Raw genomic sequence first — 57,671 nt, 5'->3', positions numbered from 1 at the left:
CCACCAGCAGGCAGGTAATCCCCTTGTGGCCCTTTTCCTGGCCGGTGCGCACGAAGGTGACGTACACGTCGGCCTCGCCGCCGCTGGTGATGAATATTTTGTTGCCGTTAACGATATAGTAGTCGCCCTCCAGGCGCGCGGTGGTGGAGAGATTGGACGGGTCGGAGCCGGCGTTGGGCTCGGTGAGGGCGAAGGCGCCCAGGTATTCACCCGCGGCCAGCTTGGGCACGTATTTTTGTTTTTGCTCTTCGGTGCCGAAATACAGGATGGATAATGTACCCAGCGACGAGTGCACCGCCAGGATGACGCCGGTGGAGGCGCAAGCCCGGGATATCTCCTCGATGGTGATGATATAGGACAAAAAGTCGCAGCCGGCGCCGCCGTATTCCTCGGGGATGGGCACGCCCATCAGCCCCAGTTCGGCCATTTTTTTGATATTTTCCCGGGGGAAACGGCGTTCCCGGTCGATTTCCGCGGCCCGGGGGGCGATTTCGTTCTGGGCCAGCTTTCTGACCATATCGCGCATCATCAGCTGTTCTTCAGTAAGCATGTAAGGCATATCAATGACGCTCCTTTCATTTGCTTTGGTGCCAGGTGTTGAAAGGTTGAAAGTTACTCCACTTTCACCATTACGGCGTCCCCCTGGGCGGCGCCGCTGCAGATGGCGGCTATGCCGATACCCCCGCCGCGGCGGCGCAGTTCGTAAACCAGGGTCATCAGGATACGGGCGCCGCTGGCGCCGATGGGGTGCCCGAAGGCGATGGCGCCGCCGTTGACGTTGACCTTGTCCGGGTTCCAGCCGGCGATTTTGCCGCTGACCAGCGCCACGGCGGCAAAAGCCTCGTTGACTTCCAGCAGGTCGATCTGATCGATGGTCATGCCCTTTTTCTGGAGCAATTTATTTATGGAAAGCCCGGGTACCGTGGCGATATATTTGGCGTCCCGGGATACCGACGCGTGGCCCATGATGGTGGCCAGGGGTTTTTTGCCCAGTTCGCGGGCCTTCTCGTCCGACATGATCACCAGGGCGCCCGCGCCGTCGTTGACTCCGGGGGCGTTGCCGGCGGTGACGGTGTTGTTCGGGTCAAACACCGGGGGCAGTTTGCGCAGCGCCTCGATGCTGGTATCCCGCCGGGGAGCTTCGTCCGTATCCACGATCACGGGCTCGCCCTTCTTTTGGGGAATGACCACCGGTACGATTTCGTCCTTCAACCTGCCGCTGTCGATGGCGGCAACCGCCAGCCGGTGGCTGCGCAGTGCCCACTCGTCCTGCTCTTCTCTGCTGATGCCGTATTCCTTGGCCACTTCGCCGCCGTGAACGGCCATGTGCCGGTTGTAAAACGAGCACCACAGCCCGTCGTGCACCATCAGGTCGACGAATTTTGTGTCAAACATGCGCAGGCCCCAGCGGGCGCCCGGCACGAAGTAAGGGGCGTTGCTCATGCTCTCCATGCCGCCGGCCACAATGATGTCGGCGTCGCCGGCCCGGATGGCCTGGTCGCCCATGGTGACGGCCCGGAGGCCCGAAGCGCATACCTTGTTGATGGTTTCCGAGGGTACTTCCCAGGGCAGGCCGGCTTCCCGGGTGGCCTGGCGGGAGGGAATTTGCCCGCATCCTCCCTGAAGCACCTGCCCGAAAATGACATTATCCACGTCTAAGCCCTCGATGCCGGCCCTTTTTACGGATTCGGCGATGGCAATACCCCCCAGTTGAGTGGCTTTCAGCGTTTTAAGAGCACCGCCAAGCCTGCCGAAGGGGGTCCTGGCCGCGCTGACGATTACCGTTTGACGCATTTTTTTTACTCCTTTCCTCCGTATTTAAAATAATCTTGTATTCACCGGTTGCTTTGTTAAGTAATATAAAAAATTTGGTCATTTTATATATTGCTTAATGCAAAGTTTATGCCTGGTTTTTCCGGTCAGCCACGGTTAAACCACCGTTTTAGAGCCGGTTTTATCACGATTAACTTCAAACACTGAAAAGATGGATCAAATATTGTATTTTTCGTAGACACTTGAGAGGACGGGGTGTAAATAGGGGTGTAAATAGGCCATAAAAAAATACCCCGTCGCCGTGCAAAGCGATGAGGCAGGTTGCAAAAGAGATGTAAAAAAGGCCAACTTCCCCGGAATCCGTGGAAGTTGGCCCGAAAGTTGTGATAAAAATCCAGCTCCAATATATTTACTCCAGGGTCATAATAACCGTATCGGTGTTGACCACATCACCGGGCGACACTTTAATTTCATTAACGGTGCCATCGGCGGGGGCGTAAATTTTAACCATCATTTTCATGGCCTCAATGGTGGCCACCGGATCGTTGGCCTTAACCTTGTCGCCCACTTTGACATCAACAGATACCAGCTTTCCTACCATCGGAGAAACTACATTGGTCATAAACATTTACCTCCTTGATTTAATCACAATACTTTGGTTCTGTAAACAGAAAAGCATACCCAGTCGGGTTGACGACGCCTCCCCCTTTCATCATTCCCAGTATCAGGTATCCCCAAACCTGAATTTTGTACTATGTATACCACTAAATGAAATTATTACATATTTTGAAAAGGTCGTCAATTTTAATTCAAAAGATTTGTTTATTGATTCTGGTGTATTAACATATTGCTGCCCGGGAAAAAACATGTTAAAATAAAATGTCAATCAGGTACACTTGCCGGCAGCGCAAACTACCGGCTATTTTGTTTTTTATTTTTTAAAGTTTTGCAAATGAAATTACGTTATCAATTGCTGGAGGAAAATTTTGTGCGTTTATAGAATAATGTAAGAATAACAATTGTAATTATACAGGTTTTGGATAAAATAATACTGTATCTTGGTAAACATTACATATGACAACTTAAAAGGGGGAGCATTGATGAAGGCGACCGCGGAAAGGCTGGAAAACAATACGGTAGTGATTGATGTAGAGGTCGACGCCGAACAACTGGCCAAAGCGATGGATCAGGCCTATCGCAAGCTGGTCAAGAAAGTTAGTGTACCGGGTTTTCGCAAGGGAAAAACCCCGCGGGTGGTTTTTGAAAATTTTGTAGGCAAGGCGGCCCTGTACAACGAGGCCGTGGAGATAGTAGTCCCCGACGCTTACCTCGAGGCCGTCAAGGATACCGGGATTGAACCGGTATCCCAGCCCAAGTTGGAACTGTTGCAGGTGGAAGAGGGGAAGCCAGTTAAATTTAAAGCTACAGTGCGTGTCAAACCGGAGGTGACCCTGGGGCAGTATACCGGGCTGCAGGCGACCAGGCCCAAAGTGGAAGTCACCGGGCAGGACGTTGAAAATGAGCTTAAAAGGCTGCAGGAAAGACATGCCCAGTTGAAAAACCTGGATGAGGGCGTTGTCCAGCAAGGCGATATAGTGGTGATCGATTTTGTAGGCCGCAAAGACGGTGAGGAATTCGAGGGCGGCAAGGGTAACGATTATTCCCTGGAAATCGGTTCCAATACTTTTGTACCGGGATTCGAGGACCAGCTGGTGGGCGCCGCCGTGGGAGAAACCAGGGAGGTGACTGTTACTTTCCCCGGTGACTACCCCAACGATGAGTTGAAGGGGCAGGAAGTGGTGTTCACGGTTACCGTCAAGGGAATCAAGCGCAAGGAACTGGCGCTCCTGGACGACGAATTTGCCAAGGATGTCAGCGAGTTCGACACCCTGGATGAGTTAAAGGCCGATTTGATGAACAAGCTGAAGGAAGCGGCGGAAAAAAGGGCCCGGCAGCAGGTCAACAGCCAGGTTGTAGACAAGGCCGTGGAAAACGCCCGGGTCGATATCCCCGAGGAAATGATCGACACCCGGGTGGAAGAAATGATCGATAATATGGAAAGGCGGCTGATGCAGCAGGGTCTGACCATGGAAAACTATCTCAAGTATACCGACTCCACCCTGGAGGATGTGAAAAAAAGCCTGCGCGACGATGCGGCCAGGGGCGTCAAAATAACCCTGGTGCTGGAGGCCATCGCCAGGAAGGAAAACATCACGGTCAGTGACGAGGAGCTGGAAAAAGAAATTGCCAGAATGGCCGGGTATTACCAGCAGGATCCCGGGGTTTTACGTAAAATATTAGAAGGGCAAAACCAGCTGGAATTTATCCGGGACGGCTTGTTGCAGCAAAAAACCATTGATTTTATTGCCGAGCGGGCCGAACTGGTGGAAGGTGAAAACCCGGCCGCGGAAACAGATGAAAGCACAAACCCGCCGGCCGGGGAATAAGTTATTCAAGCAAGGGTTATTTTTAGTGGTATGATATTATATATTATCGTATACTGGTGAGGAGGAGATCTTTAATGTCTTACCTGGTTCCCATTGTCGTCGAGCAGACCAACCGGGGGGAAAGATCTTACGATATATATTCCAGGCTGTTAAAGGACAGGATTGTATTTATCGGTGGTCCCATCGACGACCACGTGGCCAACCTGGTGATTGCCCAGCTGTTGTTCCTGGAAGCGGAGGATCCGGAGAAGGATATCAACTTGTATATCAATTCGCCCGGCGGGGTGGTAACGGCCGGAATGGCCATTTACGATACCATGCAGTATGTCAAGCCGGACGTATCCACAATCTGCCTGGGGCAGGCGGCCAGCATGGGCTCGTTCCTCCTGGCGGCCGGCGCGCCCGGCAAGCGTTACTCCCTGCCCTACGCCCGGATCATGATCCACCAGCCGCTTGGCGGGGTGCAGGGGCAGGCCACGGACATCGATATTCATGCCAGGGAAATACTGCGCATGAAAGATACATTAAATGAACTGCTGGCGAAACATACCGGTCAACCCAAGGAAAAAGTGGCTCGGGATACGGAACGTGATTTCTTTATGTCGGCTGAGGAGGCAAAAGAGTACGGCATCATAGACAAGGTGTTTGTGAGGGCCAAGCAAAGCTAAAAGAGGTGGAAATATGTTTAATGAAAAAGGTCAGCTGAAGTGCTCCTTTTGCGGCAAGCTCCAGGACCAGGTTAAAAAACTTGTGGCCGGGCCAGGCGTATATATTTGCGATGAATGCATCGAGCTTTGCAATGAAATCATTGAAGAAGAACTGAACGAAGATATCGGCTTGGACCTAGGGGATGTACCCAAACCGAAGGAAATCAAGGAGATTCTCGACCAGTACGTCATCGGTCAGGAGAATGCCAAAAAGGCGCTGGCTGTGGCCGTTTACAATCATTACAAGAGAATAAACCTGGGCGGCAAGATTGACGACGTGGAATTGCAAAAGAGCAATATAGTTATGCTGGGCCCCACCGGCAGCGGGAAAACCCTGCTGGCCCAAACGCTGGCCAGGCTGCTCAACGTGCCCTTTGCCATTGCCGACGCCACATCGCTCACCGAGGCCGGTTACGTGGGCGAGGACGTGGAAAACATTCTGCTCAAGTTGATCCAGGCCGCCGACTACGATGTGGAAAAAGCCGAGAAGGGCATTGTTTATATCGATGAAATCGACAAAATCGCCCGCAAGTCGGAAAACCCCTCCATTACCCGGGACGTTTCCGGCGAGGGTGTGCAGCAGGCGCTGTTGAAAATCCTGGAGGGAACCGTGGCCAGTGTGCCGCCCCAGGGCGGGCGTAAGCACCCGCACCAGGAATTCATCCAACTGGATACCACCAATATCCTGTTTATCTGCGGGGGTGCCTTCGACGGCATTGAAAAGATTATCCAGAACCGGATCGGGAAGAAGGTCATGGGTTTCGGCGCCGACATCAAGCCCAAGCAGGAACAGCGCATCGGCGATATTTTGGCCCAGATCCTGCCGGAAGATTTGTTGAAATTCGGCTTGATCCCCGAATTTGTGGGTCGCCTGCCCATTATTGTCACCCTGGACGCGCTGGACGAGGACGCGCTGGTGCGCATTCTCACCGAGCCGCGGAACGCGCTGGTGAAGCAGTACGAGAAACTGTTCGACCTTGACGGGGTGAATCTGGAATTCCAGCATGACGCGCTGAGAACCATCGCCCAGGAAGCGCTCCGGCGCAAGACCGGCGCCAGGGGCCTGCGCTCCATCCTGGAAGACATCATGCTGGACATCATGTATGACATCCCTTCCCGGGAAGACATCGCCAAGTGCGTGATTACCAGGGATACCATTCTGAAAAAGGAAAAGCCCATTGTGATTTCCATGGAGCGTAAAAAGAAAAAGGAAGAAACGGCGTAATTGGGCGTCGGATATCGGACGTCAGGTGTAGGAAAAACACCGGGTTGGGTAAAAGGAAACCACCTTTGAACAAAGGGTGGTTTTTTATTTTAAAAAGTCTGCATAAAATCCGGGGCTGCCCAAAAAAGAGGGCGTTTGCGCCGAAGATTACTTTAACAATGAACCTCCCCGGCAACAACAGAAAATCCCCTGCCGTGTTCTCCCGCGTGAGCAGCTTCAATGGTTGCATTGATGCCTAAAATGTGGGTTTTGCTGGCGATGTCGTTAATTAACCCAATTACATTGGATATTTCATTGTTCAAATCTTACCCGGATAAATACCCCCCGAACATTTCCACGCACCCGGGTGATCCCTGCAGCGGCAACAACATAGTGAGCGATGCTACTGCAATGGAGCGGAACCGGCTTTGTCCAATAATATTGGTTAAAATTGAAAATAACTTGACATATGTTCAGAACTAGATTAAAATTAAAAGAAATAAAGGGTATATATTCATAACAAAAAATAACACATGGAGGGGTGGAAGAATTTGCCACGACCGCGCAAGAGACGCCGGGTAGGTTTTATGCCCAGAGTCACCTATTTCCAACCGGTGGGTCTGGACGAACAACTGCAGGAAGAATTAATCACCGTTGACGAAATTGAGGCCTTGCGCTTAAAAGATTTGGAAGGATTGGATCAGGAAACCTGCGCAGCAGAGATGGAAGTTGCCCAGAGTACTTTCCAGCGGATTTTAACTGCGGCGCGTAAAAAGTTAAGCCGGGCCATTTTGGAAGGTAAAGCTATCCGCATTGAGGGCGGGGACTACAGGCTGATCCCATACCAGCTGGAGTGCGGGGATTGCGGGTATGGCTGGATGCATACCGCTTGGCCCGTGCGAGGCGGTGGAAGCGCTTGTCCCAGGTGCGGTGGAAAGGGCAGAAGATGGCGGGGCGGCTGGAATGATAAGTAGCTGCACGATGGCTGTGGCGGCCATTGTTAAATAAATGCAAGTTACCAGTGAAAGGAGGTGAACTTTAATGCCAAGGGGTTTTGGATTTGGAGCCGGTATGGGCCGTGCGGCCCGGGGTTTTGGTTTTGGCCGCGGCTACGGAGGCAATTTTGGACCTAATTGCCGCGTGTTTCCCTGGTTGCCCCGTCGCTGGTGGGCAACCGGTAATTACCAAAGTGGTATCACCGCGCCGTTCTTTGCCGGGGCTCCGGTGGAAGGTGAATACCTGCAGGCGCAGGCCCGGTTTTTAAAAAACCAACTGGAAGCAATTGAAAAGCGCCTGGAACAGCTGGGAAAAAAAGAGCCTGAAACCAGAGAATGAATAATTATGGGGTAGTGTAATGTGTAAATATGGTTTTTGGTAACAAGCCGCCTGATTAAACGGCGGCTTGTTGTGTCACCCGTTGCTGGGCAGGCCGTTGAAATCATGACAGGGTCTCCGGAGAACCTGACATTTTGAACTCATGTTTATGATAACATTTTTTACGCATTTTTTCCCGGTACATATTGTCGTCCGCCCGTTTATACAAATCAGCGAACTCATTTTTGTTTTCCGCCGTGGCCCAGCCCAGGGAAATATTGAGGGGTAATTCGGGATTTTGGCGATTGTGCCCCGCAATGGTTTCCTTGATCCGCCTGCAAACGTTTTCCGCCGCCGCTTCGCCGGTTCCCGGCAATATGACCACAAACTCGTCGCCGCCCACCCGGGCCACCACGTCCGATTCCCTGATGGCGCTTTTTAAAACCCTGGCGGCGGCTACCAGCAGTTCGTCCCCCTTTTTGTGGCCCAGGGTGTCGTTCACCTGTTTCAGGCCGTCCACGTCACCGCAAATGAATGAAACGGGATAATGCCTCCCGGTTTCCAGTCGCTTTACTTCCTCTTCAAAATAGGCCCGGTTGTACAGCCCGGTTAGCGCATCGTGGAGGCTCAGGTAGCGCAGGCGCTCCTCCACCTGCTTGCGCTCGGTGATATCCCGGGCGGTGCCCCGAAAGCCGGTAATTTTGCCGTACCGGTCCCGGATGGGGGAAACCGAGACCTCCAGTTCCCTTTTTTGCCCGTCCGGGCGGGTGATGGTCCACGAAAAACCCCGCTCGGGCACGCCGGTGGCAAAAACCTTGTTGTACGCGGCAAAAACCTTGCGGGCGTTTTCCTGGTCCACCAGTTCCCGGTAATTACGACCGATTAAGTCTCTTCTGTCAAATCCGAAGACCCGCTGCACCGAATCGTTGACAAAGGTGAAGTTGCCTTTGAAATCCACTTCGTAAAACACGTCTTCGATGTTTTCCAGCAGGAGGCGGTATTTTTCCTCGGACTCCCGCAGCGCTCGCTCCATTTGCTTGCGCTCGGTGATGTCCAGCATGGACCCCACGCTTTGCTTGCTCCCCGGGATCATGCCGATGGTGTAGAAAATATCCAGTATTTTGCCGCCGGCGTGAATAAGCCTGAATTCATAATGGCTTGGTACCGGGCTTCCTTCCTTTCTCCGTTCCATGTGGTAGCGCATCATCCATTCCCTGTCTTCGGGGTGAACGAATTCGTCCCACTTGCGCTTGCCGACCAGTTGGTCCCGGGAGTAGCCGGTGAGCCGCTCCACTTCCTGGTTGGCCATGGCAATGGTCCGGTCCTCGTTAATTACCAGCATGGCGGTGCCGGTGTGTTCGAACATGGCCCGGTACATGGCCTCGGAGCGGCGCAGGGATTCTTCAAGCTTTTTGCGGCGGTTGAATTCCTCCCGCAGCTGCAGCTCGGTTATTACGCTGAGGTCTTCAAACTTGCACAGGCGGGTGATGTCCTGCATCATCACTGTGCTTGCGACCGGTTTTCCCCGTTCATAAAGCGGGGCGGCGGAAACCTGCATATACTTGATTTCGCCGCTCCTGGTGCGGATGGTTTTCTCAAATTTGCAAGGCTTGGATGTTTCACCCGACAATATTTTTTGTAGGGGACAATTGCCGGCGCAATCCTCGGGAGTCCCCAAAAAATCAAAGCACTTGCCGCCCAATATTGCTTTGGCGGGCCAACCGGTGGCGCGCTCGAAGGCTCTGTTGGCGTAAATCAGATTGCGCTGGAGGTCCAGTACGCATATTGCCTCGTCAATGCTTTCCAAAATGGACAGATCCATTAGGGAATCCTCCTTAAACCGACCTCGATAAAATTAGACGCTGCAGATGGAAATTCCTGCAACTGGCAATTATGTTTCAAACTATTTTGACAGATTATTGATAAGAGGATAAATTATGCAAAACTTAGCAATACTATAAAAAGCGGCACCATGTCCGGGAATGTTTGCTGTAAACGGGCAGTGAAAGTAAGGAGGCGCGTTAATGGAGTTTTCAAGCGGTATAGCCAGTTTTATCACCTTTATTCAAGTATTTTTTGCCGTAATTATCGGCCTGTATTTTTGGAATCTGCTCAAAGCCCAGCAGGGCAACAAGTCGGCGGTTGAGCGGGAGTCCCGCAAGGAGCTGGAAAAATTGCAACGCCTGCGCCAGTTGTCCCTGACCGAGCCGCTGGCGGAAAAAACCAGGCCTGGCAAATTCGAGGAAATCATCGGCCAGGCGGAGGGGCTTAAATCGCTCCGCGCGGCGCTGTGCGGCCCCAACCCGCAGCACGTCATCATTTATGGCCCGCCCGGCGTGGGCAAAACGGCCGCGGCCCGGCTGGTGCTGGAGGAAGCAAAAAAGAATCCCGCCTCGCCCTTCAAGGAGGACGCCAAGTTCGTGGAGGTGGACGCCACCACCGCCCGGTTTGACGAGCGGGGCATTGCCGACCCGCTGATCGGTTCGGTGCACGATCCCATATACCAGGGCGCCGGGCCCATGGGCATGGCCGGCATACCCCAGCCCAAATCGGGAGCCGTAACCAAGGCCCACGGCGGAATCCTGTTTATCGACGAAATCGGGGAATTGCATCCCATTCAGATGAACAAGCTGCTGAAAGTGATGGAGGACCGCAAGGTACTCCTGGAAAGCGCTTATTATAGCCCGGAAGACACCAATATTCCCAGTCACATTCACGATATATTTCAAAACGGCCTGCCCGCCGATTTCCGGCTGGTGGGGGCCACCACCCGCACGCCGGAGGATATACCTCCGGCCATCCGGTCCCGCTGCCTGGAAATTTATTTCCGCCAGTTGATGCCGGGTGAGATCGAGTTGATCGCGGTCAACGCGGCCAACAAAATGGAATACCCACTGGAACCCGGGGCGCTGGAAATTATAAAGAAATACGCCACCAACGGGCGGGAGGCGGTGAACATCATCCAGCTGGCGGCGGGTATCGTCATCACCGAGGGGCGCAAGTCCATCGCCGCCGCGGACGTGGAATGGGTGGTCAACAGCGGTCAATATGTGCCCCGGCCCGAAAAGAAAGTGCCGCCACGGCCCCAGGTGGGGCTGGTGAACGGCCTGGCGGTTTACGGCCCTAACATGGGGGCGTTGCTGGAAATCGAAGTGGGCGCCATTCCCGCGGCCAGGGGGCAGGGAAAACTGGTGGTCACCGGGGTGGTGGACGAAGAGGAACTGGGCAACCGGGGCAGGACCATCAGGCGCAAGAGCATGGCCCGGAGCTCGGTGGAAAACGTGCTGACGGTGCTTCGCCGTACCATGGGTGTGGACCCCCGCGATTACGACCTGCACGTGAACTTCCCCGGCGGCGTGCCGGTGGACGGGCCCTCCGCGGGGGTGGCGGTGGCTACGGCGGTATACTCGGCCATTACCGGCATCCCGGTTGACAACACCGTCGCCATGACCGGCGAGGTGTCCATCCGCGGGCTGGTCATGCCCGTAGGCGGCGTTGTAGCCAAGGTGGAGGCGGCCCGGCACGCGGGAGCCAAAAAGGTGTATATTCCCGGGGACAACTACCAGGAATTATTCCGGGAACTGTCCGGGGTGGAAGTGGTCCCGGTGGAAACGCTGGAAGAGGTAATCAAGGGCGCGCTGCTGCCCGGCCCGGAAAAGAAGCCGGTTGCGGCCGAACAGCGGGAACCAGCCGGTGCCGGCATTTTCGTGCCTGCGAACTATTGATGCCGCCGGAGCGCCAGATACAAGTAACGGTTTTTGCAGCGAAATCACAGTTTGTTTGGCCCGGCGTCTTTTGGAGCGGACGCAACAGCAGGAAAAGAAAGTTAAAGGGGCTAAAAATAGAGTTTTTATCCAATATTCTCAGCAATGCCCGGCTATAGCCGGGTTTCCTTGTGTCATGGTACTTATTGCTATGGCGGCGCCCGTTATGTTATGTTACAATAAATTAGTATCTGCCCATGCACATTCTAAATGTAGCAACAGACCAAATATAAACGAGGAGGTGCTTCATGAATCCGGTGCAGAAACGGGTTTTACCTCTGTTACCTTTAAGGGGTATCCTGGTTTTTCCCTACATGGTCATTCACCTGGACGTAGGCAGGGAAAAATCGATACAAGCCATAGAGGAAGCCATGATCAACGAAAGGCTGATCTTTCTGGCCACCCAGAAAGAGGCCCAGACGGACGACCCGGGCGTGGACGATATCTACTCCGTCGGTACGGTGGCTGAAGTCAAGCAGCTGCTGAAATTGCCGGGGGGCACCATCCGGGTGCTGGTTGAGGGGATTGCCAGGGCCAAAATAAATAAATATATCGATGAAAAACCCTTCTTCAGGGTGGAAATAGACCAGTACGGCGAAGAATTTGAGAAAAACGCGCAAATTGAAGCGCTGATGCGCAACCTGGTGACTCAATTTGAACAGTATGTTAAATTGAGCAAGAAAATTCCGCCCGAAACCGTGGTCACCGTGGTCAACCTGGAAGAGCCGGGCCGGCTGGCCGATATCGTGGCTTCGCACCTGACCCTGCGCATTGAGGATAAGCAGGAAATTCTCGAGGCCGTCGACATCGCTAAGCGGATGGAAAAACTGTGCGCCATCTTGGCCAGGGAACTGGAAATTGTGGAACTGGAACGGAAAATCAATGTCCGGGTCCGCAAGCAGATGGAAAAAACGCAGAAGGAATACTACCTGCGGGAGCAAATCAAGGCTATTCAGCGTGAACTGGGCGACAAGGACGACCGCATGGCCGAGGGTGAGGAATACCGGGAGAAAATAGCCAAGGCCAAGCTACCCAAGGAAGTTGAAGAGAAGGCGTTAAAAGAGCTGGAACGGCTGGAGAAAATGCCCCCCATGGCCGCCGAGGCCGCGGTGGTGCGCAACTACCTGGACTGGCTGCTGGCTTTGCCCTGGTCCAAGAGCACCAGGGACCGGCTGGACATCAACATGGCCGAGGCCATCCTGGACGAGGACCACTACGGCCTCAAAATCGTCAAGGAACGCATCCTGGAGTACTTGGCCATCCGCAAACTGGCCAAGAAAATGAAAGGTCCCATCCTGTGCTTTGTGGGGCCTCCCGGCGTGGGTAAAACATCGCTGGGCCGCTCCATCGCCCGCGCTCTGGAGCGCAAGTTTGTACGCATTTCCCTGGGCGGCGTGCGGGATGAGGCCGAAATCCGGGGACACCGCCGCACGTACGTGGGCGCGCTGCCCGGCCGGATCATCCAGGGCATGAAGACCGCGGGATCAAAAAACCCCGTCTTCCTGCTGGATGAAATCGACAAGATGAGCATGGATTTCCGCGGCGACCCGTCGGCGGCGCTGCTCGAGGTGCTGGACCCCGAGCAGAACAACTCCTTCAGTGACCATTACATTGAGGCTCCCTTCGACCTGAGCAACGTTATGTTCATTACCACCGCCAACGTGCAGCATAACATTCCCAGGCCGCTGCAGGACCGGATGGAGATCATTTATATCTCTGGTTACACCGAGGAGGAAAAAGTGCAGATAGCCATGCGTCACCTGCTGCCCAAGCAGATCAAGGAGCATGGCCTTGGCGAAGGCATGGTGCAGATATCCGAGAACACCATCAGGCGCGTTATCAGAGAGTACACCAGGGAAAGCGGCGTACGCAACCTGGAGCGCAACATCGCCTCGTTGTGCCGCAAGGCGGCCAAGCAAATCGTCTCCGGCAAAGCCGGGAAGGTTAAGGTGACCGTGCAGAACCTGGAACAATTTCTGGGCAAACCCAAGTATCGCTACGGTATTGCGGAGCAGGAAGACCAGGTGGGCGTGGCCACCGGGCTGGCCTGGACCGAAGTGGGCGGCGACACGCTGGCCATCGAGGTCACGGTGTACAAGGGCAACGGCAAGCTGACCCTGACCGGCAAGCTGGGGGACGTGATGCGGGAGTCCGCCCAGGCCAGCTACAGCTACGTGCGTAGCCGGGCCGCCGGGCTGGGCATCAAGGAAGAGATGTTTGAGAAGTACGACATTCACGTGCACGTCCCCGAAGGGGCCATACCCAAGGATGGTCCTTCCGCCGGGATAACAATGGCGGTGGCGCTGGCTTCGGCGCTCACCAACCGCAAGGTGCGCCACGACGTGGCCATGACGGGTGAAATTACCTTGCGGGGCCGGGTGCTGCCCATTGGCGGCGTGAAAGAAAAGGTGCTGGCGGCGCACCGGGCCGGTATTAAGACCATCATTCTGCCGGTGGACAACAAAAAGGACCTTGAAGACATTCCCAACAACGTGAAAAAGCAGCTGGAACTGGTGCTGGTGGAACACATGGACGAGGTGCTCAAGATTGCACTGCGGGAATCCGAGTTTACATCCGAGCCCGTTCCCATCGACCCGCCCCCCGAGGTGGCGTACGGCAGTGTGATGGAAACCGAGAGGGGAACCGAGTTGCCAAATGAAAATAATTTCAGCTGAGTTTGCAACCAGCGCAGTTGGACTGGAGAAGTGCCCGGCCGGGAGCCGCCCCGAGGTGGCCCTGGCCGGCCGTTCCAACGTGGGTAAATCAAGCCTGCTCAACGCCCTGGTCAACCGCAAAAAGCTGGCCAGGACCAGCAACACTCCGGGACGCACCCAGCTGATCAATTTTTTTCTGATCAATGGTGATTTTTACCTGGTGGACCTGCCGGGTTACGGTTTCGCCAAAGTGCCCGCCCGGGTCAAGGCCGGCTGGGGGAAAATGATTGAGGGGTACCTGGCCGGGAGGGAGCAGCTGCGCGGCGTGGTGCTGCTGGTGGATATCAGGCACGCCCCCACGGCGGACGACCGGCGGATGTACGCGTGGCTGAAGCATTATCACATTCCCGCGGTGGTGGCGGCCACCAAGGCCGACAAGCTCAGCCGGGGGCGCGCCCTGCAAAACCTGGCGGTGGTGCGGAAAACCCTGGCCCTGGAGAAGGACGATCCCCTGATTCTTTTCTCGGCGCTTACGGGACAGGGAAAGGAGGAACTTTGGAGCGTTATCGGAGAATGGCTGAAAAACATACCGGATTCGTGAAGGGAGCCGTTAAGTTGCTCCCATTTTTTGTTTTCGCGTACAGGTATTAAGCGCAATCAACCGGAATAAAAAAACCTGGGGGGGAAAATTATATTATGTGTATTAAAATCCCCGGGACCAAAGAAGGTGGCAAATTTGTTCAAAGGTTTATTTAAAAAAGAAGAAAAACAGCAAATGCTGGACTCTAAAGAAGCGTTTAACCTGTGGGATGTGCTCAATGCTCATTATAATTTGACGCAACAAATCCAGATTATCCAGAACTTTATCCATGACAAAGATTTTAACTTTTTGTTGAAACAAACCCTGGTTAAAACCTATGAGACACAAATTAGCGAGCTTGAACAGGTGATGAATACATACAAGGTCACTTTGCCGCGCAGACCGCCCAAAAGCGTGCGTACAACCGCCAATACCGAAGCGTTTTCCGACCAGTTTATAGCGGTTCTGTTGATAACCCTGCTGCAAGAGAATATCGGCATGTACCTGAGGGCAATAAGAACCTCTATTACCAACGATGGCATCCGGATGCTTTTTCAGAGATTCCTTATTACCGAACTAGGCACTTATGATAATGCCATAAAATACGTCAAACTGAAAGGCTGGCTCGGAACGCCGCCTTTATACCCGGAGACCCCTTCGGGCACTGGTGAAAGACTGGATTTGGGCGAAGCTTTTCACCTTTGGGATCACCTGTGTGCCAGGTATGACGCTTTGGAAGTGACCCAAATTTATGAAAACTATGCCCACGACAGGGACCTGGTAATAATTTTAAGGTCGGGGATCAGAAATACCCTGGAAAAACAGATTAACATCCTGGAAAAGGAAATGGACCACTTTGGCCTGCCCCTGCCTGAAAGACCGCCTAAAAGCGTGCAGACCGTCCAAAATAATACCGAAATTTTTGAAGATCTGGTCATCTATCGCCAGGTATTCACCGGTTTGCAATTTATGTTTGATATCCATTCCATTGCTCTGAAACAGAATTCCACCAACGACCGCCTGCGTAAGATTTACCTGGAGTTTTTAAAGGAAGAAGTAAACGTTTTCGACAAGCTTGTTAAATACGGTAAACTCAAGGGCTGGCTCAAGCCCGTAATGATGTACCGGATTTAAAATGTTTTTAAAAAAGCGCGCATTTTGAGTTAAGATTAATGCCGCATAAACGCAAAGGCCGGAGAGTAAATCTCCGGTCTTAGCTGTTAATGCCATTCCACGTCGATGGTTCGATGCTGCCCGCGGGTTTCCTTGGGCATTCTTATTTCCAGCACCCCGTTGCGGTAGCTGGCCCTGGCGCCCTCTTCCCGGACCCGGGCGGGCAGGGTGACGCTGCGCTGGAACCGGCCGAAGAACCTCTCCGACCGGTGGTAGCGGTTTTCTTCTTTGATCTCGCTGGCGCGGTTGATTACGCCCGAGATGGATAAAATGTTGTCGTTGATGTCGATGCTGATGTCTTCTTTCTTTTCTATGCCGGGAATTTCACACTGGGCCACCACCTCGTTGTCCGTTTCGTAAACGTCAATGCGGGGACCGGTGTTGAAATCTTCCCGGAAGTTGCCCCAAAGCGGGGTGAAGAAGCGATCCAGGTCACGCCGCATCAGGTCCATGGCACGGAAAGGATCATAGGGTACAAGCGCCAAAACTATCACCTCTCATTGTTTTTTTCAAAGTGTTAGTATATCCTTATCCCCAAAAAATATTTAGTAACGGTAAAAAAAAGGCGTGTATAATCGTCAGTATTAATATTAATAGAGGCTCACGATTATTTTTTTAAAAATCAGTATATTAACAGTCAGTATTATGATAAAATAAATTATATGCTTTCCAGGGGAGGTGCTATAAATAAAAGAGTTTAATATTGAAGAAAGTCTTGGCCATCTTGTGGCTAAAGTGCACCAGGTGTTTTCTTCTCATTTCAAACAAAAGCTTGGCGATTATAACCTTACTCCCCAGCAATTCGGCGTACTGGCTTACCTGTGGAAACAGGACGGTATCAGCCAAATCCAACTGGGTGACATGACGTATAAGGACAGGACCACCATCAGCGGTATTATCGACCGGTTGGAAAAAGAGGGCCTGGTGACAAGGCGGGATGATCCGGGCGATCGCCGGGCCAATTTAATTTTTTTAACTCCCAAAGGAGCCGGGTTACAAGACGCTCTGGTGGAAATTGCGTTAAGCACCACCAGGGAAGTCACCCATATGCTTACAGAAAAAGAAAAAGAGCAACTACGCACCTTATTGACGAAAATTTTATTGAATACGAGACCTAATCAAGACAAAACCTGTTCGTAATATAATCCAGATTTTTTATCAAAGCGGTGATTTAACTGCAAAAACACCATAGCGACAGGCGATCCGGCGGATTTCTGGAGTGAGTGGAGCACTGGATGCGGTCCTTAGCCCGTCATATCCCAAGAGTCATGACCCCTTAGGGCGTGAAGAAGTAGTTAGGCAGTAAATTGCAAGCGTTAACTACAAGCTTCACCGGCCTCAAGAGTAAAATTGCGAAACGAATGGAAGAAACCGCCGGAGCGCCAGATACAAGTACCGGTTTTTGCAGCGAAATCAAGCGGTTCAAATGTTCAACTAAACATTATGCTGGAGGCTAATATGCAAAAAAATATTACTTTAAAAAGGTATGCATTAATTGTCGCGGCCACCGCATCTTTCCTTACTCCTTTTATGGGCAGCGCCATCAACCTGGCCATACCTTCAATCGGCAGGGAGTTTAATGCCAATGCGTTGCTGCTGGGCTGGGTGGCCACCAGTTACATTCTGGCTGCGGCGGCCTTTCTGGTGCCGTTCGGCAGGCTGGCCGACATTGTAGGCCGAAAAAAAATCTTTACCCTGGGTATCGCTTCTTTTGGTATAACCTCGCTGTTATGCGGGCTGGCCTCGTCAATTGAAGCGTTAATTGCTTTCCGGGTATTGCAGGGCACTGGCAGCGCCATGATTTTCGGCACCAGCATGGCGATATTGACTTCGGTTTTCCCGCCCCGGGAAAGGGGTAAAGTGCTGGGCATCAACGTGGCTACGGTTTACGTGGGCCTTTCCCTGGGACCGGTGCTGGGCGGTGCCATGAACCACAACCTCGGGTGGCCGTCCATATTTTACTTGACGGCAATACTGGCGGCTATTGCCATGTTGTTGACCGTCACCAAATTAAAAGGAGAATGGGCCGGCGCCAGGGGGGAAAAATTCGATTTGGCCGGGGCGGTTCTGTATGCGGTCGGCCTTGTTTCCTTTATGTACGGGCTCTCGTCCATCGATACGTCGGCATGGGCCAAATATATCCTGGCTTTTGGTCTCGCAGTAATGATTATTTTTATCAAATATGAACTTGGTGTAAAACAACCGGTATTAAATTTAACCTTGTTCAGCAAAAACGTTACCTTTGCTTTTTCCAACCTGGCGGCACTGATCAATTACAGCGCCACCTTTGCGGTGGGCTTCCTGCTTTCCCTGCACCTGCAGGTGGTTTTGGGGTATAACTCGCAGACCGCCGGTTTAATCCTGCTCTCTCAACCGGTAATTATGGCCGTCATCTCCCCCTTTGCCGGAGCCCTGTCCGACCGGGTCGAGCCGAGGATCGTCGCTTCCTGGGGGATGGCTATAACCACTCTGGGCCTGTTTATATTATGTTTCATCAGCCGGAACACCCCCGTATGGGTAATTATACTTAACCTGGCGCTGCTTGGTACGGGCTTCGCTCTTTTCTCCTCACCGAACAGCAACGCGGTTATGGGTTCGGTGGAGAAGAGGTTTTACGGCGTGGCATCTTCCACCCTCGGCACCATGCGGCTGACCGGCCAGGCTATCAGCATGGCTATTGTCACGCTGCTGCTGGCGATTTACATCGGCAATGTCAAGTTAAGCCCGGATTACGCGGACATGCTTGTGAAGAGCACCAAGACGGCTTTCACTATTTTCACCGTAATTTGTTTTGGCGGCATCTTTGCCTCCCTGGCCAGGGGAAACGTGAACAGTGGTGTACAGCAAAAAGGCCGTGTTTGAAACTTGTGCATAATACAATTGCAGTTGCCGCTTGTAAAACTATATTCAATTAATAACGGCTCAATTGGTTTTTGATTCTTCTTTGTGGGGTTTTGCCGCATTTATGGTTTTTAACGTCTGATTTAAAACAATTGCCAACTCTGCCCGGGTTATTTTATAATTGGGTTGATTTAACTGCAAAAACACCACAGTGGCAGGCGATCCGGCGGATTTCTGGAGTGAGTGGAGCACTGGATGCGGTCCCTAGCCCGTCATATCCCAAGAGTCATGACCCCTTAGGGCGTGAAGAAGTAGTTAGGCAGTGAGTTGCAAGCGTTAACTACAAGCTTCACCGTCCTCAAGAGTAAAATTGTGAAACGAACGATTGATGCCGCCGGAACGCCAGATACAAGTAACGGTTTTTGCAGCGAAATCTTGGTTTAAATATCAAACAAAACCAATTGGGAAACAGTCAACCGAAGATCTTTTTAAGCAAACCCTTCTCCCTTTCTTCCGGGGGAATGTACTTGATTGTTTCCGCCGCCCTGGTAGCGAAAGTGTTGTTCACGGTGTCGTCAAACATTACGGGCACCGGAATCTGGCCGGCGGTCTCCAGCATTTGAACAAAGTCTTTAAATGCGGCGGCCTTTACCCCCGTTACGGGCGCCCACATGCCCATGTTCATGTACCGTGACAGCAATGTATTTTTTATTTGAAGGTCCATGTCTTTTACATACTTTTTGGCCGCCCCGGAAGCCAGTTCCGGTTCATGGTTCATCCAGAGCCGGGCTTTATAAATTCCGTCCACAAATGCCTGCACCGCTTCAGGGTGTTTTTTTATGATTTCGGACCGGGCCACGCAGAGCACGGAGGGAAATATTTTTTCCGTTTCTCCCAGGGCTGCGACGATGAATCCGGTCCCTGAGGCCTCGGCTTGTAGGGCTTGGGGCCCCGGCAATTGAATATAGGAGCCGCTGCCGGCTTTAAAGGCTCCCAGACGCAGTTCCGGTGGAATTCGATAATACAGGCTCAAATCGTGCTGCGGCAGCATCCCGTTTTCTCTTAATATTTTTTCCAGCGCCAGGCCCGGGCCGGTTTCCGGGGGATAGCAAATAACCCGTTCACCCTTGAGGTTTTCCCAGGCCCAATTTTCCTTTTCCCTGCCCAGCAGGAAAGTATAATCCCGGCTGGCCAGGGTGGCAATAACCGGCGGGGCAGAGGGGTTGACGGATTTCCGGTACAGGTGTTCCACGGGGTCGGTGAGAATGATGTCCGCCACTTGATCGATATAGGGATCGGCAGCCGGTGCATCGGAACGGGCGATTAATTTTATCCTGACGCGCTGTTCGTCAAAATATCCTTCTTTCAGCGCCACGTACAGGGGCAGGTGCAAAATTGACTTCTCACCCTCCCAAACCCTCAGGGTGACCGTTTCATCTTTTTTCTTTTCGCTAATATGCCGGGTGTAAAATGCCCCGCCCGCAAGCAACACGCTGGTTATCAACAATAACCCCAGAATGGTTTTGGGCTTAATCAACTTTATCACCTCTACGGCTTGTTTTATTAATTAATAGCTATTTCGGATGAATTGATTAAATTACACGAAAGTACTGCATAAACTTGTCCAAGCCGCATAGGAATGAAATAAACATATTTTTCCGGGGGTTGATTGTATGCTCAGGGGTGTTACGCTGGTCAGCTGGAATCATCAAGGCGGGCGGGCAAGAATGTTTAAATTCAGTGCTTTCTGGGGGGGCATCATCTGGGCCTTCACCAGCACCGCCTTTATTTGCGCCGCCTTGGTGCTGTGGGCCTTTATCACCGGGGGGGAGGTTTATCATTTCAGCGGCATTTGCACGGCGGGAATTTTGCTCGGGGCGTTTCTTGGCGGGGCGGTAAGCGGCAGGGTGGCGGGCAGCCCGGGTTGGCTTCATGGCGCCGCGGTGGGTATTGTTTACTGCCTGGCCATAATAGCATTTTTTACGGCCTGGGGCGGGGGGTTTTCCGCTTTAACGGCACGGGTTTTGCTTTACCCGGCGTTGTTCGTGCTGGCCGTAACCGGCGGCATAGTGGGGGTCAACCTGCCCGCAGCCGGGCGAATCCGGGAAAAATACAGGCCTCCGTTGAGATAACGGCGGCCGGAAATGCACGGGTGCCGGCGGCCTGCTTTAGTATTTGCGCCCAAAATAGCCGAAATGTTGACAGCGGCGGATAAAAAAATTAATATTATTGGTAGTTGAAAAACAGGCTTTGAAGGGGAGTGCGTCCGAACTTGGCGACCCAAGAGAGGGAATACCCCGGGCTGGAAGGTATCCCGGTCGCGCCGGCCGCTGTCGCCCCGGAGCCGCCGGGTCGAACGGTCATTTCAATTAGGCCCGCGCCGGGTTCAGCCCGCTACAGCTGTCAAGAGCCGCGCGGGGGTGCACTCCGCCCTTGCCGGAATTAAGGTGGTACCGCGGAAACCCTTCCGTCCTTAACACGGAAAGGTTTTTTTATTTTGGTGCCAGGTGTTGAAAGGTTGAAAGTTGAAGGAGGTAAATGTTCATGACCGGCGAATTCAACATGCCCACCACTTACGACCCCGGTGCCGTGGAGCAAAAGTGGTATAAATTCTGGGAGGACAATAAGTTTTTCCGCTCGACGGTGGACCCGGAAAAGGAGCCTTTCTGCATCGTAATTCCGCCGCCAAACGTGACCGGGCAACTGCACATGGGACATGCCCTGGACAACACCCTGCAGGACATCCTCATCCGCTGGCGGCGCATGCAGGGATACAACGCCCTGTGGCTGCCGGGCACCGACCACGCCGGGATTGCCACCCAGGCCAAGGTGGAGGAGCAATTGCGCAAGGAAGGTCTTTCCAAGTACGACCTGGGCCGGGAAAAATTCCTGGAGCGGGTCTGGGCGTGGAAGGAGCAATACGGCGGCCGCATCACCACCCAGCTCCGCCGCCTGGGCGCTTCGTGCGACTGGGACCGGGAGCGCTTTACTATGGATGAAGGCTGTTCCGAGGCTGTTCTCGAGGTATTTATCCGCCTTTATGAACAGGGCCTGATTTACCGCGATTACTATATTACCAATTGGTGCCCCCACTGCCAGACCACCATCAGCGACATCGAGGTGGAGCACCGCGACAGGCCCGGCCAGTTGTATTACATCAAGTATCCCGCCAAGGACAACCCCGGCGAGTATATCACCGTGGCCACCACCCGGCCCGAAACCATGCTGGGCGACACCGCGGTGGCGGTGCACCCCGGGGATGACCGTTACCGGCACCTGGTGGGCAAAACTGTGATTCTGCCCCTGGTGGAGCGGGAGATCCCCGTCGTCGCCGACGAGTACGTGGATCCGGAGTTCGGCACCGGGGCGGTCAAGATTACCCCGGCCCACGACCCCAACGATTTTGAGGTGGGCCGCCGCCACGACCTGCCTTCGGTGCAGGTGATCGACCGCGAGGCCCGGATGACCGGTGAGGCCGGGTCCAGGTACAAAGGACTGGATCGCTGGGAGTGTCGCAAGCGCATCGTTAAAGACCTGCAATCCCGGGGCCTGCTGGAGAAAATTGAAGACCTGTCCCATGCCGTGGGGCACTGCTACCGCTGCTCGTCGGTGATCGAGCCCATGCTCTCCAAGCAGTGGTTTGTACGCATGAAGCCGCTGGCCGAGCCCGCCATCGCCGCGGTGAAAGAAGGCCGCATCCGGTTTGTACCCGAACGCTTCACCAGGATCTACCTGAACTGGATGGAAAATATCAGGGACTGGTGCATCAGCCGCCAGCTCTGGTGGGGGCATCGCATCCCAATTTACTACTGCCAGGACTGCGATGAAGTTATTGCCAGCAAGACGCGCCCGGATAAGTGCAAGTGCGGCTCCACCAACCTGGAGCAGGACCCCGACGTGCTGGACACCTGGTTCAGCTCCGGCCTGTGGCCCTTTTCCACCCTGGGCTGGCCCAGGAAAACCGTGGACCTGGCCTACTATTACCCCACCTCGGTGCTGGTGACCGGGCGGGACATTATCTTTTTCTGGGTGGCCCGGATGATTTTCAGCGGGCTGGCTTTCATGGACGAGGTGCCCTTCCGGGAAGTGTTCATCCACGGGTTGGTGCTGGACGCTCTGGGGCGCAAAATGAGCAAGTCACTGGGCAACGGGGTTGATCCCATTGAAGTGATTGAAAGCCACGGGGCGGATAGCCTGCGGTTTATGCTGGTGACCGGGAACACACCCGGCAACGACCTGCGTTTTCACTTTGAGCGCCTGGATGGAGCCCGCAACTTTGCCAACAAGATCTGGAACGCCTCCCGCTTTGCCCTGATGAACCTGCAGGATTTTGCCCCGGACAAGGCGCCGGCCGGGGAACAATTCACCCTGGCCGACCGCTGGATCATGAGCAGGTTCCAGCGGGCGGTGCGGGAAAGCACCGGTTACCTGGAAAAATACGAACTGGGCGAGGCCGCCCGGGTGTTATACGAATTTATCTGGAACGAGCTGTGCGACTGGTACATCGAGCTGGTTAAACCCCGCTTGTACGGCAAAACCAGCCCCGAAGACCGGGAGGTGGCCCAGCACGTGCTGGCTACGGTGCTGCGCGGCGCGCTGGAATTGCTGCACCCGTTCATGCCCTTTATCACCGAGGAAATCTGGCAGCGCCTGCCCCACCATGGCCGGACCATCATGCGCGCCCCCTGGCCCCAATACCGGGAAAACCTGGTGGACCGGGAAGCCGAGGAACAAATGGAAGTGCTGATGGAAGTGATCCGGGGCATCCGGCAAATCCGCAGCGAAATGAACGTTCCGCCGGGCAAAAAGGCCGAAGCACTGATCGTCTCCGGCGTGGAACAAATCAGGGAAATCCTGGCCAAAAACCTGGCTTATGTGGAAGACCTGGCCAATTGCAATGCCGATGTGCTGGCCGCGCTGGCCGAAAAACCCGAACAGGCGGCCACCGCCGTGGCCCGGGACATCCAGGTGTTTGTGCCTTTGCGGGGTCTGATCGACGTGGACCGGGAACTGGCCCGGTTGAACAAGGAACTGCAGGCGCTGGAGAAGGATCTGGCCCGGGTGCGGGGCAAGCTCGGCAATCCCGATTTCTTGAACAAGGCGCCCGCTGAAGTGGTGGAGAAGGAGCGCGGCAAGGAGGCCGAGCTGTCCTCCAAAGCGGGAGCCATCCGGGAACGCCTGGCTATGCTGAAAGGAGCCTGATTATTTCGCCCGCCACCGGAGGGATAATCGCCGTAACCAGGTTAATTATTATTGCGGCGATTCCTCCGGGGCTGCTTTTTTTGCCGTTAATCCCCCGGCCCAAGGAAAATATTTCTGAACAAGCACCGGGTGAAAGTGTGGATTTGATCTTATTTTTGGCAGCTTCCGGATTTGCATTTCCCGCATGCCCCTCCGCAGCTGCCGGTAGTAATTACGGATTTGAAGCAGCGCGGGCAGCGCCAGGTTTTTCCAAGGTCAAAACGGTTCCCGCAGCGGGTGCAGGTATGGGGTGTTTGATGTTTTTCCAACTTGTAGCCCTCCTTGCTTTTTGGATGCTTACGTTCTCGTGGTAGCCGCTTTCAGGCGCCTGTGGGCCAACAGTGCCAGCGTAACCAGCGCGGCGAAGGCGGCGGAGGCGAGGGCAATGCCCCGCGGGTTGCCGTTGTTTCCGAATGCGTGCAGTAGTTGAGCCACCAACCCGCCGGCGGTAAAGGCGATCACCCAGGTTCCCGCCCACATGACGGCGGCTTCCCGGCGTCCCCGCTCTTTAAAGATAACCAGGATGGAAGCAATGCAGGGTACGAACAGGGTAATGGTGATCAAGGCCACCAGGGTTGCCGCCGGGGTGAGCGCCATACCGGTCAAACCGGCCGCGCTGAAATCGCGGCGCACGATGCCCATGATGAAGGCGGTGGCGGTTTCCGGCGGCAGCTTCAGCCAGCCCACGGTAACCGGCGCCAGCAATTTTTGGAGAAAGGCCAGGACGCCGGTGATCTGGAAAACGCTGATGATGAGCGCCCCCAGGGCAAACAGCGGTGTTGCTTCTTTAAGGAACATGTAAGACTTGGACGCGGTTTTCCTGATTACGTTGTCCACCCTGGGCAGGCGTAGCGGCGGCAGGTCAATCAGCAATTCCGCCGATTTGCCGGGCAGCATGGAATTGAGCAGCGTACCCGCGATAATCAAAACGGCCAGGATGACCAGCCCGTACAGCGCGGTAAATTGCGGGCCGATCCCGGCCAGCAGGCCTGCGATGACGCCGAGCTGGGCCGAACAGGGTATGGCCAGGCCGAGCAGGAAAATGGTGATTCTTCTCTCCCGCTCGGAACTCAACAGCCGGGTGGTGATGCTGGCCATGGTAACGCAGCCGAAACCCAGGATCAGGGGAATGATGGCCCGACCGTTGAGACCGATGCCGGTAAGCACCCGGTCCACCAGCGTGGCGATGCGCGGGAGGTAACCCGAATCCTCGAACAATGACAGGAAGAAGTAGAACCCGGCCACCAGCGGCATTAGGAGGCCCAGCACGTAGGTGATCGTCATGGTCAGGAGGCCGAATTCCCCGGTTAAGATGATTCCCGGAATACTGTTTGCCGGGATGAACTGGCTGACCAAACTCCTCACGGCCGGCTCGTATTTGCCGATCATGACGGTTTCTTCCGTGAAACCGACCACCGTTCCGGCGATAAAAACGCCAATGATCTGGTACATGGCCCACAGGGCCGCGGCCAGAATCGGGATTCCCGTCAGGGGCTTGATCATCCAGCGCCCCAGGATACTGCCGAAGCCCGCTCCCGCGCTTGTTTCCCGAACCACGTGATTAATTATGTCGTTGACCCTTTCCCGGCGTTGGAGATAGATTTCTTCCCGGTCCTTGCCCGGTTCCAGGCCGTGCCGTTCCGATATCACCGGGTCGCCCTCCAGGACCAGCAGGGCTTCCGCCTGGCTGCCCACCCGGTTGATTAATGAGGTTAATTTTTGCTGTAGTTCCGGGTTCATATTGCCCTTCCGGGCCGACGCCAGCGCCGCTTTGACCCGGTCGAGCCCTTGTTTGCGCACCGCCACCGTGGGAATTACCGGCACCCCCAGCAGGTCGCCCAGCAGGTCCACATCAATACGAATACCCCGTTTTTCCGCCTCGTCCATCATGTTCAGGGCAACCACCACTGGCACGCCGGTGTCGATGATTTGCTGTGTCAGGAATAAATCCCGCTCCAGGTGCACGGCGTTGACCACGTTTAGCACAACGCCGGCGGAAAGGATAATGTCCCTGGCAATGCGCTCCTCGTCATTAAAGGAAGATATGCCGTACACCCCCGGCGTGTCGATGATCACGTCGCTGCCCAGCCTGCCGTGGGAAATTTCCAGGGTGGTGCCGGGGTAATTGGAAACATCGACATATAAACCGGTTAAATAATTGAAAAATACGGATTTCCCGGCGTTGGGGTTGCCGGCCAGAACGATTTTTTTGGCTTCCGCCGGGATGTCCATTTTTAGTCCCGCACTGTGGCAATGGGCCATTTCAGTCACCACCTTGTTATCAAATTAAATTTAATGCCACGGTGATTTTGTTGGCCAGCCCCCTGCCGATGGCTATTTCCTGTTTATTTTTGCGCACCACGATGGGACCGGCGGGCACGATTTCCTCACATAGCACCACCGACCCTTCGGCGATGCCGAACCGGATCGCCTGCGCCCGGATCATTTCATCGGGAATGGAGATGATTTTTACTTGCTGTCCTTTTTTAACGCGATCTAAAGTCATATTTGCCCCTCCAGTTTGGATATGTAAATTTGAAAATGAATGTCGTTATCACTGTGTGGAGACTAAATGATAACGATTCTCAATTTCATTATATTTTCGGTGTTGCAGCATGTCAATAACAAAATAGCAGGGGTGTATCAAAAATTACTTGATAACCGTCCCGGCTATTTTAATCAATGCTTGGGCCATACTATGGATGTGTTTGTTCAGCACGCCTTCTGTGCGGGGATAATGATGCATTTTTGCATTTATTACAGTTGCGACAGGCCTGACCCCTATTCGAATTTCCAGATGTCGGCGACTTTTTTCAGGCTGTCCGCGGTGACGGTCAGCTCCTGGGCGACGGCGGCCGTTTCCTGGGAGCTGGCCGCCGCCTGCTGTGCGACAGCGGCAATGGACTGGGCGGCGCTCAGCATGTCCGAGGTGGATTGGGCCTGTTCCCTGGCGATCCGGGCGATCTCTCCCGCCAGGGAACCGGCCTCATTCAGGATTTGATTGATATCCCCGAATAATTGCTCGGCTTCCCGGGAGCAGGCCAGGCTTGTCTGCACCGCCTGCACGGTGTCCTCCACCGCCGCCAGAATTTCGCTCACGATTTGGGAAACCTCCCCGGTGGCTTTTTCCGCGTTTGCGGCCAGGCTGCGCACCTCGTCCGCCACCACGGCAAAGCCGCGCCCGTGCTCACCCGCCCGGGCGGCCTCGATGGCGGCGTTGAGGGCCAGCAAATTGGTCCGGGCGGCGATGTCCTGGATTACTTCGAGAAACTGCGCAATGCGGTTGGAACTGGACTTTAGCTGTTCGAATTTTTGTTCCAGCAGGTTCATATTTTCCGCCACTTTCCGGACGGATACGCTGCCCCGGCCGGTGGTTTCCGCGGCGCTCCTGACCGAAATGTCGGCCTCGCCGGCCTGCCGGGCGCAGTCCCCGGCCTGGCCGGCCAGGATTTCAATGGCCTGCAGCAGCTTAGTCACCTGTTCGGCCTGGTCCTGGCTGCCCGTGCTGACCTGGCCGGTGCCGGCGGTGATTTGCCCTGCGGCCCTGTCCAGCGTAACGCTGGTATCTTTTACCAGGGCGAACCACTTGTGTACGCCCTTGAGGATTCTACGGATATTGTTGATCAACAAATTAAATTCGCCCCAGCCGTAATTTTTGTTTTCAATCGTACCCGTCAGGTCGCCCCGGATGGCCTTTTCCGTGGTATCAAGCACGTGCAGCAGGTTACGGTGCAACGGCGTAAACAGAACATAACACGCGGCCGTGGACAGCAATAGACCTGTTAAGCCCCCCAGGACAAGCCCCCAGGGCGATTTCCCGTCGTACCACCAGCCGCCCCAGGAAGCGGCCAGAACGACAAACCCGAAAGACAGGACCAGGATGGTCATTTTTTCCCGTAATGTTTTCATTGTTACTTATCTCCTTTTTGAGGGGTTTTTAAAAAATTAATATTCAACAAAAAATTCTGAATAACCTGCCTGGATGACTTTTTTTTCTGCAACTTGGTCCAAGGTATAGGAAAAGAGGCAACGACGTCGAATATTTTTGCCCGAGAGGTGAGCACAGTGTTATACCACGAAGCTATGGAATACCTGCAGAATTTAACCAAGTTCGGCATGAATTTCGGGCTGGGGCGGATTACCGAACTGCTGCGCCGCCTGGGCGACCCGCATTTGGGAATCAAAGTGCTGCACGTGGGGGGCACCAACGGCAAGGGTTCCACCACGGCCATGCTGGCCGCCGTACTGCAGCGCGCGGGGTACCGGGTGGGCACCTTTACTTCGCCGCACCTGCATTCTTATACAGAGCGTTACCGGATCAACGGCAGGGAAATCGAGACGGAACGGGTGGCGGAGCTGATTACCCGTTTGCGCCCGCACCTGGAGGCCATGGTACGGGAAGGTTTTGAACACCCTACCGAGTTTGAGGTCAGCACCGCCATGGCGTTTTGCTACTTTCTGGATGAGAAAGTGGATTACCTGGTTTTGGAAGTGGGGCTTGGCGGCGCCATCGACTCCACCAACGTGGTAAACCCGCTGTTGTCCATCATCACCAACGTGGCCATGGACCACATGGATTACCTGGGTAAGACCGTGGCCGAAATCGCCCGGGTGAAAGCCGGGATCATCAAGCCCGGCGTTCCGGCGGTCACTGCGGCGGACGACCCCCGGGCGCTGCAAATTATTGAGCAGACCTGCCGGGAAAAACAGTCCTCCCTGGTCCGGGTGGGCAGCGACGTGTCCTGGGTGTACGGCGACCGTTCTCTGGCGGGGCAATATTTCGATTATTACGGTTTAAAATGGCGCCTGCCGAAACTGTGGATTCCCCTGATCGGCGCGCACCAGGTTGTCAATGCCGCTACCGCGCTGGCCGCGCTGGAGGTGCTGGCCGGGCGGGGGGTCCGGTTGGACGAGCGGGCGGTGCGGGAGGGCCTGGCCGCCACGGTCTGGCCCGCACGCCTGGAATTAATCGGGGAAAAGCCACCGGTGTTGATAGACGCGGCGCATAATTACGACGGGGCGCACAGCCTGCGCGCGGCATTGGACCAATATTTCCCGGACCGGGAGATCATCATGGTGCTGGGCATGCTGGGCGACAAGGAAAGGGCCAAGGTGGTGGCGGAACTGGTGCCGCGGGCCCGGCACGTGATTATTACCAGGCCCAACAGCCCCCGGGCGGGGGACTGGATGCAACTGGCCGGCGAGGCACGCCGCTATGTGCCGCGCGTTGATACCGTGGAAAATATCGGTGACGCAATAAGGGCCGGTATGGCCCTGGCCGGGGCGGGCGACCTGGTTTGTGTCACCGGCTCCATCTACATGGTGGCCGAGGCCCGGGAAGTGGTACTGGAGCTGAACGGGAAAACCGCCGGCGCGCCCGGCAGGTGAACCACCGCCGCCGGTGGTATTCGGGGAAGTTGGCCACCGGCCCGTTGTGCCCGCGCATATTATTTTATCTGACACGGAATATTTTATTATTGTAGCAAGGTTTGACGGAATGCCGGGGCAAATCCGGGCTTTAGCCCCGGCTGTAAAATTGGGAAAATTTATTGACGGGGAAAAATTTTTAAGATAGACTTTAACGGGTGTAGATATTACGAAAACTTTCAAGTGTTCAAGGGGAGAACCGGCGTTGCGCGATATTGCCATTTTAATTATCAGCCTTGGTATTATTTTCATTAGTGCCGGCCTCTTTACCAACGGGGTGGAATGGCTGGGCAAGAAAATGAACCTGTCCGAAGGGGCGGTGGGCAGCGTGCTGGCCGCGGTGGGCACGGCGCTGCCGGAAACCATTATTCCTCTGATAGCCATTCTGTTCGGGGTGGGGGACGCGGCCCACGAAATAGGTATCGGGGCCATCCTGGGGGCGCCCTTTATGCTGGGTACGCTGGCCATTTTTTTAAGCGGCGGCGCGGTGTTGATGTTTCGTAACCGCCGGGCCGACAATTACCCCCGGATCGAGCCCGACCCCCACGTATTAAGAAGGGATATGGCGTTTTTTCTGATCGTGTACACCATTGCCATCACAGCTTCGTTCGTGGGACATGTACTAAAACTGGTAATTATTCTGGGACTGATTGCTGCTTATATTTGTTATGTTTATAAAACTTTCACTTCCGGTGCCAACATGGGCGCAAGTTCCGAAATAGAACCGCTGCTGTTTGCCCGGGCTCACGGGGACCCGCCTTTGTTCAGGGTGTTGTCGCAGGTGGTCCTGGCGTTTATCGGGATAGTGGTGGGGGCCAAGTTTTTTGTCGACGGTATTGCTCACCTGTCCGCCAGCTTGGGAGCCTCACCGCTGGTAATTGCGCTGTTGATCGCGCCGGTGGCCACGGAGTTGCCGGAAAAAATCAACAGTGTAATCTGGTTGTCCCACCGCAAGGACACCCTGGCCCTGGGCAACATTACCGGCGCAATGGTATTTCAGAGCTCGGTGATCCCGGCCGTGGGCATCGCCTTAACCCCCTGGCGGCTTGACCCCGTGGCCTTGCTGAGCGCCATGCTGGCCCTGCTGTCCGCTCTGGTGATTTACTTGTTGATCCGGTACCGCGGTTTTCTGGACAGCCGGGTTATCGTTTTCACTGGAGGAGCATTTTACGGCGGGTACGTGCTCGCCATATTATTCGGGCTGGTGTAGTGGAGGAAACCGCCGGAACGCCCAATCACAACGAGTGGCAAGGCGACCCGGTGGTTTTCTGGAGTGAGTGAAGCACTGGAAGGATGATCAAGATGAAACCTGCGGAAAAACTCGCCGCCCTCGGGCTCGAACTGCCCCCGGCGCCCAAGCCGGTAGCGGCCTACGTTCCCGGGGTGCTGGTTGATGGCTGGATTTACGTGTCCGGTCAGTTGCCCTTTGTGAACGGTCAATTAAGATATGCCGGCAAGGTGGGCCGTGAACTGACCGTGGACGAGGGATATGACGCGGCCCGCATCTGCGCGCTCAACTGCCTGGCCGTGGCCGCCGAAGTGGCGGGAGATCTTGACCGCATTGAGCGGGTCGTCAAGGTTACGGGATACGTAAACAGCGCTCCGGGTTTTACCGGGCAGCCCGCGGTGATCAACGGGGCGTCCGAATTGCTGGGCGAGATTTTCGGCCCCGCCGGCACCCATGCCCGGGCCGCGGTGGGGGTTAATGAACTGCCCCTGAACGCCGCTGTGGAAGTGGAAATAGTGGTTAAAATCAACCGGTGAAATTGACAATATTTTTGTGGAGTTTCCTGTTTTGTTTTGCCGACATGAACAGATTGTTATGGTACAATAGATTAGAATTGTAATATTTACGGCCGCGCCAACCGCGCGCTGAACTTCGGGGTGGTTTTGGTGACGAAAGCGTACCGGGGGGCCAAGAGCCCCTGGATATTACTATTGCTGCTGGTTGCCGGAGGACTGGCCGGCAGCGCTTTAACCGCCACGCTGGCGAAAACGTTGCCGTTTCTGGCGGCCACCGGAAAAATCGGTTTGCACCCCGCCACGCTGGATTTGCAATTTTTGCAAGTAACGTTTGGCTTTACCCTGGTTCTGAGTCCGGTTACCGCTCTAGGTCTGATCCTGGGTTATCTTGTATGGTGCCAGGTGTTGAAAGGTTGAAAGATGTACATCTTTCAACCTTTCAACACCTGGCACCAAGATGGGGGAAGATCATTGCCGAATATTTACCTGGCTTCGTCGTCCCCGCGACGGCGGGAATTGTTGAACCAGATTCGCCTGCCGCATACAGTACTGGCTATGGAAGTGGATGAGAGCCTTCCCCCGGGGCTGTCTCCGGCGGAGCAGGTTATGGCGTTATCCCGGCGCAAGGCTACGGCCGCGGCGGAACAACTGGCAAACGGCGTGGTAATTGCCGCCGACACCGTGGTGGCGCTGGGTGACACGGTGCTGGGCAAGCCGGAAAACCGGGCGGAGGCCCTGGACATGCTGGAGCGCCTGCAGGGCGCCACCCACGAGGTTTACACGGGCCTGACGGTGCTGAAACTGCCGGGCGGCCGAATGCTTACCGATTACGAGCGCACCGGGGTGGAAATGCGCCCGGTCGGCCGCGCGGAGCTGGAACGTTACGTCCGGACGGGGGAACCCATGGATAAGGCCGGTGCTTACGGCATCCAGGGGTTGGCTTCGGTGTTTATCTCCGGTATCAGAGGTTGCTATTTTAACGTGGTGGGCTTGCCGGTGTTTAAACTGGTGCAAATGTTAAAAGAACTGGGAATTGACGTGACTGAATACTGGGGGTAATGATTCAGTTGGGATCGCCGGAATACCGTGTTCTGATCAAGGACATGCCCGTGGAACTGCGGCCCCGGGAAAGGCTGTTGAAAGAAGGACCGCAACATTTATCGGATATTGAGTTGCTGGCGATCATGTTGCGGACGGGCAGCGCCCGGGCCAGCGCCATGGACCTGGCGGCGGCGCTGTTGGGGCACTTCGGCGGGCTGAAACAATTGCTTGATGTTTCAACGGAAGAATTAAACTCGTTTAAGGGCATTGGGCCGGCAAAAGCGGCGCAAATTATGGCCGCCCTGGAGCTGGGCCGCCGTGTGGCCGTGGCCTCCGCCTGGGACAGGCCCTCCATCAGATCGCCGGAAAACGCGGCGGCACTGGTAATGGAGGAAATGCGCCACCTGGACCGGGAGCATTTTTGCGCCCTGCTGCTAAATACCAAGAATCAGGTGCTGGCCCGTGAAACAATCTCCATTGGCACGTTAAACTCTTCGGCCATCCATCCCCGGGAACTGTTCAAGGCGGCCATCAGGCGCAGCGCGGCTGCGGTGATCCTGGTGCACAATCACCCCAGCGGGGACCCCACGCCGAGCCAGCAGGACATCGAGGTGACCAGGCGCCTAGTTGACGCGGGAAATATTATCGGCATCAGCATCTTAGATCATTTGGTTATTGGGGATAATAAGTTTACCAGCTTCAAGGCCAAAGGCTTGATGTGAATATTCGTATAGAGAGGAGCCGGCATATGGCATTGGGCGTTTTTTCCAAAGATATGGGAATTGACCTGGGGACGGCCAATTCCCTGGTATATGTAAAGGGCAAGGGAATAGTGCTGCGCGAGCCGTCGGTGGTGGCCATCCAGCGGGACAACGGCCAGGTTCTGGCGGTCGGAGAGGAGGCCAAGCAGATGATCGGCCGCACCCCGGGTAATATCATCGCCATCAGGCCCATGAAGGACGGGGTGATCGCCGATTTCGACGTAACCCAGAGCATGATTAAATACTTTATCAGCAAAGCTTTGCGCAAGCGTACGTTTTTAATCAGGCCCCGGGTGGTGGTTTCAGTACCCTCCGGCGTTACTGCGGTGGAGGAGCGGGCGGTACGCGAGGCCGCGCTGCAGGCGGGCGCCCGCGAGGCCTACCTGATTGAGGAGCCCATGGCGGCTTCCATTGGGGCCGGGCTGCCGGTGCATGAGCCCACCGGCAACATGATCGTGGACATCGGGGGCGGTACCACCGAGGTGGCCGTCATTTCCCTGGGCGGTATCGTGACCAGCCGCTCCATCCGCATCGCCGGCGACGAGATGGACGACGCCATCATTCAGCACGTCAAGAAAACCTATAACCTCATGATCGGTGAGCGTACCGCGGAGGAAATCAAAATTGAAATCGGGACCGCTTACCCGCTGGAAAAGCCGGAAACTTACGAGGTGCGCGGTCGTGACCTGGTAAGCGGGCTGCCCAAGACCATTGAAATCACCTCGGAGGAAATCTACAAGGCGCTATCCGAGCCCGTGAGCAGTATCCTGGAGGCCATCAAGAATACGCTTGAATTGACCCCGCCGGAACTGGCCGCCGATATCATGGACCGGGGTATTGTGATGGCCGGAGGCGGGTCCCTGCTGCGCGGCCTGGACCGGCTGGTCAGCGAGCAGACGGGAATGCCGGTCCACCTGGCGGACGACCCGCTGCTGGCGGTGGCCTACGGAACGGGGCGCGTCCTGGAAAATATCGATATTTTGCGCAAGGTGCTGATTCAGCCCAAGAAGTTAGCATGATTTACAGGGTGTGTGTTTAAGTGTCCCCTTTATCTGCCGGAAAAAAGTTGGTACTGCTGGGTGTGCTGGTCGCTGTGATGTTGCTGGGCCTGCATTTTTCCGCGGGCAGCCCGGGTCGGCTTACTCCATTGGAATCAGCTACCCGTGATTTTCTCGCTCCGGTGCAGCGGCTGCTTATGATTGCGGGTCGGGAAGTCGCCGGTTTTTTCTCCTATCCCGTCAAGTTGATCAATGTTTCCCGGCGCAACGAAATTCTTGAAGGAAGAGTTGAGGAACTGGAAGGAAAACTGCTGAAATACAAGGAAGTGCAGGCGGAAAACGTTCGCCTCAAGAAGTTGCTCGACTTTCAAACCGGCGTCGCCTCGCAGATGAACACCGAGGCCGCCGCTGTAATCGGACGGGATACCGGCAACTGGTTCGGCAGCATCATCATCAATGCCGGGTCAAAAAAAGGCATCCGGCGTGATATGGCGGTAATTACCCCTGCCGGCCTGGTGGGCAGGGTGATCAGGGTTTCCGACAGCACGGCCGAGGTGCTGCTGATCACCGACCCCAGGAGCGGCGTGGGGTGCCTGGTCCAGAAGACGCGCGCGCCCGGCATTGTTGAAGGTGTGGCCGGGGGGCGGGGAAACTTGCAGATGGTGCATATACCGAACGACCTGGCACCGGGAAAGGGGGACATTATTATCACTTCCGGCCTGGGCAGTGTATTTCCCAAGGGGATCCCGGTGGGAACCGTCAGGGAGACCCGCAAGGAAAAATCGGGGCTGTTCAAGATGGCGGTTGTGGATCCTTACGTGGATTTTAACCGTTTGGAGGAGGTTCTGGTGATCAAATCGTTCCACCCGGGCGGGCGGTAAATTCCCGGAGGTGAAGGCGGTGAGCTCGCTGTATTTTCTCTTGCTGGTGCTGGGCGCGCTGGTTTTGCAGGCCACGGCCCTTAATTTTGTGTCCGTTTACGGGGTCAAACCGGACCTCGCGCTCGTGCTGGTTATCTTCAACGGCTTCCTCCGGGGTACCCGGGAGGGGGCTTTTTTGGGTTTTGTGGGGGGAGTTTTGCAAGACCTGGTAAGCGGGGGGTATTTCGGAATGAATGCCCTGGCCAAAATGGCTGCGGGATACCTGGCCGGGTTGGGTGAGGGGAGGCTTTACCGCGACAAGCGGGTTATCGCCGCCGGGCTGACCTGGTTTTGCACCCTGGCTTCCCAGTTAGTGTATTACCTGCTGCTGGCCATGGTGAACGTGCAGGTGCCGGTGGCGGCGGCGCTGGCGGGGATAATTCTGCCCGTAAGCTTTTATAATGCGCTGGTTGCGCTGCCGCTATACGGCCTCTATTACCGCTCCGCAACAAAGGGCCTGCTCAAAAGGGGAGAAGTTTAACTGGTCACCGGTGGCCGGTTGCCGGAAATAACGAGTAGCAGGGCGACCCGGTGGTTTTCTGGAGCAATTGGAGCGACGGGTGCGGTGCTTGGCCCGTCATCCCGAAGCTTTGACCCGGTAACTGCCAAATTAGAAAGAGGATGTTCAGTGAAACGCAAGCTGATTGAATATAAAATGAAATTCGTACTGGGCGCGGTGTTCCTGGTCATTCTGGTCCTGCTGGCCCGGGTTTCTTATTTGCAGCTGGTCCAGACCGAAGAATATCGCACGCTGGCCCGCAATAACTACATCCGCATTGCTCCGGTGTTTGCCCCGCGCGGTGAAATTTTTGACCGCAACGGTGAGAAAATCGTCACCAACCGGCCAATTTACACCGTTTCCATCAATGATTTAAACCTGGAAGGAACCACGTACCACCTGTATTTGAACCGGACCGGGGCGGACATTGTGGATATGGCCGACACGCTGGCCTGGATACTGGCCGGTGACGAGGAAACATTGCTTTATTTCGAGCAAATCAGCGGGGAAACCCTGCAGGATTATGCCAAAAAAAATGGCGTAACGATTAAGCAGGGAGAGGACTCCGGCAATGCCGGCGCAAACGACGAGCAGCTATACGTATTGAAAAAGAAATTCATTGAGGAAAAAATCAAGGAACGGGCCAGGGACAACAAAAACCAGCTGGAGCAGGGGCAAAGGCTGGAAATCGCCGTAGTTTACAACCCTTCTACCATGGCGACCCTGAACCGGTACGATCTGGAATCATACGGCGTCACCGTGGAAAAGAAGGCCGATGTTCTGAGCACCCTGGTGCAAATGCTGTTGAACAAAGGGGTTTATCAGGGTCAAACGGCGTATGAAATCGAATCCCGGATGCGGAAGGAAATCAGGGATAAGAAGTTGTACCGGCCTTACGAACCCGTGCTGGTGGCGGAGGACATCCCGCCGGAGATGGTGGTGGCGCTGCGGGAAAAACAAATGGAACTGCCCGGGGTGGTGGTGGATATCCAGCCGGTGCGGGACTATCCTTACGGGGACCTGCTCACCCATGTACTGGGCTACGTGCAGAATATCAAAAAAGAGCAGTACGAAGCGCACAAGGACGAGGGTTACTTGATGAACGACCTGTATGGTCAAAACGGCCTGGAGCTGGTGTATGAAAAGTACCTTCGCGGGGAGCACGGTGCCAGGCAGGTGGAAGTGGACGCCAGCGGGCGCCCGGTCCGGGATTTGGGCTTAAAACCGGCGGTGCCGGGCAACGACCTGGTTTTGACCATTGACCTGGACCTGCAACTGGCCGCGGAAAAAGCGCTGGCGGACGGTGTTAAACGTGCCCAGGGCGCGGGGTTTAAACTGGCCCGCGCCGGCGCCGCTGTGGTGATGGATGTTCGTACCGGGGCCATTCTGGCCATGGCCAGTTACCCCACCTATCACCCCGGCATCTTCACCGGCGGCCTGACTAGCGCGGAGTGGCAGGAGCTGCAGGAGTCCGGGGCACTGTTGAACCGGGCGATTGCGGCAACCTATCCGCCGGGTTCCACCTTTAAAATGGTGACGTCTGCGGCGATACTGGAAAAGAAAATTGTTGACCCGGAATACAAAATGCCAGACCCCGGTTATTACAGGCTGGGCCGGGGCGTGTTCAGGGACTGGAAGCCCGGCGGGCACGGGTCGGTGGACCTGCGCAAGGCGCTGGAGGTATCCTGTGACACCTATTTCTACCAATTCGGGCGCATGGCCGGAGTGGACGCCATTGCCCATTTCGCCAGGGAATTTGGGCTGGGGCAAAAGACGGGGATCAACCTGCCCGGTGAAATGAGAGGCACGCTGCCCACGCCTGAATGGAAATACGAAATGGTTAAAAGTATGTTGATCAGGTACAACAAAGATTTTGCCCGGGTACGCGAGCTTAACCGGATGATCGACGAAACGCAAAGCGAGTCCCGCAAGCAGGAATTGAGGCGGCTCAGGGACGAGGAACTGGAAAAGCAGCTGAAAAAGCATGAATGGGACCTCAACTGGCAGCAATACGAAACCATCAACATGTCCATCGGGCAGGGCGACAACACCTACACACCGCTCCAGCTGGTATCTTACGTGGCGGCCATTGCCAACGGGGGCACGCTGTACAAGCCGTACCTGGTGGAAAAAGTTGTTTCGCCCCACGGCGCGTTGATTAAGGAGTTCAAGCCGGAAATCAGGCACAAGGTGGATATCGACCCCGAAAACCTTCAGATTATCCGGGAAGGCATGCACCGGGTGACGCTGCCTCCCACTGGTACGGCGTCGGGAGTTTTTTACGGTTTCAAACACTCGGCGGCGGCCAAAACGGGTACCGCCGAGGTCATCGACGCCAACGGCAGGAAAAAGGGTAACCACGCTTTATTTGTAACCTTTGCCCCGTACGAAAAACCCGAGGTGGCGGTGGCCGTGGTGCTGGAGTACGGCGATTCCGGCAGCGGTTACGCCGGACCCATTGCCCGGCAGATCCTGGAGGCCTACTTTAATGATTCCGGTGCAACGGATATTGATAAATCCAAGGACCGGGCCGGTGGTGATGCGGCGGCGGGCAGGGAAGAAGAACCGGCCGGCCGTGAAACGGGCGTTGTCGCGATAAACTGGCCCGGCCTGGAAAAGCACCAGGACGGGGAAGCGGGGTTAAACGAGCCCGGGGGGACCAGTTTTGATCAAATGCTGTGGGAGAAGTTGCACGAAATGCCTGCGGCCACCCGGCCGGTAACGGGGCCATCCGTGCCGGCGCCTTTGCCCCGGGCCGGGCGACAGGCGCAACAACAACCCGCGCCGGCGCCGCAGCAACACCAGCCGGCGCCCGCACCGCAGCAACCACAACAGGCGCCTGCACAGCAACAACAACCGGCATCCGAGCCGCGGCCACAGCCCGCACCTGTACCACAGCCACCTCCGGTGAATGCTCCGCAAGCGGGGCAGCCCGCGTCGCCGCAGCAGCAACCGGCGCCCGGCGCGCATCTACCGGCGCAGCCGGAAGGCGGTTCAAACGGTTGAGAGAGCAACGGCAACAGTAGCGTTTTGGGTCAGTAATCCAAAAGAGTTTTGTTTTGAGGCTGTTGACAACCATGCAAGGTGTTTCCGTTGCTGTAGCAAACGACTATGGAGCACCGGTTAACAACTCTTGGCGAAGTGCAGGAGCAAAACCGGGAGGCACGCACAGGACGTGCGTGCCAGCCCCAATCGAGATCAGGACGTCGAGTTTGGGGCGGCCCGGTTTTGCCCGGAGCGAGCCTTAGAGTTGTCCGGTGTGGAATCGGAGTGAGCAATAGCAACGGAAGCACCTTTGTCAACAATCTGCAAACGAGGTTTAAAGTGCCCCGTTTTTTTTGTTTTTTTAGCAGGATTTGGTTATGGGCTGTAGAATTATTATGAGAATTGATCCGCGCAATTTTTCTCAACCTGTTAGTTGTTAAGATAATTGTTAAGATAATAAGATTGTTTCTCACGGGGAGGAGTAAAGCAGTGACTCCTGATTGGACTGGCGGAAATTTGGTGCATTTCCCTGGCAAAGGGGGAGGAGAACCGGAAGAAATAGGTGACGAAAATACCATTTTGATCCAGCGCACCTTGCGTTCCGGCCAGTCGATAAGTTTTGACGGCAACGTCGTAATTATCGGCGATGTGAATCCCGGCGCGGAAGTGGTGGCAACGGGCAATGTGGTGGTAATGGGATATTTGCGGGGAGTGGTGCACGCGGGCGCCGGGGGGAACGAAAACGCGGCTGTATATGCTTATTGCCTGCAACCGACCCAACTGCGTATAGCCAACCACATCACCCGCGCTCCGGACGGGGAGCAATCTTATCAGGTGGGCCCCGAAGTGGCCAGGATAAAAAACGGTGCGGTGATCATTGAAGCTTTTCAAAACGGTCCGGAGCGCCAGAGATGAGATTTGCGTCAATGTAAAAGCATAAAAGGGAGGAAACAATGCTGATGGGAGAAGTAATTGTGGTTACTTCAGGCAAGGGAGGGGTGGGTAAAACCACTACCACCGCAAACCTCGGGGCGGGCTTGGCCTCGTTGGGAAGTCGGGTGTGTTTGATAGATGCGGACATCGGTTTACGCAACCTGGACGTGGTGATGGGGCTGGAGAACAGAATAGTTTACGACCTGGTTGACGTAACCAGCGGCAACTGCCCTTTCCGGAAAGCGCTCATTAAAGACAAGCGTTTTGAAAACTTATACCTCTTGCCGGCCGCCCAGACCAAAGACAAGACAGCGGTCAGCCCGGATCAGATGAGGGCCCTGTGCCAGGAAATAAAAAATGAATATGATTACGTGATCGTTGACTGCCCCGCCGGCATCGAGCAGGGTTTTCGCAACGCCATTGCAGGCGCCAACCAGGCCGTTGTGGTAACAACCCCGGAGGTTTCCGCGGTGCGGGACGCCGACCGGATTATCGGCCTGTTGGAAAAAGAGGACTTGCGGGAACCCAAATTGATTGTTAACAGGTACCGGTACCACATGGTCAGGCATGGGGATATGATGAGCATCGACGACATTATCGAAATTCTCGCGATAGACCTGTTGGGAGTGGTGCCGGAAGACGAAATGGTGGTGGTGAGCACCAACCGCGGGGAAATGGTGGTTACCAACAACCAGTCAAGGTCCGGCCAGGCCTACCGCAACATTGTGCGCAGGATCAAGGGCGAGAATGTTCCCATGATGGACCTTGAAGAAGGAGGCTTTATGCGCAAGTTACGCCGGATGATCGGCCTGAAGTAAATGGGAAAGGGGGAAGCGCAGTGCTGGATTTTTTAAACAGGATTTTCGGTCGTGAAAGCAATCAGAGCAGAAGCGTAGCCAAGGAAAGGTTACGCCTGGTGCTTGTGCACGACCGGATCGGCGTTTCACCACAGCTGTTACAGTCCTTAAAAGCCGATCTCATTCAGGTTATCACCAATTACATGGAAATAGACGAGGATGCCCTGGAAGTGACCCTGGACAGCTCCGAAAACCAGGTGGCGCTGGTGGCCAATATACCTGTCAGGAGAATGAAGAGAAAATTTCAAACCGAGAGCGCCTGACCGTTGGCGCCGGGAACCGGCCGGTAGTTTAATTTTACCGGCTTTTTTTGTGATCCGACCTGTTATATAATTTAATACGTGGCTTCATCTTGACCCGGTGCCAGTGTAAGGTGGTGATAAACGTGGGCACCAGGCGCCTGTTTAAAAATCTCGATTTTACCCTGATCGGCGTTACCGGGATCATTATTATCTTCGGCCTGGTTGTGATCGGCAGTGCCAGCACTGATTACGGCTGGTGGATGCGCCTCGGCCTTGATATGGACAAGCTGCAGCATGCCGGAATTCTGCAGCGTCTTTTATGGATGAAAAAAGAATACGTGTTCAAGCAGTTCATCTGGGTGCTGGTGGGTATTATCGCCGCCATGGCGGTGATCTACATTCCTTACGAGGACTGGCGCAAATACACCAGGCACCTTTATGTGATCAACCTGCTCATGCTGGGCTTGGTTCTGGTGCTCGGGCACACCGCCATGGGCGCGCAGCGCTGGATCAACATCGGCCCGTTTGTGTTCCAGCCTTCCGAATTCGCCAAGTTGATCATCATCGTTACCCTGGCTGATTTCCTGGCCGGGCGGGAAGGCAAGCTGCGCAACCTGAAGGAACTGATCCCCTGCTTTGTTTTTGTCGGGGTACCCATGGTGCTGATTCTGCTGCAGCCCGACCTGGGCACGTCCCTGGTGTTCATAGCGGTATTATTCGGCATGCTGTTTATTGCCGCCGGCCGGCCTTTGCTCGTTTGCGGAATTTTCGGCGCAGGCCTTGCGGGGGCGATCGGTATGGTCTGGGCGCACCTTAAATTCGGCACCTGGATTCCCTTGCATGATTACCAGTTGAAACGGCTGATTATTTTTCTTGATCCCTGGTCGGATATCCAAGGGGCGGGTTACCACGTGATCCAGTCCCAGATCGCCATCGGTTCCAGCGGCTTCTGGGGTAAGGGGCTGATGCGCGGTACCCAGAGTTTTCTTGAGTTTCTCCCCATCAGGCACACCGACTTTATTTTTTCCGTGCTGGCCGAGGAATTCGGTTTTCTGGGCGTACTGCTGCTGTTGACTTTGTTTGCGGTATTCCTGTACCGGGGGGTGCGGATTGCCGCCGAGTCCAGGGATCTGTTCGGCACGCTGATGGCGGTGGGCGTGGTCAGCATGTTTGCCTTCCATATCCTGGTTAACATCGGCATGACCGTTGCCATTATGCCCGTTACCGGCCTGCCGCTGCCTCTGGTCAGTTACGGCGGCAGCAACATGATTACCAACCTGGCCGCCATCGGGGTGCTGTTAAATATATATTTGCGCAGGCAAAAAACAATTTTTTAGGGCAACAAAATCAATTTTACGAAAGATTAAAAAGTGAACCGGAAATGGATCTGTTATCTATTTCCGGTTTTTTCTTTGTAACCTGTATCTTTTACACAAAGACACCCAACCCCCGGCCGGTAAATACCGAAACCGGGGGTTGAGGCCGCAGCTGCGTGGCGCCACTATTAGTATATGCAGTTGTTGTTTTTTTGTGCAAGGCAAAGGGTTTTTATTTAACCCGGGCGTATCTCAGGCTCGATTTTGACACAGGATAAATTAGGTGCAATGCAAAGAACTACCGGAGGTTGAAGATGACGAAAGAAAATACCGTGCGACAGGTGGCCAAAAAGGAATTCAACTGGTATGGTTCGGTGGGGGTGCCAGCGGGGGTGGACAGTGTCGACGTGCTGGCCCGGGTGGAAAACATCCGCCCCCGGCTGCTGGAGAACTCGGTGTTGCGGGTGGACGTTTTGATCCGCATGTTCGTAGTGCTTCCGGAAGAGGGTGTGGAAATGGAAACCGGGACGGCCCGCAAGAAAATCGTCAAGGATATCGATGTGAGCAGTTTTATCCAGCTCCGGAACGTGCAGGATTTTGATCAGATCGTTTCGGTGCACCATGAAATCAATGTCGACCGGGTCAGTTTGCGCATGGGGCGCGTTTCCACGGTGGGAACGCTTGGCCTGGAAGTTACCTACCTGGGTTACGTTGTGCTGGAGGGCACGGTAAGCGAATTTCCCGGGGGTGTTGCCGTGCGTGACGCCCAGGTTAAAGTAAAGGATCTTGACGGCGGGCAGGTGTTGTTCTCCACCACCACCGACCGGGAGGGTAAATATGTCTTTAATGAGCTGGGACCCGGCACTTACCGGGTGGCGGTGGAAGCGGAAGGGTTTGAGGGCGCTGAACAAGTAGCCGTGGTCATGTTGCACGACCAGGTAAATTTTACCCTGCACCGGCTGTAAAGCTTGTCATATTTATCCAATCCCCCAAATATACATATGCTACAACTACGTTATTGTTTGAGGGGGGAAAGACCTTGAAATGGGGCAGGCTACCTCGAAGTTGGCCGCGCAGTAAATATGCCAGGGATGAATGGGCGAGTTATTATCAATCCGTAACCGGCCGGCGGCCGGCGATGCCGCGGGTTGGACGCCGGAGAGGGCGAAGCGGGCTGTTTCGGATTACCGCGGTGCTGGTTATTCTGGCCGTGCTGGTGGTGGCGCGCCAGTTTTCCCACCCCGCCGGCGAACAGGTGCGGGAAAACCTGCGCTACCTGTTGACGGCGGAGTGGAATTTCCGCCCGGTTCTGGACAAATCCTTGCAACTGGCCGCCCAGTTGGTTAACTGGGATAACCCTGTTGTTCAGGAAGCGCCCGGAAAGATTGACGCCGCAAAGCCGGTGGCGGGGTCCGGTTTGGAACAAGAGCAATTGGTCATACCCGTTTCCGGCAAGGTGATCAATGAATTTGGCTGGACCCGGTCCGCCATTGACGACATGGAAAGATTTCACCCGGGTATTGATATCAGTGCTCCGGAAGGAACCAGCGTGGTTGCAGCCCTTGGCGGCAGGGTGACCAGGATCGACAGCGACAGGACGATGGGACGGTATATTTTAATCGATCACGGGGGCGGAACATATACCCTGTATGGCGGGGTGTCCGGCATTACGGTGGTGGAAGGCCAGGATGTCAAAGCGGGTCAGGAAATTGCCACGGTTGGCGAGGGGGAGGTTTCCGGCGGGGGGCTGCATTTTGAATTGCGCGAGAACGGTAAACTGGTCGATCCCCTGGTCCGCCTGCGGTTAAAAGGAAATTAACTACGGGGGTGCCGGAATGCGACTGGGGCGTTTGCTGGGAGTGGAACTTTACCTCAACCCCTTTTTTTTAATCTTGCTGGCGCTGTTTTTTATGGCCGGAGTGCTGGGCCGGGGGTTGGTGGCCTTCGGCGTTGTGCTGGTGCATGAAATGGCCCACGCGCTGGTGGCACGGCGCATGGGCGTGCCTCTTGACGAGGTGGAACTGTTGCCTTTCGGAGGCGTGGCCCGGACCGGCGCCGAACTGGCGGTTGACCCGGCGCGGGAGATACCGGTCGCCGTAGCCGGGCCGGCCAGCAACCTGATCATGTTCGCCCTGGGCGTGGCGTGTAAAAATTACGGGCTCTGGCATTCCGACCTGGGCCCGTTTTTTTTGCAGTGCAACCTGTTGGTGGGAATGCTCAACCTGCTGCCGGCCATTCCCCTGGACGGCGGGCGCATTTGCCGGGCTTTTCTTTCGGGCCGGATCGGCGTCAGGCGGGCCACCTACCGGGTGGCCGGCCTGGGCCAGTTTTTCGGCGTGATGATCGCCCTGGCCGGCTTGCTTGGCATCCGGGCCGGTTATTGCGGGCTGGACATCCCTGTGACCGCGCTCTTTTTGTTCTACGCGGCCACCCGGGAGCGGATGGCGGCGCCCTACCTGTTCATGCAGCTGGTGATGCGCAAGCAAAACGAGCTGGCCCGGGAGGGATTGCTGCCGGCCGCCCACCTGGTGGCCCTGGAGAACGCGCCCCTGGGGAAGATCATCGGCCCCTTTGTGCCGCGGAGGTTTCACCTGGTGGTGGTGCTGGACCGCGACTGGCGGTATCTCGGCACCGTAACCGAAACCGCGGTGATCGACGCCCTGTTGAACCGGGGGGCTGATATTCCGGTGGGGGATCTACTTAAGTAGGTGCCAGGTGTTGAAAGGTTGAAAGTTGATCAACTTTCAACCTTTCAACACCTGGCACTTGATTTTTCCGGCGAATAATGTTATTTAACAGGGAAAGGTAAATATTTGGAGGATTTGTGACAATGGACATGAACAAACTGGTGGAAAAGGCTTTAAACCGCGTGCAAAAGCCCGGCCGTTACGCCGGGGGCGAGTGGAACGCGGTGCGCAAGGACTGGCATAACACCGGGGTTAAAATGGCCTTCGCCTTTCCCGACGTTTATGAGGTGGGCATGAGCCACCTGGGACTGCAGATTTTGTACAGCGTGGTGAACGGGCGGGACGACGCGCTGGTGGAAAGGGTGTTTGCCCCCTGGGTGGATATGGAGGAACAAATGCGGAAAACCGGCCTGCCGTTATTCAGCCTGGAATCCCGCAAACCATTGCGGGATTTTGACATTGTGGGCTTTACATTGCAATACGAGTTAAGCTTTACCAATATTTTAAACATGCTCGACCTGGCCGGGATTCCCCTGCGGTCGGCCGGCCGGGAGCGGGGCGATTATCCCCTGGTGGTGGCCGGCGGCCCCTGCGCGTTCAATCCCGAACCCCTGGCGGATTTTATCGACGCCTTTGTTCTCGGCGAGGGTGAAGATGTGATCCACGAACTGCTGGACGCCTGCCTGGAGGCGCGCCGGCGGGGCGAGGGCAGGCGGGAATTGTTGCTGCGCCTGGCGGGAATCGACGGAATTTACGTGCCCTCTTTCTACCAAGTGGAGTATAATGAAAGGGGATTGGTGCAATCGGTAACGCCGGTTGTCGCAGGCGTGCCAGCCCGGGTGAAAAAAAGGGTGGTTGCCGATTTGGACAAAGTACATTATCCCACCCGGATGATCGTGCCCGCCATCGAGCCGGTGCACGACCGGGCCATGCTGGAGGTACAGCGCGGCTGCACCCGCGGCTGCCGGTTCTGCCAGGCGGGCGTGATTTACCGGCCCGTGCGGGAAAAGGAGCCGGAAACTTTACTGCGCCAGGCGGAGGAGTTGTTGGCTTCCACCGGGTGGGGCGAAATATCGCTCACCTCGCTGAGCACCTCGGATTATTCCCGGGTTGGGCCGCTGATCGGCGCGCTTGCGGAAAAACACGGGGGCGCCGGCGTCAACGTGTCCCTGCCGTCACTACGGGTGGACGCTTTTTCGGTGGACCTGGCCAAAGAAGTGCAGAAGGTGCGCCGTTCCAGCCTGACCTTTGCCCCGGAGGCGGGTACCCAGCGCCTGCGGAATGTGATCAATAAGGGTGTCACCGAAGATGACCTGATGGAAGCGGTAACGGCGGCCTTTGCCGGAGGGTGGCATGCGATCAAGCTGTATTTCATGATCGGGCTGCCCACCGAAACCGGCGAAGACTTGGAAGGGATCGCCCGCCTGGCGCACCGGGTTCTGGAGAGGGGGCGCGGCCTGGTCAAAGCGAAAGGGCGCCTGAAAGTAACCGTCAGCGTGTCGTCTTTCGTGCCCAAGTCACATACCCCGTTCCAGTGGGAACCCCAGAACACACTGGATGAACTCAGGCGCAAGCAGGAGTTTTTACGCGCGCGCCTGCGGGGCCGCGGGCTGGTTTTCAACTGGCACGACCCCGAAAGCAGCTTTTTGGAAGCCGTCTTATCGCGCGGCGACAGGCGCCTGGCCGCTTCGATCGAGGCCGCCTGGCGCAGGGGTTGCCGCTTTGACGGGTGGTCGGAATTATTTGACCTGGACAAGTGGCGGGCGGCATTTGCCGAAACCGGGATCGATCCCGGGCAATATGCCTACCGCCGGTACGAGTACGAGGACGTTCTGCCCTGGGATCATATCGGTGCCGGGGTGAGTAAAAAATACCTGGTGCGGGAGCACCGGCGCGCCGTGGCCGGGGAAAAAACTCCCGACTGCCGCGGTGGGAAGTGCCCGGGGTGCGGGCTGTGTCCCGCCCTGGAAATCAGACCGCGCCTGGCAGGGGGTGAATCCGTTGCCCCGTTACAGGATTTGTTACAGTAAACACGGACCGGCCCGCTATATTTCGCACCTTGACCTGGTGCGGGCGTTGGAGCGGGCGCTGCGCCGGGCCGGCCTGCCCGTGGCCTACTCGGAAGGGTTCAACCCTCATCCCCGCCTCAGTTTCGCCGCGCCGCTGCCCGTAGGCTCCGAGGGGCTGGCCGAACTGGTGGATGTGGAGACCACCGCTCCCGTCGCGCGCCGCGAGCTGGCCGGGCGCCTTAACGCTGCGCTGCCCCGGGGACTGTCGGTACGGGAAGTGACGGAAGTACCGGAAAACGCGCCGTCGTTGATGGCAGCGCTGGACAGCGCCGGTTACATCGTGCACGTGGATGCCGGTGACCTGCCCGCTTGCCCGCCGGCGGACGCCGTCCGGTCTTTTCTGGCCCTGGACCACATCGAAGTAACTCGCCGGGGCAAGGACGGGCAGGAAAAAGTGCGCGACATCCGGCCAGGCATTTTGGATCTCAAAATGCTGTCCGTTGACGGGGATTTGATCCTGGAACTGCGGCTGAAAACCGGCAGCGCCATGAATGTGCGCCCGGAGGAGGCCGTGGAGGCATTCCTGCGCCATGCCGGCCTTGCGGTGGATCGGGCGGATTTGCGGATTACCAGAACGGGGCTGTTTGCCGGGGATTCGGTATTGTCAAAACAGCCGGGATGAAGAAACCGCCGGAGCGCCCAACATATAAGAGTTCCAAAATTATTTTTTCCGGTTAGATTGCGGGGAAAAAAATATGTTTAAAGAAATACTGATCAATGTAGGGGAAGAAGAAACCAGGGTAGCCGTGCTGGAAAACAAGGTGCTGGTGGAGATGTATATTGAGCGGTCCCCCAACCAGCGCCTGGTGGGAAACATCTTCAAGGGCAGGGTGGAGAATGTGCTGCCCGGGATGCAGGCCGCCTTTGTGGATATCGGTTTGGAGAAAAACGCTTTTTTATACGTGGAAGACGCCATCCCCGCCCGTACCCCCGACAGCGGGCAAAACCAGGGCAATTCAACGATGGCCACCAACATCTGCGATATCTTAAAGCACGGACAGGAATTAATAGTCCAGATCGTCAAGGAGCCCATCGGCACCAAGGGAGCAAGGGTGACCACCCACATCACGTTGCCGGGCCGTTACCTGGTTTTGATGCCCACTGTTGATTACATAGGCATTTCCAGGCGGATCGAGGACGAGCGGGAGCGGGACCGCCTGCGGGGGATGGCCGCCCGGATCAAACCCGAAGGCATGGGCGTGATCGTGCGCACGGTGGCCGAAGGTGTGGATGAAGATGAGCTGCGCCTCGACATCAACATGCTTACCGGCCTTTGGCGCAAAATCGTCAATCGCTCCAATCACGGGCCGGTGCCCAATTTATTGCACCGGGACCTGGAGCTGGTACAGCGCATCCTGCGGGACACCTTTACCGAGGACGTGGACCGGTTGATTATCGACTCCCGGTACGAGTACGAAAAGATCCTGGATCTTCTGGATATCCTGGGGCCGCGCCTCAAGGTCAAGGTGTTTCTGGAGGAAAGGAACAACCTGTTCGTGGAGAACAACATTGACGCCGAACTGGAAAAGGCCCTTAAGCGCAAGGTCTGGCTCAAGTGCGGCGGGTATATCGTGATCGACCAGGCTGAGGCCCTCACCGCCGTGGATGTGAATACAGGCAAGTATGTGGGCAGCACCAACCTGGAGGACACGGTGCTCAAAACCAACCTGGAGGCGGCGGTGGAAATAGCCCGCCAGCTGCGCCTGCGCAACATCGGCGGCATCATCATCGTCGACTTTATCGACATGAGCAGGGAGGAGCACCGGCAACAGGTACTGGAGGTGCTGGAGGAAGAGATCCGCAAGGACAAGACCAAGACAAATATCCTGGGCATCACCCAGCTGGGCCTGGTGGAAATGACCAGGAAAAAAGTGCGTCCCAGCTTGGCCGAGGTTCTGCAGAAGACTTGTCCGTACTGCGAGGGGCGAGGTAAGGTGCTTTCCGAGGAAACGGTGGGAATTAACATCAGGCAGCAAATTTACCAGATGGCCAGGCAGACCGCTGCGGATACCATCCTGGTGGAGGCCAATCCACTGGTGGCCGCCCGGCTTATCGGCAGCGGCGGCTCCAACCTGCGGGAACTGGAAGCCCGGATCGGCAAAAACCTGTACATCAGAGGTTCCACCGAACACCATATTGAATCGGTAACCATGCGCCCGTTGTACGACCAGGCCGATATCCAGGCACATACTTTGCCGGTGAAGCCCGGCCAGGTGCTGGAAGTCAAGGTGGAGGAGCCCCACGCCAACAACTTTAACGACGGTATTGCCCGCATTAACGGTTTTATTCTTGACATCGAGGGGGCCGGCTCGCTGGTGGGGGAAACGGTGCCCGTGGAGGTCAACAAAGTTTTTCGCACTTATGCCAAGGCCAGGCTGATTAAAGCTTAAAGCAGAGCCTCAACGAAATTTGTCGTTGAGGCTCCGGTGTCTGTTTAACGCAGCTGTTAATATTGACAAAAAAAGACGTTGTGATAAAATGAGATATTGTAGACTGCTTACAGTACCGCGCGGAACGGGTTTTAAAGGGCGTTGTCCTACCCGGTTCCGGCGAGTCCTTGAAAAAAGAGGGGGAACTGGACAATGTACGCCATTATTGAAACCGGCGGCAAACAGTACCGTGTCAGCGAGGGGGACACCCTGTTCATTGAAAAACTGCCGGTCGATGCGGGTGAAACCTACGCGGTCGACAGGGTACTGGCCGTGGAGAAGGACGGCCGGCTCAAGGTGGGCACTCCACTGGTGGAGGGCGCCAGGGTTGTCCTCAAGGTCGAAAAACACGGCAAAGGCCGGAAGATTATTGTGTTCAAGTATAAGCCCAAAAAGAATTACCGGCGTAAAAAGGGCCACCGCCAGCCCTTTACCAGGGTTGTGGTGGAGAAAATCGAGGCCTAGTACGGAGGTGAGATATAAATGGCACATAAGAAAGGGGTAGGTAGTTCTCGTAACGGCCGCGATTCCAATCCCAAGATGCTTGGTGTCAAGCGGGGTGACGGTCAATTCGTTACCGCGGGCAGCATCCTGGTGCGCCAGCGGGGGACCCGTATTCACCCGGGCCGCAACGTGGGCCGCGGTGGTGACGACACTCTGTTCGCCAAGGTGGACGGTATTGTAACCTTCCAAACGAAGGGTAAGGATAAAAAAGTGGTCAGCATCAGGGAAGTGGCGGAAACAGCGGTTTAACTTTTCCGCCGGGAAGTTCCCGTCCGTAATGAGGGGATGAAAGGTAATTCACATTTGAACAACAGCATTATCACATTAACATCAAAAAAGCCCGCTGTAGCGGGCTTTTTCCGCGCGTGTGCACTTAACGCAGATCTGTGTTGATTATAAAGTCGAAATACATATAAATGGGGTTTTGTTCCTGGCTGGGAGGAAATTGCCTCCAACTGTCGAAAGTAAGTCAAACGATATTCTAGCCTTGGTGCCAGGTGTTGAAAGGTTGAAAGTCTGGCACCGCTTGGGGAGAGTTGCCGGTTGGATACTGCGAAAATGCTGGAACTGATTTCGGAGCAGCGGCATGATTTTCTCAACCACCTGCAGGTAATCTCCGGCCTGCTGCAATTAAACAAGGGGGAGCGGGCCAGGGAGTATATCCGGGGAGTGGGCCGCGATATCAAGCGCTTGAGCAAGATCGGGCACCTCAAGGTACCCGATGCGGCGGCGGCCTTTTTGATTGGGCATAACCTTGCCGCAAGTCATGAAATTGAGGTGGATTACGATATCCAGGCCGACCTGAAGGGCTGCACTGTGCCCGGAGATAAACTGGGCGCGGTGCTGGAAAAATTGCTGGGTTTTGCGGTGGATTGCCTGGCGCCTCCGAAAATTGCCGGGCGCAATATTTTCATCAAAATCGGCGCGGTGGACGGTGGGTATATATGCCTGCTGCGCTTTAACGCTGCGTTGAACGGTAACCGTGACGGCGCAAGCGAGGTTTTCCGCCTGGCAAAGGAACAATTGTCGCCTTACGGGGCCAGGCTGGAAGGCGGTTTCTCCGGGGAAAACTGCGATGTCATGTTATTTTTGCCCGCCGGTGGCGCCTGAACCCTTGCTTTTATGTTAATAATATGATAAGGGACGGGCTGTTCCCAATTTGGATTGCAGGTGAGTTAAATGTTTTACGACAGGGCGAAAATTTTTGTCAAGGGCGGCGACGGCGGCAACGGCTGCGTCGCTTTCCGGCGGGAGAAGTATGTAGCCGAGGGCGGCCCCTGGGGCGGCGACGGCGGCAAGGGCGGCGACGTGGTTTTCCGGGGCGACGGGGGCCTGCGCACGCTGGTGGATTTTCGTTACCAGCGCCATTATAAGGCCGACCGGGGTCAGCACGGCCGGGGCAAGAACATGCACGGCCGGTCCGCGGAGGACCTGGTGATACGGGTGCCCCTGGGCACGGTGATTCGGGACGAGGCCACCGGCCAGGTCCTGGGAGACATCGTGGCTGAAGGCCAGGAAGTGGTGGTGGCTCGAGGCGGGCGCGGCGGCAGGGGCAACGCCCGTTTTGCCGGGCCGCATAATAAAGCCCCCACCATGGCCGAAAAGGGCGAACCCGGCGAAGAACGCTGGCTGGTCCTGGAACTGAAACTGCTTGCCGACGTGGGGCTGGTGGGGTATCCCAACGCAGGCAAATCCACGATGATTTCCAGGCTTTCGGCGGCGCGGCCCAAAATCGCCGGTTACCCCTTTACCACCCTGACCCCCAACCTCGGGGTGGTCAGCCTGGGTGAGGGAAAAAGTTTTGTCATGGCCGATATTCCCGGCCTGATTGAAGGCGCCCACAGCGGTGCGGGGCTGGGGCATGATTTTCTGCGCCACGTGGAGCGCACCAGGCTGCTGGTGCACGTGCTGGATACTGCGGGCACCGAAGGGCGCGACCCGCTGGAAGATTTCCGGGTGATCAACCGGGAGTTGAAGCTGTATAACGAAACACTGGCCGGCAGGCCGCAGGTGATCGCGGCCAACAAGATGGATTTGCCCGGCAGCAAGGAAAACCTGGCCAGGCTGGAGGCCGGGCTGGCCGGCGCTTATGAAATTTTTCCGGTTTCCGCGATAACCGGAGCGGGTCTGGGTGAACTTGCCCACAGGGTCTACGAACTGCTCCAGGAACTTCCCGCCGAACCACTGCAGGAGGAAACGCCGGAGGTGATCCACACCGCCGGGCCGCGGTTCGTTATTACCCGGGAGGGCTCCGAGCTGGTGGTAAAGGGCCGGGAGATCGAAAAACACGTGGCCATGACCGATCTGGACAACGAGGAGGCGCTGGATCGCCTGCAGCGAATTATCAACATCATGGGTTTGGAACAGGCCCTGCGGGATTGCGGCGCCAAAAATGGCGATACTGTGCGTATCGGGGACTTTACTTTTGAATTTGTCGATTATGAAGCGGAGTAGGACCATGGAAAGAAGAAATTTCACCCGCATGCAGCGAGTTGTAGTGAAGATAGGTTCCAGTTCTCTGACCTATCCCACGGGCAAACTGAATATAGAGCAAATTGAGCAGCTGGTCCGGCAGCTGGCCGACCTGCACAACCGGGGGATGGATGTGTTGCTGGTTACTTCCGGGGCCGTCGGGGCCGGCATGGGCAAACTGGGGCTGGCCAGGCGCCCCCGCACCATTCCGGAAAAGCAGGCGGCGGCTGCCGTGGGGCAGGGGATTTTGCTGCACATGTACGAAAAGATTTTTGCCGAGTATGGTGTTATTGTAGGACAGGTGTTGCTGACCCGGGAGGATTTTGCCGACCGGCGCAGGTTTTTAAACGCCCGCAACACCCTGCAGGCCATGCTGGGCTTTCATATTATACCGGTAATCAACGAAAACGATACCGTGGCGGTGGATGAGATCAAACTGGGCGACAACGACAACCTGGCGGCCATGGTGGCCGGGCTGGTGGACGCGGACCTGGTGGTGCTGCTTTCCGACGTGGACGGCCTTTTCGACGGCAGGCCGGGAGATCCGGGCGCGACGCTGGTCAAGGAAATCCGCGAGATTGATGACCGGATAGAGGCCCTGGCGGGAGGAGTGGGCTCGGCGGTGGGAACCGGCGGGATGGCGACCAAGATCCAGGCCGCCCGCATTGCCATGCATTCCGGAGTGGTAACGATTATTGCCCGGGCTTCGGAAAGGGACGTAATTCGTCGCCTGGTGGCCGGCGAGCCGCTGGGCACGGTGTTCTGGCCGTCGGTGAGGCTGGTGAATAAAAAGAGGTGGATTGCCTACGGGGCTACTGTGTGCGGGCGGATTTACATCGACGGGGGCGCGGCCCGGGCCTTGCGGGAAAACGGCAAGAGCCTGCTGCCTTCCGGCGTGACGGGGGTGGAGGGCGATTTTGAGATGGGCAACACCGTAAGCGTCGTGGCGCCCGATGGCAAGGAAATCGCCCGGGGCATCGTCAATTATTCCGCCGCCGAAGTCGAGAGGATAAAAGGCAGAAAGACCGGTGAAATAGAGAAAATTTTAGGCTATAAGGATTACGATGAAATTATACATCGGGATAACCTGGCCCTGGAATAGTGCCAGGTGTTGAAAGGTTGAAAGATGCACAACTTTCAACCTTTCAACACCTGGCACCAAAGTTACAAAGGAGGAAAAACGATGGAACAACAAATTATCGCCAAAGCGCAAAAGGCAAGGGAGGCGGCCCGCAGGCTGGCTTACCTGCCCACGGACACCAAAAACGAAGCGTTGCTGGCAATGGCCGAGAGCCTTGTTAAACACACCGGCGACATCCTGGAAGCAAACGAGATCGATGTCCGGGCCGGCCGGGAAAAGGGGCTTTCCCGGGCTTTGATCGACCGCCTGCTGCTCAGCCCGGAGCGAATCGAGAATATGGCCGAGGGCCTAAGGGTGCTGGTATCACTGCCCGACCCGGTGGGCGAAGTGGAGAGCATGTGGACCCGGCCCAACGGCCTGCGGGTGGGGCGGATGCGGGTCCCGCTGGGCGTGGTGGGCATCATTTATGAGGCCCGCCCCAACGTGACGGTGGACGCTGCCGGGCTGTGCCTGAAAGCGGGCAACGCCGTAATTTTGCGGGGCGGCTCCGAGGCGATCAACTCCAACAAGGCCATCACCGGCATTATTTCCACTGCCGCCACCCGGGCCGGGGTGCCCGAGGGCGCCATCAACCTGATCGAGATTACCGACCGGGCGGCGGTCAACATAATGCTGCGGCTGAACGAATATATCGATGTGATCATCCCCCGGGGCGGCGCCGGTCTGATTCAAACTGTGGTGCAAAACGCCACGGTGCCCGTAATTGAAACCGGTGTCGGCAACTGCCATGTCTTCGTGGACCGGTACGCCGACCTGGAGATGGCCAGGCGCATTGTCATCAACGCCAAGTGCCAGCGCCCCGGGGTGTGCAACGCCATTGAATCGCTGCTGGTGCACCGGGAAGTGGCGGTGCAATTTTTGCCCGCCATCCTGGAAGCGTTTAAAGAGGCCGGGGTTGAGGTGCGCGGCTGCGAGCGCACCAGGGAGTTTGCGGAATGGGTGAAACCCGCCACCGAAGAGGATTACGCCGCCGAATTCCTCGACCTGATCATCGCCGTGAAGGTGGTGGATACCATGGACGAAGCCCTTGACCATATCTATCGCTACGGAACCAAGCACTCCGAAGCGATCGTCACGGAAAATTATACCCGGGGCATGCGCTTTTTGCAGGAAGTGGACGCGGCGGCCGTTTACATCAACGCCTCCACCCGGTTCACCGACGGTTACCAGTTCGGGTTCGGGGCCGAAATCGGCATCAGCACCCAGAAGCTGCACGCCCGCGGCCCGATGGGATTAAAAGAATTGACCACCAACAAGTACATTATTTTTGGCGGCGGGCAAATCAGGAGTTGACGGAGATTTTAGGAAGATATCGGATTAAGGAGCGAGATTTGAACGAGCACAGGTAACGATATCGGGGCCGTTGCATCCGGGGCTTTGACAAGGACAAACCCGTCGCCCGGCTTCCTGATGGGTTATGATTTTATATAGTGCAGCGGTAAAAAGTCAACTACTTTTTCAGAATACCAAGTTCAACGTCATTCAAAAGCCTATTCCACAATGCATTAGTCGCGCGACTAACGGTACCGTTAATGTATTTGAGTCGGCGAGTGGCAAGATTCTGGGTACATTGTCAGTTTATTCCCCCATACCGCATCGCTGGAAGGAAGAAAAAGTCGGTTACCTGGCGACCGTCGCAAGTCAGACCGGGCTGGCGCTGGCGAACGCCCGTCTTTATTCGTCGCTGCGGGATTATTATTTGAGTGCCGTGCAGGCGTTGGCGGCGGCATTGGAAGCCAAGGACTTTTACACGCGGGGTCATTCCGTGCGGGTGGCGAATTGGGCGCGGGCGTGTGCCCGCGTGCTGGGGCTTGGCGCCGAAGAAAAGGAACAAGTCTACCTGGCCGGGCTTTTACACGATTTGGGCAAGATAGGTGTGCGGGAAAACATTCTTCTCAAACCGGGACCTCTTACTGAGGAAGAAAGAAAGGAGATGCAGAGCCACCCTGTTGTGGGGGCCAGGATTCTGGAGCCGGCCAGATTTCCGGCGGCGGTCATTACAGCCGTACGGCACCACCACGAGGACTATGGCGGCGGCGGTTATCCCGCCGGCCTGGTTGGGGAAGAGATTCCGCTGCTGGCACGTATTATCCGCGTGGCCGATACTTACGATGCCATGACGTTCGCCAGGCCCTACCGGCAGCTGCTTACTCAACGGCAGGCGCGGGAGGAATTAAGGCGGTGGGCGGGCCGGCAGTTTGACCCGCGCGTTGTGGATGCTTTCCTTCGAATTCCGGAAGAGGAATTGGAAGTTATTACTGGAGAGAGGGAAGTGTGGATACCCTAGTGGACTTTATCATTTTCGATTTTCATTTGTGGGTTGTGTTAAATAATCATGAACGCTGGGATGGTTGAAAACGACCGGATGAAAAAAAGAAGAATCGGCCTGATGGGCGGGACTTTTGATCCCATTCACCACGGGCACCTGGTTGCGGCGGAGGAGGCCAGGTACCAGTTCGGCATGGAAAAAGTGATTTTTATCCCCGCCGGGATACCGCCGCACAAAACCAGGAAAGACATTTCCCAGGCCTGGCACCGCTTTGAGATGACCAGGCGGGCTGTGGCGACAAACCCCTATTTTGCCGTTTCCGATATTGAGATCAAGCGGGAGGGGGCGTCGTACACCATTGATACCGTCCGGGCCATGGGGGAAATATATAAAGGCTGGGAAATATTTTTTATCACCGGCGCCGATGCCGTTCTGGAGATTTTAACCTGGAAAAACGTGGTGGAACTACTGGAAATGTGCTGCTTTGTAGCGGCTACGCGTCCGGGTTTCAAACTGGAAAGCCTTGGCCGCAAGCTGGCCCACCTGCCGCAGGGCTGCCTGGAAGGGATCAAAACGCTGGAAGTGCCCGCCCTGGCCATTTCGTCCACCGACATCAGGCTCCGGGTGTGGCAGGGACGACCCATTAAATACTTGCTGCCCGAAGCGGTGGAAGAATATATTTACCAGAACAAGCTGTATTTATTGTGAATCCCTGGCAAAAATTGGCAACTGCCCTCTGCATTTTGCATTTTTCTTTTGCAAATAATACAAACACACCAGGAAATGCAGTAATGGAAAAGAGGTGATCAGATGGCGCGGACACTTTACGTGGGAAACCTGCCGTGGGCAACCAAAGCCGAAGAACTAGCCGAGGCTTTTTCAAGATACGGGGAAGTGCTGGACAGTCGCATCATTACCGACAGGGAAACCGGGCGCTCACGCGGGTTCGGTTTTGTGGAGGTAAGGGATGAGGACGCCGAAGGGATGATTGCGGCATTGAACGGTACCGAGCTGGGCGGCCGGATCATCACCGTGAACGAAGCCAGGGCCAGAGAACAACAGGCATAGTGAAAAAAGAACCTCCTGCGGGGAGGTTTTTCTTTATAACTTTTCAATACTTAAATAAACGTTCTAAAATATGATCTGCTACATGCATTCCGGCTTTCTTCAGCTTTCTAACTAATTCTTCGTAGGAATCAGAAATTAAGCCACTCTTTATGCCAACGTGTAGTAAGAACAATGTACCTAAAACCTTAAGTTCTGCTGCTTGGGCATATTTTCGCGCTTTTCGGTCATCAATAAGTACTGCCCTGGCGTTATTCTCCTTGGCGAGGACGATTACTTCCGTTTCACCTAAATCAAGATGCCCTTTTAATAAACTTACCGCTATTTCATTTTGCACTTGTAATACCTTAATAAAATCGGCGCTGCGAACCTCTTCCGCTCCGGGCAGGCCTACTCCGTTTTCAACCACCTCATTATATACTGCCTGTGGGATATATACTTTTCCCAAAATAGATTTAATCAAATGTAAGTAGCCAAGTTTACTTAAAATAATTAGCGGGCCGGAGTTGCAGACAATCAAATTAAACCCAACTCCTTGCCCAATTTTATTTCTTTTTCCAGGTCTTCTAATTCATAGTTATAAAAAACCTTTTTCCTGGCGATTAGATCGGCAAACTCCCATAAGGTCATGTCAACCATCCTGGCGGCTTGGCCAAAAGAGAGGATGCCATCCGCATAGTAAGATAAAGCCAGCCTTTGCATAATTTCAGATTCCAGTTCCTTTTGCCTAAAACCGGCATTCAGTAAACTTATGGGTATTTTTAATTTTAATTGTACCTCTTTCATTTGCTTATTCACCCCAAGCCAATGTGCCTATGATCATTATATAACAAATCCAATATGTTAACAGTGCAACCCGTAAAATTAATCTTGAATTCGGAAAGTAAGTAATAACAACCACCTTAACCGAAAAAACATTACAAAAAAATACCAGAATCACCTGGAAATACAGTTACAAATTAGTTTTTTTACCCAAGTACCAAATCACCCCTTAAAATAGCCAGTAAAATAGGCACAACAAACCAAACCGGATCAAATGCAAAATAAAACCGGTTTTAGGGTCCATTATTTAGCTGTAGCAACCATCGAAAATCAGAGGTTGAGGGGTATGTATTAAGTAACATACACCATAAGCCAGGCCCTTTTCTTTAGAAACACCTTAAAGTTTTCCTTGATAATGGTTATCGTCTTTTTCAGCCAAGCATTGGGCGCCAGTCTAACATGCCGGTAACGACCGTTACCCACAATATTACCCGGCACGTTAATCAATACGCGCCTTATGGTAGCTACCTCATGGTGCCTGTGTTCTTGGGGCATCAACGCTGATTTAAACCAGTTCAGCAGATTATAAGCCAAAGCCTTGATCCACATGAACGCCGCATTTCTGATCATTTCGTGCTGGCTGGTTTGGTCAACGGCGAGTCCCTGTTTTAGTTCATCGATTTTGTTTTCCACGTTGCAGCGTTTGTTATACCAACGCCAAACCTTCTCGGGAGGCAGATCTTCCATATTGGTAACTATAACCTCGTAATCATACAGGTCCGGGTAGAAAAGGCATGGTTCGTTACTTTTCAACTCTACGGTTTCCCGGATAAAAACGAACCGTCTGGCCTTT

56 protein-coding genes (1 of these 56 running past the window's edge) are annotated in these 57,671 nt (G+C 55.3%); 43 read left to right on the top strand and 13 right to left on the bottom strand.

Features of this window, described 5'->3' with window-relative positions:
- From IT084_RS12265 to IT084_RS12255, 3 genes are all read right to left on the bottom strand, one after another.
- Nucleotides 1-559, bottom strand: the 5' end (the start) of a protein-coding gene (locus tag IT084_RS12265) for an acyl-CoA dehydrogenase (RefSeq protein ID WP_195713187.1). The gene continues 584 nt to the left of window position 1, outside the view; only the first 559 of its 1,143 coding nucleotides appear in the window; its start codon is at nucleotides 557-559; its stop codon lies beyond the left edge, outside the window.
- A 53-nt stretch (nucleotides 560-612) separates the two neighbouring features.
- Entirely contained in the window at nucleotides 613-1,794 is a 1,182-nt protein-coding gene (locus IT084_RS12260) for an acetyl-CoA C-acetyltransferase (protein WP_195713186.1), read from the bottom strand.
- Nucleotides 1,795-2,182: 388 nt separating this feature from the next.
- Nucleotides 2,183-2,395, bottom strand: a complete 213-nt coding sequence (locus IT084_RS12255) for a biotin/lipoyl-containing protein (protein ID WP_195713185.1) — start codon at nucleotides 2,393-2,395, stop codon at nucleotides 2,183-2,185.
- Nucleotides 2,396-2,873: 478 nt separating this feature from the next.
- Here IT084_RS12255 and tig point away from each other — a divergent pair, with 478 nt between their 5' ends.
- The 3 genes from tig to clpX all read left to right on the top strand — a co-directional run bounded on the left by tig (nucleotide 2,874) and on the right by clpX (nucleotide 6,152).
- Nucleotides 2,874-4,220: a trigger factor gene (gene tig / locus IT084_RS12250; RefSeq protein WP_195713184.1), complete on the top strand. Its 1,347-nt coding sequence runs from the start codon at nucleotides 2,874-2,876 to the stop codon at nucleotides 4,218-4,220.
- Between the two features lie 74 nt (nucleotides 4,221-4,294).
- The gene (gene clpP / locus IT084_RS12245) at nucleotides 4,295-4,888 is read left to right on the top strand and encodes an ATP-dependent Clp endopeptidase proteolytic subunit ClpP (protein ID WP_195713183.1); all 594 of its coding nucleotides are present in this window, start codon (nucleotides 4,295-4,297) and stop codon (nucleotides 4,886-4,888) included.
- A gap of 13 nt (nucleotides 4,889-4,901) precedes the next feature.
- Nucleotides 4,902-6,152, top strand: a complete 1,251-nt coding sequence (gene clpX, locus IT084_RS12240) for an ATP-dependent Clp protease ATP-binding subunit ClpX (RefSeq protein ID WP_195713182.1) — start codon at nucleotides 4,902-4,904, stop codon at nucleotides 6,150-6,152.
- A gap of 152 nt (nucleotides 6,153-6,304) precedes the next feature.
- Here the strand turns inward: clpX and IT084_RS12235 are convergent, their stop codons facing one another.
- Nucleotides 6,305-6,454, bottom strand: coding sequence for a methyl-accepting chemotaxis protein (locus IT084_RS12235; RefSeq protein WP_195713181.1), 150 nt, complete (start codon nucleotides 6,452-6,454; stop codon nucleotides 6,305-6,307).
- A gap of 228 nt (nucleotides 6,455-6,682) precedes the next feature.
- On the opposite strand from IT084_RS12235, the gene IT084_RS12230 reads away from it, so the two are divergent.
- Both IT084_RS12230 and IT084_RS12225 read left to right on the top strand, forming a co-directional pair.
- Nucleotides 6,683-7,105: a DUF134 domain-containing protein gene (locus IT084_RS12230; RefSeq protein ID WP_195713180.1), complete on the top strand. Its 423-nt coding sequence runs from the start codon at nucleotides 6,683-6,685 to the stop codon at nucleotides 7,103-7,105.
- Between the two features lie 67 nt (nucleotides 7,106-7,172).
- A complete protein-coding gene (locus IT084_RS12225; RefSeq protein WP_195713179.1) occupies nucleotides 7,173-7,466 on the top strand; it encodes a DUF5320 domain-containing protein in 294 nt (97 codons plus the stop codon).
- A gap of 103 nt (nucleotides 7,467-7,569) precedes the next feature.
- Here the strand turns inward: IT084_RS12225 and IT084_RS12220 are convergent, their stop codons facing one another.
- Nucleotides 7,570-9,267, bottom strand: a complete 1,698-nt coding sequence (locus IT084_RS12220; protein ID WP_195713178.1) for a sensor domain-containing diguanylate cyclase — start codon at nucleotides 9,265-9,267, stop codon at nucleotides 7,570-7,572.
- Between the two features lie 202 nt (nucleotides 9,268-9,469).
- Between IT084_RS12220 and lonB the strand changes: the two genes are divergently transcribed.
- The 4 genes from lonB (at nucleotide 9,470) to IT084_RS12200 (ending at nucleotide 15,577) form a co-directional block, all read left to right on the top strand.
- Entirely contained in the window at nucleotides 9,470-11,170 is a 1,701-nt protein-coding gene (lonB, locus tag IT084_RS12215) for an ATP-dependent protease LonB (RefSeq protein ID WP_195713177.1), read from the top strand.
- A 287-nt stretch (nucleotides 11,171-11,457) separates the two neighbouring features.
- A complete protein-coding gene (gene lon, locus IT084_RS12210) occupies nucleotides 11,458-13,884 on the top strand; it encodes an endopeptidase La (protein ID WP_195713176.1) in 2,427 nt (808 codons plus the stop codon).
- Nucleotides 13,865-14,464 (top strand): ribosome biogenesis GTP-binding protein YihA/YsxC, encoded by a 600-nt coding sequence (gene yihA, locus IT084_RS12205; protein WP_195713175.1) that lies wholly within the window; start codon nucleotides 13,865-13,867, stop codon nucleotides 14,462-14,464. The genes lon and yihA overlap by 20 nt, the downstream gene beginning before the upstream one ends.
- 135 nt (nucleotides 14,465-14,599) lie before the next feature.
- A complete protein-coding gene (locus tag IT084_RS12200) occupies nucleotides 14,600-15,577 on the top strand; it encodes a DUF3231 family protein (protein WP_195713174.1) in 978 nt (325 codons plus the stop codon).
- Nucleotides 15,578-15,663: 86 nt separating this feature from the next.
- On the opposite strand, the gene IT084_RS12195 is transcribed toward IT084_RS12200, so the two are convergent.
- On the bottom strand, nucleotides 15,664-16,110 hold the full coding sequence (locus IT084_RS12195) for an Hsp20/alpha crystallin family protein (protein WP_313885473.1): 447 nt from the start codon (nucleotides 16,108-16,110) through the stop codon (nucleotides 15,664-15,666).
- 232 nt (nucleotides 16,111-16,342) lie between these two features.
- Between IT084_RS12195 and IT084_RS12190 the strand changes: the two genes are divergently transcribed.
- Together IT084_RS12190 and IT084_RS12185 are read left to right on the top strand one after the other, a co-directional pair.
- A complete protein-coding gene (locus IT084_RS12190) occupies nucleotides 16,343-16,756 on the top strand; it encodes a MarR family transcriptional regulator (RefSeq protein WP_313885472.1) in 414 nt (137 codons plus the stop codon).
- A gap of 318 nt (nucleotides 16,757-17,074) precedes the next feature.
- The gene (locus IT084_RS12185) at nucleotides 17,075-18,478 is read left to right on the top strand and encodes an MFS transporter (protein ID WP_195713172.1); all 1,404 of its coding nucleotides are present in this window, start codon (nucleotides 17,075-17,077) and stop codon (nucleotides 18,476-18,478) included.
- Nucleotides 18,479-18,929: 451 nt separating this feature from the next.
- On the opposite strand, the gene IT084_RS12180 is transcribed toward IT084_RS12185, so the two are convergent.
- Nucleotides 18,930-19,994, bottom strand: a complete 1,065-nt coding sequence (locus IT084_RS12180; RefSeq protein WP_195713171.1) for an ABC transporter substrate-binding protein — start codon at nucleotides 19,992-19,994, stop codon at nucleotides 18,930-18,932.
- A 136-nt stretch (nucleotides 19,995-20,130) separates the two neighbouring features.
- On the opposite strand from IT084_RS12180, the gene IT084_RS12175 reads away from it, so the two are divergent.
- The 3 genes from IT084_RS12175 to IT084_RS12165 all read left to right on the top strand — a co-directional run bounded on the left by IT084_RS12175 (nucleotide 20,131) and on the right by IT084_RS12165 (nucleotide 24,012).
- The gene (locus IT084_RS12175; RefSeq protein WP_195713170.1) at nucleotides 20,131-20,589 is read left to right on the top strand and encodes a TIGR04086 family membrane protein; all 459 of its coding nucleotides are present in this window, start codon (nucleotides 20,131-20,133) and stop codon (nucleotides 20,587-20,589) included.
- A 412-nt stretch (nucleotides 20,590-21,001) separates the two neighbouring features.
- On the top strand, nucleotides 21,002-23,659 hold the full coding sequence (locus IT084_RS12170) for a valine--tRNA ligase (protein WP_195713169.1): 2,658 nt from the start codon (nucleotides 21,002-21,004) through the stop codon (nucleotides 23,657-23,659).
- Between the two features lie 80 nt (nucleotides 23,660-23,739).
- Complete coding sequence (locus IT084_RS12165; protein WP_195713168.1) at nucleotides 23,740-24,012, top strand: hypothetical protein; 273 nt, start codon at nucleotides 23,740-23,742, stop codon at nucleotides 24,010-24,012.
- On the opposite strand, the gene feoB is transcribed toward IT084_RS12165, so the two are convergent.
- The 3 genes from feoB to IT084_RS12150 form a co-directional block, all read right to left on the bottom strand.
- Nucleotides 23,996-25,960, bottom strand: coding sequence for a ferrous iron transport protein B (gene feoB, locus IT084_RS12160; RefSeq protein ID WP_195713167.1), 1,965 nt, complete (start codon nucleotides 25,958-25,960; stop codon nucleotides 23,996-23,998). The two genes, IT084_RS12165 and feoB, sit on opposite strands and share 17 nt — an antisense overlap.
- A gap of 19 nt (nucleotides 25,961-25,979) precedes the next feature.
- Nucleotides 25,980-26,204, bottom strand: coding sequence for a ferrous iron transport protein A (locus tag IT084_RS12155; RefSeq protein WP_195713166.1), 225 nt, complete (start codon nucleotides 26,202-26,204; stop codon nucleotides 25,980-25,982).
- A gap of 275 nt (nucleotides 26,205-26,479) precedes the next feature.
- Nucleotides 26,480-27,607: a methyl-accepting chemotaxis protein gene (locus IT084_RS12150; RefSeq protein WP_195713165.1), complete on the bottom strand. Its 1,128-nt coding sequence runs from the start codon at nucleotides 27,605-27,607 to the stop codon at nucleotides 26,480-26,482.
- 156 nt (nucleotides 27,608-27,763) lie between these two features.
- On the opposite strand from IT084_RS12150, the gene IT084_RS12145 reads away from it, so the two are divergent.
- The 29 genes from IT084_RS12145 to IT084_RS12005 all read left to right on the top strand — a co-directional run bounded on the left by IT084_RS12145 (nucleotide 27,764) and on the right by IT084_RS12005 (nucleotide 56,059).
- Entirely contained in the window at nucleotides 27,764-29,086 is a 1,323-nt protein-coding gene (locus IT084_RS12145; protein ID WP_195713164.1) for a folylpolyglutamate synthase/dihydrofolate synthase family protein, read from the top strand.
- Nucleotides 29,087-29,330: 244 nt separating this feature from the next.
- Nucleotides 29,331-30,335, top strand: a complete 1,005-nt coding sequence (locus IT084_RS12140) for a sodium:calcium antiporter (protein WP_195713163.1) — start codon at nucleotides 29,331-29,333, stop codon at nucleotides 30,333-30,335.
- A gap of 92 nt (nucleotides 30,336-30,427) precedes the next feature.
- The gene (locus IT084_RS12135) at nucleotides 30,428-30,889 is read left to right on the top strand and encodes a RidA family protein (protein WP_195713162.1); all 462 of its coding nucleotides are present in this window, start codon (nucleotides 30,428-30,430) and stop codon (nucleotides 30,887-30,889) included.
- Between the two features lie 129 nt (nucleotides 30,890-31,018).
- Nucleotides 31,019-31,285, top strand: a complete 267-nt coding sequence (locus tag IT084_RS12130; RefSeq protein ID WP_195713161.1) for a DUF4321 domain-containing protein — start codon at nucleotides 31,019-31,021, stop codon at nucleotides 31,283-31,285.
- A gap of 54 nt (nucleotides 31,286-31,339) precedes the next feature.
- Nucleotides 31,340-31,927 carry a nucleoside triphosphate pyrophosphatase gene (locus IT084_RS12125; RefSeq protein WP_195713160.1) on the top strand — a complete coding sequence of 196 codons (588 nt, stop codon included), beginning with the start codon at nucleotides 31,340-31,342 and terminating at the stop codon, nucleotides 31,925-31,927.
- A complete protein-coding gene (gene radC / locus IT084_RS12120) occupies nucleotides 31,927-32,631 on the top strand; it encodes a DNA repair protein RadC (RefSeq protein WP_195713159.1) in 705 nt (234 codons plus the stop codon). The genes IT084_RS12125 and radC overlap by 1 nt, the downstream gene beginning before the upstream one ends.
- Nucleotides 32,632-32,657: 26 nt before the next feature.
- A complete protein-coding gene (locus IT084_RS12115) occupies nucleotides 32,658-33,689 on the top strand; it encodes a rod shape-determining protein (protein ID WP_195713158.1) in 1,032 nt (343 codons plus the stop codon).
- A 20-nt stretch (nucleotides 33,690-33,709) separates the two neighbouring features.
- On the top strand, nucleotides 33,710-34,549 hold the full coding sequence (mreC, locus tag IT084_RS12110; RefSeq protein WP_195713157.1) for a rod shape-determining protein MreC: 840 nt from the start codon (nucleotides 33,710-33,712) through the stop codon (nucleotides 34,547-34,549).
- A gap of 19 nt (nucleotides 34,550-34,568) precedes the next feature.
- Complete coding sequence (gene mreD / locus IT084_RS12105) at nucleotides 34,569-35,069, top strand: rod shape-determining protein MreD (protein ID WP_195713156.1); 501 nt, start codon at nucleotides 34,569-34,571, stop codon at nucleotides 35,067-35,069.
- A gap of 147 nt (nucleotides 35,070-35,216) precedes the next feature.
- On the top strand, nucleotides 35,217-38,093 hold the full coding sequence (locus IT084_RS12100; RefSeq protein ID WP_195713155.1) for a penicillin-binding protein 2: 2,877 nt from the start codon (nucleotides 35,217-35,219) through the stop codon (nucleotides 38,091-38,093).
- A 495-nt stretch (nucleotides 38,094-38,588) separates the two neighbouring features.
- Nucleotides 38,589-38,987, top strand: a complete 399-nt coding sequence (minC, locus tag IT084_RS12095; protein ID WP_207744567.1) for a septum site-determining protein MinC — start codon at nucleotides 38,589-38,591, stop codon at nucleotides 38,985-38,987.
- A 44-nt stretch (nucleotides 38,988-39,031) separates the two neighbouring features.
- Nucleotides 39,032-39,823, top strand: coding sequence for a septum site-determining protein MinD (gene minD / locus IT084_RS12090; protein WP_195713210.1), 792 nt, complete (start codon nucleotides 39,032-39,034; stop codon nucleotides 39,821-39,823).
- Between the two features lie 20 nt (nucleotides 39,824-39,843).
- Complete coding sequence (gene minE, locus IT084_RS12085) at nucleotides 39,844-40,125, top strand: cell division topological specificity factor MinE (RefSeq protein WP_195713153.1); 282 nt, start codon at nucleotides 39,844-39,846, stop codon at nucleotides 40,123-40,125.
- Nucleotides 40,126-40,247: 122 nt separating this feature from the next.
- On the top strand, nucleotides 40,248-41,441 hold the full coding sequence (gene rodA / locus IT084_RS12080) for a rod shape-determining protein RodA (RefSeq protein WP_195713152.1): 1,194 nt from the start codon (nucleotides 40,248-40,250) through the stop codon (nucleotides 41,439-41,441).
- Nucleotides 41,442-41,734: 293 nt separating this feature from the next.
- Complete coding sequence (locus IT084_RS12075) at nucleotides 41,735-42,385, top strand: carboxypeptidase-like regulatory domain-containing protein (RefSeq protein ID WP_195713151.1); 651 nt, start codon at nucleotides 41,735-41,737, stop codon at nucleotides 42,383-42,385.
- 74 nt (nucleotides 42,386-42,459) lie between these two features.
- The gene (locus IT084_RS12070; protein WP_195713150.1) at nucleotides 42,460-43,239 is read left to right on the top strand and encodes a M23 family metallopeptidase; all 780 of its coding nucleotides are present in this window, start codon (nucleotides 42,460-42,462) and stop codon (nucleotides 43,237-43,239) included.
- A gap of 16 nt (nucleotides 43,240-43,255) precedes the next feature.
- Nucleotides 43,256-44,128, top strand: coding sequence for a site-2 protease family protein (locus tag IT084_RS12065; RefSeq protein ID WP_195713149.1), 873 nt, complete (start codon nucleotides 43,256-43,258; stop codon nucleotides 44,126-44,128).
- A 128-nt stretch (nucleotides 44,129-44,256) separates the two neighbouring features.
- The gene (locus IT084_RS12060) at nucleotides 44,257-46,137 is read left to right on the top strand and encodes a TIGR03960 family B12-binding radical SAM protein (RefSeq protein WP_195713209.1); all 1,881 of its coding nucleotides are present in this window, start codon (nucleotides 44,257-44,259) and stop codon (nucleotides 46,135-46,137) included.
- A complete protein-coding gene (locus IT084_RS12055; RefSeq protein ID WP_195713148.1) occupies nucleotides 46,109-46,798 on the top strand; it encodes a TIGR03936 family radical SAM-associated protein in 690 nt (229 codons plus the stop codon). Before IT084_RS12060 ends, IT084_RS12055 begins: the two co-directional genes overlap by 29 nt.
- A gap of 73 nt (nucleotides 46,799-46,871) precedes the next feature.
- Nucleotides 46,872-48,566 carry an Rne/Rng family ribonuclease gene (locus IT084_RS12050; RefSeq protein ID WP_195713147.1) on the top strand — a complete coding sequence of 565 codons (1,695 nt, stop codon included), beginning with the start codon at nucleotides 46,872-46,874 and terminating at the stop codon, nucleotides 48,564-48,566.
- Nucleotides 48,567-48,758: 192 nt separating this feature from the next.
- Nucleotides 48,759-49,070, top strand: a complete 312-nt coding sequence (gene rplU / locus IT084_RS12045; protein ID WP_195713146.1) for a 50S ribosomal protein L21 — start codon at nucleotides 48,759-48,761, stop codon at nucleotides 49,068-49,070.
- An 18-nt stretch (nucleotides 49,071-49,088) separates the two neighbouring features.
- Nucleotides 49,089-49,358 carry a 50S ribosomal protein L27 gene (gene rpmA, locus IT084_RS12040; RefSeq protein WP_195713145.1) on the top strand — a complete coding sequence of 90 codons (270 nt, stop codon included), beginning with the start codon at nucleotides 49,089-49,091 and terminating at the stop codon, nucleotides 49,356-49,358.
- A gap of 294 nt (nucleotides 49,359-49,652) precedes the next feature.
- Entirely contained in the window at nucleotides 49,653-50,219 is a 567-nt protein-coding gene (locus IT084_RS12035; RefSeq protein ID WP_195713144.1) for a Spo0B domain-containing protein, read from the top strand.
- A 69-nt stretch (nucleotides 50,220-50,288) separates the two neighbouring features.
- Nucleotides 50,289-51,563, top strand: a complete 1,275-nt coding sequence (gene obgE, locus IT084_RS12030; RefSeq protein WP_195713143.1) for a GTPase ObgE — start codon at nucleotides 50,289-50,291, stop codon at nucleotides 51,561-51,563.
- Nucleotides 51,564-51,567: 4 nt separating this feature from the next.
- Nucleotides 51,568-52,683, top strand: a complete 1,116-nt coding sequence (gene proB / locus IT084_RS12025; protein WP_195713142.1) for a glutamate 5-kinase — start codon at nucleotides 51,568-51,570, stop codon at nucleotides 52,681-52,683.
- A gap of 81 nt (nucleotides 52,684-52,764) precedes the next feature.
- Nucleotides 52,765-54,015 (top strand): glutamate-5-semialdehyde dehydrogenase, encoded by a 1,251-nt coding sequence (locus IT084_RS12020; RefSeq protein ID WP_195713141.1) that lies wholly within the window; start codon nucleotides 52,765-52,767, stop codon nucleotides 54,013-54,015.
- Between the two features lie 277 nt (nucleotides 54,016-54,292).
- The gene (locus IT084_RS12015; RefSeq protein ID WP_243276939.1) at nucleotides 54,293-55,009 is read left to right on the top strand and encodes an HD-GYP domain-containing protein; all 717 of its coding nucleotides are present in this window, start codon (nucleotides 54,293-54,295) and stop codon (nucleotides 55,007-55,009) included.
- 48 nt (nucleotides 55,010-55,057) lie between these two features.
- Nucleotides 55,058-55,699, top strand: coding sequence for a nicotinate-nucleotide adenylyltransferase (nadD, locus tag IT084_RS12010; RefSeq protein ID WP_243276938.1), 642 nt, complete (start codon nucleotides 55,058-55,060; stop codon nucleotides 55,697-55,699).
- A 102-nt stretch (nucleotides 55,700-55,801) separates the two neighbouring features.
- Complete coding sequence (locus IT084_RS12005; protein WP_195713140.1) at nucleotides 55,802-56,059, top strand: RNA-binding protein; 258 nt, start codon at nucleotides 55,802-55,804, stop codon at nucleotides 56,057-56,059.
- Between the two features lie 43 nt (nucleotides 56,060-56,102).
- On the opposite strand, the gene IT084_RS12000 is transcribed toward IT084_RS12005, so the two are convergent.
- The 3 genes from IT084_RS12000 to IT084_RS11990 form a co-directional block, all read right to left on the bottom strand.
- The gene (locus IT084_RS12000) at nucleotides 56,103-56,576 is read right to left on the bottom strand and encodes a DUF3368 domain-containing protein (RefSeq protein ID WP_195713139.1); all 474 of its coding nucleotides are present in this window, start codon (nucleotides 56,574-56,576) and stop codon (nucleotides 56,103-56,105) included.
- Complete coding sequence (locus IT084_RS11995; RefSeq protein WP_195713138.1) at nucleotides 56,573-56,842, bottom strand: UPF0175 family protein; 270 nt, start codon at nucleotides 56,840-56,842, stop codon at nucleotides 56,573-56,575. Before IT084_RS11995 ends, IT084_RS12000 begins: the two co-directional genes overlap by 4 nt.
- Nucleotides 56,843-57,169: 327 nt before the next feature.
- Nucleotides 57,170-57,671, bottom strand: a 502-nt coding sequence (locus IT084_RS11990; RefSeq protein WP_207744561.1) for a transposase, incomplete at its 5' end; no start/stop codon positions are given.

The organism is Desulfallas sp. Bu1-1 (assembly GCF_015594625.1).
GTDB lineage: Bacteria > Bacillota > Desulfotomaculia > Desulfotomaculales > Desulfallaceae > JADNRQ01.
This window is presented reverse-complemented; position numbering and strand designations above follow the sequence as displayed.

Coding starts and splice junctions, on each gene's coding strand:
- IT084_RS12260 (WP_195713186.1), bottom strand. CDS start 1,794: ATGCGTCAAACGGTAATCGTCAGCGCGGCCAGGACCCCCTTCGGCAGG.
- IT084_RS12255 (WP_195713185.1), bottom strand. CDS start 2,395: ATGACCAATGTAGTTTCTCCGATGGTAGGAAAGCTGGTATCTGTTGAT.
- tig (WP_195713184.1), top strand. CDS start 2,874: ATGAAGGCGACCGCGGAAAGGCTGGAAAACAATACGGTAGTGATTGAT.
- clpP (WP_195713183.1), top strand. CDS start 4,295: ATGTCTTACCTGGTTCCCATTGTCGTCGAGCAGACCAACCGGGGGGAA.
- clpX (WP_195713182.1), top strand. CDS start 4,902: ATGTTTAATGAAAAAGGTCAGCTGAAGTGCTCCTTTTGCGGCAAGCTC.
- IT084_RS12225 (WP_195713179.1), top strand. CDS start 7,173: ATGCCAAGGGGTTTTGGATTTGGAGCCGGTATGGGCCGTGCGGCCCGG.
- IT084_RS12220 (WP_195713178.1), bottom strand. CDS start 9,267: ATGGATCTGTCCATTTTGGAAAGCATTGACGAGGCAATATGCGTACTG.
- lonB (WP_195713177.1), top strand. CDS start 9,470: ATGGAGTTTTCAAGCGGTATAGCCAGTTTTATCACCTTTATTCAAGTA.
- lon (WP_195713176.1), top strand. CDS start 11,458: ATGAATCCGGTGCAGAAACGGGTTTTACCTCTGTTACCTTTAAGGGGT.
- yihA (WP_195713175.1), top strand. CDS start 13,865: ATGAAAATAATTTCAGCTGAGTTTGCAACCAGCGCAGTTGGACTGGAG.
- IT084_RS12185 (WP_195713172.1), top strand. CDS start 17,075: ATGCAAAAAAATATTACTTTAAAAAGGTATGCATTAATTGTCGCGGCC.
- IT084_RS12175 (WP_195713170.1), top strand. CDS start 20,131: ATGCTCAGGGGTGTTACGCTGGTCAGCTGGAATCATCAAGGCGGGCGG.
- IT084_RS12170 (WP_195713169.1), top strand. CDS start 21,002: ATGACCGGCGAATTCAACATGCCCACCACTTACGACCCCGGTGCCGTG.
- feoB (WP_195713167.1), bottom strand. CDS start 25,960: ATGGCCCATTGCCACAGTGCGGGACTAAAAATGGACATCCCGGCGGAA.
- IT084_RS12155 (WP_195713166.1), bottom strand. CDS start 26,204: ATGACTTTAGATCGCGTTAAAAAAGGACAGCAAGTAAAAATCATCTCC.
- IT084_RS12150 (WP_195713165.1), bottom strand. CDS start 27,607: ATGAAAACATTACGGGAAAAAATGACCATCCTGGTCCTGTCTTTCGGG.
- IT084_RS12135 (WP_195713162.1), top strand. CDS start 30,428: ATGAAACCTGCGGAAAAACTCGCCGCCCTCGGGCTCGAACTGCCCCCG.
- radC (WP_195713159.1), top strand. CDS start 31,927: ATGATTCAGTTGGGATCGCCGGAATACCGTGTTCTGATCAAGGACATG.
- IT084_RS12115 (WP_195713158.1), top strand. CDS start 32,658: ATGGCATTGGGCGTTTTTTCCAAAGATATGGGAATTGACCTGGGGACG.
- minD (WP_195713210.1), top strand. CDS start 39,032: ATGGGAGAAGTAATTGTGGTTACTTCAGGCAAGGGAGGGGTGGGTAAA.
- IT084_RS12075 (WP_195713151.1), top strand. CDS start 41,735: ATGACGAAAGAAAATACCGTGCGACAGGTGGCCAAAAAGGAATTCAAC.
- IT084_RS12065 (WP_195713149.1), top strand. CDS start 43,256: ATGCGACTGGGGCGTTTGCTGGGAGTGGAACTTTACCTCAACCCCTTT.
- IT084_RS12060 (WP_195713209.1), top strand. CDS start 44,257: ATGAACAAACTGGTGGAAAAGGCTTTAAACCGCGTGCAAAAGCCCGGC.
- IT084_RS12050 (WP_195713147.1), top strand. CDS start 46,872: ATGTTTAAAGAAATACTGATCAATGTAGGGGAAGAAGAAACCAGGGTA.
- rplU (WP_195713146.1), top strand. CDS start 48,759: ATGTACGCCATTATTGAAACCGGCGGCAAACAGTACCGTGTCAGCGAG.
- rpmA (WP_195713145.1), top strand. CDS start 49,089: ATGGCACATAAGAAAGGGGTAGGTAGTTCTCGTAACGGCCGCGATTCC.
- obgE (WP_195713143.1), top strand. CDS start 50,289: ATGTTTTACGACAGGGCGAAAATTTTTGTCAAGGGCGGCGACGGCGGC.
- proB (WP_195713142.1), top strand. CDS start 51,568: ATGGAAAGAAGAAATTTCACCCGCATGCAGCGAGTTGTAGTGAAGATA.
- IT084_RS12020 (WP_195713141.1), top strand. CDS start 52,765: ATGGAACAACAAATTATCGCCAAAGCGCAAAAGGCAAGGGAGGCGGCC.
- nadD (WP_243276938.1), top strand. CDS start 55,058: ATGAACGCTGGGATGGTTGAAAACGACCGGATGAAAAAAAGAAGAATC.
- IT084_RS12005 (WP_195713140.1), top strand. CDS start 55,802: ATGGCGCGGACACTTTACGTGGGAAACCTGCCGTGGGCAACCAAAGCC.
- IT084_RS11995 (WP_195713138.1), bottom strand. CDS start 56,842: ATGAAAGAGGTACAATTAAAATTAAAAATACCCATAAGTTTACTGAAT.